The organism is Kitasatospora sp. NPDC048298 (assembly GCF_043201465.1).
In the GTDB taxonomy this organism is placed as follows: domain Bacteria; phylum Actinomycetota; class Actinomycetes; order Streptomycetales; family Streptomycetaceae; genus Kitasatospora.
Window position 1 is genome coordinate 1 of record NZ_JBICYZ010000066.1, and the last position, 56241, is coordinate 56241.

Consider the following 56241-nt stretch of genomic DNA (forward strand, 5'->3'; position numbering starts at 1 on the left):
CCCCGGCTTCACCGGCTCGCTCTCCCCGCCTCTCACCCTGATAGACGTCCATCCCGCCGGGGGGTTGCACCCGGGTTCGAAGAAATTTTTCGCGACCCTCCCCGGAACGCCGAAAGGCGCCGTGACCAGGGGAGAACCCCGGCCACGGCGCCTCGACGGCCCGCTTGGGACTGACGGCCCGCTTGGGACTACTGCTTCACGACCGTCACCGGGACGGTCAGCTCGTTCAGGACGGTCAGCCCCGCCGTACCGGAGTACGGCAGCGTCACCTGGACGGCCACCGGCATCGTCCCGGGCCCGTCCACCGGGTCGAGGGTCATCCGGTACGTCACCTTCTTGCTCTCACCCGGAGCGAGCGAGAACGCGGCGCTCTCGGCCACCATCGCGTAGTCCATGCCGCCCCCCATCGACAGCGGGATCTCCGTCCAGCTGCCGCCGTCCTGGCGCTCCAGCTTGCCCCGGTTCATCATGACGACCTCGCTGGGCGGCGTCCCGGCGTAGTCCTTCGTGTAGACCAGCGGCTGGACCTTCGCGAAGCTCTTCTGACTGGTGTTCCGGTAGGTCACCGAGAAGGTCACCGGGGTGCCGCCGTTGGACACCTTCTGCCCCGCGCCGATGCCGCCGTCGACGGTGATGGCGATGTCCTTGCCGCTCTGCGCGACCCCGGTCGGCGGCTTGTGGCCGCTCACGTCCAGGCTGTTGACGATCGACGTCAGGCCCGCCTGGTAGTCGCTCTTGAGCCCGTTCGCCACCACGAAGACCTGGTCCGAACCCATGCCCCACAGCTGGGCGGTGAAGCTGTCCCCGGGCTTGCAGGTGACGTTCCACTGGGTCTTGTCGATCGACTTGCCGCCCACCGTGGACTTGGTCCGCACCGGGGCGCCCATCGAGGAGTAGCCGCTGTCGGGGAAGTAGGGCCGGCCCCAGACCGGGCAGTTCGGCTGGTGGCCCCAGCCGTCGGGGGCGGCGAGGTCGTCCATCGTCGGCCAGGCACCGCTTCCGGTTTCGTCCGAGGTGTTGTAGACCACGACCATGACGCCGTAGGGCTCACAGTCCGCCTGCGTCCAGCCCTGCTGCGGCTCGGTCGGCGCTCCGGGGCTCAGCACGCAGACCCGCTCCGCCGAGCGCGGCACGACCTTCCAGCCTCCCGGAACCTTGAACTTGACGCCTCGGAGGGTGTACGAACTCGCCGCACCGGCCGCGGTGTTGGGGGCGGTGGGGGTCGTGGACGAGGCACCGTCGGCGAGCGGCGCCTCGATCTCGGCGTCGCCGGCGGGGGTGCCCGGGTCGGTGGGGGTGGGCGTGGGGCTGGGGGCCCCGGTCGGCTCGGGCGTCGGGCTCGGCACGGAGGTCAGCGTGGCGGCCGGCGGCGGGACCTGGTCCTGGGCGACCGGCTCGCCGTGGAAGGTGAGCACGCCGACCGCCATGGCGGCGGCCAGGCCGAGCGGCAGGGTGACGGCGTACACCGGGCGCAGTCGGCGGATCCGGCTCTTCGGGGGAGCGGCCGGGCGCAGACCCGTCGCCGTGACCATGGAGGCGCGGGCCGTCAACGCCTCGCGGAGCAGCCGTTCCGTGGGTGTCTCGGCCGGCCCGTCGCCGTCGCCGCCTGTGCGGCGGGGGAGCTTGTCGGTCATCGAACCTTCTCCAGGTGCTTTTCCAAGGCGTCCAGAGCGCGGCTGGCGGTGGACTTCACGGCGCCCCGGGACAGCCCCAGGGTCTCGGCAATCTGCGCTTCCGACATGTCGGACCAGTAGCGCAGCACCAGCACCTCGCGCTGGCGGGGAGTCAACTCCTGCAGGGCCACCAGCACCCGGCGGTGCTCGTCGTTGAGCACCGCGTGGTCCTCGGCGGACGGGGCGTCGGCCACGTGCGGCGGCACGTACTCGCGGGCGGTCTTGCGGCGGCGCAGCATCGAACGGGCGCCGTTGACCACCGAGGTGCGCAGGTAGCCGAGCGCGTTGTCGAGGTCGTCCAGCTCCTCGCCGTAGCGCTGGTAGAGCTGGGTGAAGGCCTCCTGGACGACGTCCTCGGCCAGGTCCTGGTGGTCGACCAGCAGGACCGCCATCCGGACCAGACCGAGCCGGTGGGCGTGGTAGAGGTCGGTCAGGGTGGGCCGGTCCTCGGCGGGCCTGCGGCCGCCGCGCAACAGGCGGAAGCCGGAACGGCGCTGCTTCGCGTCCTGTTCGGTGACGACGCCGGCGAGCGGCTCGCCGACCTCCTGCGCACCGAACAGCGCGGCGACCACTCCTCGGACGGAGAAGCCGCGTCCCCCTGACTGCACGGCGGTCGGCCCGATGGCCATGGACATCTGCGTTTCCGCTTTCCCCCGGGACGGTGACGGCGGCCGCCGTTCCGTCAGGTCACCTGATCAAGATCGTGATCGGGGGGATCATCCCAGCCCGCCCTCGGCCGGGTTCCCTCCGCCCCCCGTAGTCAAGGACGTGTGACGGGAGCGGAGGTTGCAGGTGGGTTCGAAGAAAATTCCGAAGGGGTCCGGACGGCTACACTCACCGGCATTCCGCCACCCGTGAGCAGGGGGTTCGCATGGCCGAGCAGAACGTCGACGGCCCGGTCGGTGCCGGAACCGGTACGGCCATGGGTGCGGCCGCGGCCGCACCCACCGCGTCGCGGCCGGTGTCCGTCACCATCGGCCGGCGCCCGGAGCCCGTGCACGACGTCGCGGTGTACGCCTTCCCGGGCATGGCGACCTTCGAACTCGGCGTGGTGGTCGAGGTGTTCGGGCTCGCGCGGCCCGAGCTGGCAGGCCTGCTGGCGGCACCCTGGTACGGACTGAAGGTGTGCGCCGAGCGGCCCGGGACGCCGCTGGACGCGGTGGGCGGCTTCACGCTGACCGCCCCGTACGGGCTGGACGAGCTGGCCGCCGCCGACACCGTGATCGTCCCCGGGGTGCCCAACGTGTTCGGCGGCGCCGGGGCGCCTCCCGGCCGCGATGCCGGGGGCGTCTCCCCCGCCCTGGTCGAGGCGCTGCGCACCGCGCACGGTCGTGGCGCCCGGATCGTGTCGATCTGCGGGGGCGCCTTCGCGCTGGCCGCCGCCGGGCTGCTGGACGGCCGGGAGGCGACCACCCACTGGCGGTACGCCGAGCTGCTCCGGCAGCGCCACCCGGCGGTACGGGTCAACCCGGACGTGCTGTACGTGGACAACGGGGACGTGCTGACCAGCGCGGGCAGCGCGGCCGGCATCGACCTCTGCCTGCACCTGGTCCGCCGGGACCACGGCGCCAAGGTGGCGAACACGGTGGCCCGGCGCTTCGTGGTGGCGCCGCACCGGGACGGCGGGCAGGCCCAGTTCGTCGAGGCGGCGGTCCGCCCGGTCGAGGACGAGGAGGACGGCATAGCCCGCAGCATGCAGTGGGCGCTGGACCACCTGTCGTCCCCGCTGACCATCTCCCGACTGGCCCGCGCCGCCCGGATGTCGGACCGCTCGTACCTGCGGCATTTCACCGCCCGCACCGGGACCAGCCCGATGCGCTGGGTCGTCACCCAGCGCATCGCGGCCAGTCTGGCGCTGCTGGAGTCGCCGGAGGGGACGGTGGAGGAGATCGCCGCGGCGGTCGGCTTCGAGAGCGCCGCGACCTTCCGCCACCACTTCGGTCGGGTGATGCGCACCTCCCCGACCTCCTACCGGCGCTCCTTCGGGCGCGGGGTGGCCTGAGCGCGCGGTGGCCTGAGCGCGCCCGCTGTCACGCCTCGCGCTTCGCCTCGGGGTCGGCCTCGCGCAGGTCCGCGTTGGCGAGGATGGCGTCGTGCAGCCACTGGGCCAGGCCCGGCGCGAGCTTCTCGTAGGTGTCGGTCCAGCGCGAGTCGGAGACGTACAGCTCGGCCAGGCCGCGGTGGACGGTGAACGTGCAGTCGTAGAAGTTCCGGCAGATGTGCTGGCGGTGCTCCTCGGCGAGGTCCGTGGCCACCGGGCCGTCGGCGGGCTCGCCGGCGGTGACCGCCTCGGCCAGGCGGTCGTTGAGCCCGGTCATCTCGGCCTGGATGCGCTCCCAGTCGGCCTTGGAGTAGCTGCCGGCGCGGCGCTGCGACTCGGCCCAGGCCTCGGTGTCGCCCCAGCGCTGCTCGGCCTCCTGCTCCCACTCCTCCTGGTAGCCCTCGCCGAAGATCTCGAACTTCTCCTCCGGGGTCAGCTGAATGCCCATTCTCCGTGCCTCCATGGCGTGTTCGACGGCTGAGGCGAGCTCCTGGAGGTGACTGATCCGGTCGGTGAGCAGCCGGTGCTGCCGCCGGAGGTGTTCGGTCGGACTGACCGAGTCGTCGTCCAGGATCGCCGCGATCTCGTCCAGGGGGAACCCGAGTTCTCGGTAGAAGAGGATCTGCTGCAGCCGGTCGAGGTCGGCGTCCCCGTACCAGCGGTAGCCGGAGCGGGTACGGCCGGCCGGGGACAGCAGGCCGATCTCGTCGTAGTGGTGCAGGGTGCGGACGGTCACCTTGGCGATCTTCGCCACGGCGCCGACCGAGTAGCCCTCACTGGTCATCGGAGTCCCTCCCTGGTGCTGACCACCACCCTCGGCTCTCACGTCGCGTGAGGGTCAAGCCGTGGCGCCGGCGCGGGCGCGCCCGTCTCGGACCCCGGCGCCGACCGGCACCCGCTCGCGCCGCCGGCCACCCCTGCGGCCGCCGCCGTCGCCCGGTGCGCCGGGCCGCTGCCGGCGGGACCGCTGGGTGGGCCAGAGCAGCACGTACGAGGCGGAGACCACCACGAAGGCGAGCCGGACGAAGCCGCGGGCCGCGTCGGACGGCAGGAGCAGCGTGCCGCCGTACAGCGAGGCCAGCGCTATCCAGCTCCACCACGGGACGAGCCGCTTCTGCCCGACCGCGTCCCAGAGCAGGGTGCCGAGCAGGATCGAGGCCGTGTAGTACGTGTAGACGCTCGGGTCGAGCAGGATGCGGGCGTCCGCGCCCAGCAGCACCACGGCGGGCCAGCGGCCGCGCCAGACGGCGACGCAGCCGAGCCCGATGCCGAGCGCGAACTGGGTCGGACGGTCCCACCAGGGGGTGGCCGGGTCGGTGACTCCGAACCAGCGCAGCGCGGAGGCGGGCTGGTTCGGGATGGTGAACTTGGCGGCCGCCATGGTGTCCAGGTTGCCCAGGTAGAACGGCAGCCAGGCGATCGCCACCAGGGCGCAGAACCAGAGCGCGGTGCGCAGCCAGGCGGGCCTGGGCAGCGCCAGGATCAGTGGGGCGAAGGCGATCGCCCAGGGTTTGGAATCGACCGCCAGCGCCAGGAAGACCGCGACCTGGACGGGCTTGCCGCGGGCCAGGGCGTGCGCGGCGAGGGTGGTGAAGAACAGCGCCAGGACGTCGTCCAGGTGCGCGAAGCGGACCGAGACCTCGACCCACATCGGGATGAACGCCAGCCCGGCGATCAGCAGCCGCTGCTGGAGACGCCGGTGGTTGGTCCCGGTGCCGAGGTAGTACAGGGCGGCGGTGCGGCCGACCAGGACCAGCATCACCAGGCCCAGCCCGGCACTCACCGCCTCGGCGATCAGCTCGCCGGTGTGCGGCGCGAACGGGGCGGTGAGTCTGGCCGCGGCCAGACTGACCGGGCCGATCTGGAGCTCCGGGTGGTGGGCGTAGAGCGACAGGCCGCCGTCGGGCTGGTCACTGAAGAGCAGCTGCTCGCCCTGGCGCAGGTAGTGCCACGAGAAGCCGCCGCTGGGCTCGACCAGGAGGAACCAGAGCACCGTCCAGGCGGCCAGCAGGACGTGGTGCCTGCGGAGCGGCAGTCCGGCGATCCGCCCGGTGGTCGCCTCGTAGTCGGTGGTGGTCCGTGCCGTGCGTGCTACCCGCACCTGTCCTCTCCCCGCCGTTCCGCCCCCCTCCGGCCGGACATCCTATGTGACGAAGGAGAACCGCCCGTGCCGCCCGCGGATCCGTCCGACGGGACGGTGCGGGCGGCACGGGCGGCACGGGACCGGGCCTGCGCGCTCTCGGCGGCGCGCCCGGGTCAGCACTTCGGGGCGGCGCCTCGGGGCGGCGCCCCGGTCAGCGCTTCGGTCGGCGCTTCGGGTCAGCCCTGCTGCGCGGACTTGCGGCGGCGCAGCACCACGAGGGTGCCGATGCCGGCGACCAGGACGGCACCACCGGTGGCCGCGATGACCGTGGTGTTGTCGCCGCCACCGGTCTGGGCCAGGGCCTTGTCGGCGCCGTCGGCGGCGGCCTTGGCCTTGTCGACCACGGCCGGGGTCAGCGGCGGCGGGGTGATGACCGGGGGCTCCACCGGGAAGTCGATCGGGCCCGCGGTGTCGCCGGTGCTCTCGGCCGGGGCCGGGGCGGTGGCCGAGCCGGAGGGCGTACCGGTGGCCGGGGTGGTCGGCTGCTCGGTGGGCTTCTCGGTCGGGGTCTCGGTCGGCTTGCCGGTGGGCGTCTCGGTCGGCTTCTCGGTCGGCGTGGTGGTCGCGGTGGCCGACGGGGAGCTGCTCGCGGTCGGGCTGGGCTTGCCCGTCTGGGTCGGCGTCGGGCTGGGCTTGCCGGTGTGCGACGAGGTGGGCGTCGGGGTCGGCTTGCCGCCCGGCGCCTTGATGACGAAGCCCACGCCGCCGTCGCAGCTGAGGTGGCCGTTGTCGACCGGCTGGTGGCTGGAGTCGTCGAGCTGGGCCGCGAAGACGACCGGGACGACGCCGGCCCGGCCGAGCGGGGAGCCGTCGGTGAAGGACGCCCGGACCTTGATCGGGACGTTCTTGCCGCGGTTCACCCCGAGCAGGTCGTCGCCGACCGGGTTGCCGTCGGCGTCGAGGGTGCCGAGCATCATCAGGACGGAGTCGTTCTTCTTCTCCCCGCTCTTGTCGGGGGCGACCACGGCGGTCTGCCACTCGCCCCCGGGGAGCCGGTACTGGACCTTGAGGTCCTTCGCCTGGAGCGAGCCCGCCTTGCTCTTGAACTTGAGCAGCGGGATGAAGACGAAGTCGTGCTTCGTCCGGTTGTCGACCTTGAAGGTGAACTCGCGGGCGTCACCGCCGGCGATGAAGGTGCCGGGCACGTTGTTCAGCGAGAGGTCGAGGCTCGCGTGCGACGCCTTGTCGGCCTGGGAGGCGACGGCGGACGGGGTGCCGGGGGTGCCGACGGCCATGGCGCCCTGGGCGCCCGCCAGCACGAGCGAGGACGCGAGCGCGGCGGCTCCGGCAAGGGCAAGACTGCGACGTATGGACAAGGAGACCTCACGGAAGTGTCCGGGCGAGGCCCGGGCGCGAGGGGGCGGCCGCAGACGCCGCAGTACCCCCCGCGAAGCTGAAAGTCCGACGGAGAGTACCGAACGATCCGACCGATCCGGAAGCCGGGTGGCACGCTGCGCTCAGGACCGGGGAAATCGATGCCCGAATCGCCCAACTATGGCCACCTGTAAGGCTTTTGCACCTCGCCTGAAGTCGCCCCGCGGTGACGGGTACACGCCCGTAGGACGGTACCGCAGGGCCTCCTCCGGCGGGGGCGAACGCGCGTGGACGTCCGGCCGGGTCCGGCCGTGCCCGGCCCTCGGTGTACGCCCGGGGCTCGGGCCGGGCACTCGACCCGGGGCTCGACCCGGGCGCTCGGCCCGGGCCGAGTCCGGACTCAGCCCGCGAAGAAGGACTTGGCCGCGATCACCGCCCGCTCGTCGTCCAGCACCTCGCCCGGGCGGTTGCCGCTGCCGATCAGCGCTCCGCCCCAGCGCATCGCCATGTACTCGGCGGTCAGCCGGAGGGTGCCGACCAGCGGTTCGGCCTTGTCCTCCTCGGTGGCGGCGAGTGCGGTGACGCCCCAGAGCGTGCGGCCGCCCATCCGGGCGCGGAAGTCCACCCCGGGCAGCCGCAGCCAGGCCGACCAGTGGTCGAGGTAGAGCTTGGCGCTGGTCGGCAGCGAGTACCAGTACACCGGCGCGACGAAGACCAGGTCGGTGGCCGCGAGCGTGGCGTCCAGCAGGGCCCGCTCGTGGCCGACCGGCTCGGGGTAGCGGCCGTCGCCGGTGTGTCGCAGGTCCCGGAAGGGCGGCAGCGGGTGGTCCTCCAGCCGCAGCCAGTGCTGCTCGGCGCCGGGCGGCAGGCTCGACTCGGCGGCCAGCCGGGCCAGCCGGACGGAGTTCCCGTCGGTGCGCGCGCTGGCGTCGAGGAACAGGAAACGACGCGGCGCCTCGGCGCCGGACGGCTGATCGACCATCATGACTCCCCCGTCGTGAATGCGGTACGGACGGAGGAGAGAGCGACCGTCAAAGGTCCGTTTATTCCGTGCCCGCGCCAACCCCCTTGCAGCGCGCCGGGGTTGGCGCGTGCGACCGGACGGCGGTCAGGCGGGCAGTCCGGCCCGGCGGCGGGCGACGGCGGCGACGGCCGCCCAGTCCTTCTCCCCGTCGCCGTGGGCGAGCGCGTCCAGGAAGGCGTCCCGCAGGATGCTGCCGAACGGGAGCGGGACGTTGCGCGCGGCGCCCGCCTCCAGCGCGAGGCCGACGTCCTTGAGCCCGAGCGGCAGCCGGAACCCGGCCGGCTCGTAGCGGCGTTCGGCCACCATCGCGCCGTAGCCGCCGTAGATCGGCCCGGGGAAGAGCGTGGCGGCGAGCATCTCGACCAGCTCGGTCGGCCGGACGCCGTTCGCGTCGGCCAGGCTGCACGCCTCGGCCATCGACTCGATCGCGCAGGCGATCAGGAAGTTGGTGCTGATCTTGGCCGTGTTGGCCTGCCGGGGGCTGTCCCCGAAGTGCCAGGTGCGCTCGCCCATCGCGGCGAACAGCGGCTCGGCCCGCTCCAGCAGGTCGGGCGCGCCCGCGGCCAGGATGTTCAGCCGCCCGGCCGCCGCGACCGGCGGCCGGCCGAGCACCGGGGCGGCGACGTAGCCGATGCCGTGCTCGCCGTGCAGCGCCTCGGCCCGTTCGGCGAGGGCGAGCGAGACGGTGGCCATGTTGACGTGCAGGGTCGCCTCGGCGCCGGCCAGCAGCGCGGGGTCGAGCAGCAGCTGCTCGACCGCCGCGTCGTTGGCGAGCATGGAGACCACCGTGTCGGCGGCGAACACCTCGGCGAGCGAGTCGGCCGCCTGCGCGCCCTCGGCCACCATCGCGGCCACCGGCTCGGGCGAGCGGTTCCAGACCCGTACCGTGTGGCCGGCCCGCAGCAGGCTGCCGGCCATGCCGCGCCCCATCCCGCCCAGCCCGACGAAGCCGATCGTCCGCCCACTCATCCGCGCGCTCCCCTGGTCGCCACTGCTCGTATGCGGCCGACTGTACGTCAGGGGGCCTTGCGGGCCGGACGACCGGCTGCCGAACCGCCCGGCGCACCCGTGGCCGGGGTGCGGCTCAGGCGCAGGCGCGGGCCCGGGTGGCGGCGGCCCGGGCGGCCCGGGTCGGCACCCGGGTGCGGTCGGCGGCGGCGCCGCGCTCCAGCTCGGCGACCACCCGGCCGCGCAACAGCTCATACTGGGCCTGGAGGCGGCCGGGGCGGGCCGGGCGGGCGACCGGACGGCCGGGGCCGACCAGCTCGTCCGGCCCGAACTGCTCGCGGGTGAGGTCGATCTCGAAGCCGGTGGCGAAACGGTTCCACCAGTGGAGATCCGTCCGCACCCCGTCGACGTACACCTCGCCCATCATGAGGTCGCCGCCGAGCAGGTCGTGCACCACCATCGCCGTCACCCCGCACTGGCCGCGGGCGGGATTGTCGGGACGCCAGTGGGCCAGATCCTCGGGCGCACAGGTGTCGACACCCCAGGAGGAGCGGATCGCACGTTCGATGTCGTTGAGGGTCCACGCCGTCATACCGGGAAGCCTGCCACGCGCCACTGACAGTGGCACCGGCTTTTCGAAGGGTCATCCCGTGTTCTGCGGCGGCCCTCCCTGTGTTCACCCGAACGAGGCCCTGGCCCGGCCGGGCGGCCCCTGCCCCCGCGCGGGGCGGGCCGCCGGCCGGGCTCGCGTCACTTCGCCAGCTCGGCGACGCCCGCCTGCGCGAACTGCTCGTCCAGGTCCCCGCTGGGCGCGCCCGCGACACCGACGGCCGCGATCGGAGCGCCCTTCGACTGGATCGGGGCACCGCCGGCCAGGAACAGGGTGCCCGGGATGTCCTTCAGGTTCGGGGCCTGGGCCAGGCGCTTGGCCAGCTCCGAGGTCGGGGCGTTCCAGGACACCGCGGTGAAGGCCTTGCGCTCGGCCGAGACCGGGGCCTGCGGGCCGGCGCCGTCGCCCTTCAGCAGCACCCGGGTGACACCGTCACGGTCGACGACCGCGACCGACACGTGCTGGCCGGCCTTGGTGGCCGCGTCCAGGGCGGCCTGGGCGGCGCGGGTGGCGGCGTCGATGGTCAGACCGCTGCTCGGGGCCAGGTTCTTGTTCTGGGTGTCGGCCTTCGCCGCGGCCGGGACGGTCGGGGTGTCGGTGGACTCGGCGCTGGCCGAGACGGCGCCGACGGTGGCGGCGGCGACCGCGGCGGCGACGACGGTGCCGGTCAGCACCCGGGTACGCACGGAGGTCTTCTTCATGGTCCAGCTCCTCAGCGGATCTGCGGGGTCGGGTGGGGGTTCGGGGGCCGCCGGACCGTCGGGGGGATCGTCCGGCGGCGTGCTTCGATCCTCCGGCCGGGGCAGGGGCCGCCACATCGACGGTCCGGCGCGGGCGTCCGGGCATGATGGTGGACGGCGGCGTCAACCGATCGGCTGATGCGGGCCCGGGCCGGACGGGTCACCATCGAGGGATCGACGCAGGTCGGTGCGGATCCGGACGGGCCGGTCCGGGCCTGCACCGAGCGGTACGGTCGGCGCCGGCCGGCACGGCCGCCCCTCGGTCGGTGCGGACCCCACCGGCCGCGCACGCACCACCCGTTCAGCCAGGAGCCACCCGTGCAGCAGCCCCGCCCGACCGCCGGCCGCCGCGCTGCGGACCGTACCGGTGCCGGCCGTCGCGGCGCCCTCGGGCCCGACGCCGGAGATCCGGACGCGGGCCGGCTCGCGCTGCTGCTGGACTCCGCCTTCCTGCTGCTGCTCGCCGCCTCGCTCAACCGCTACCTCAGCCACCACTCCGGCAACGCCCAGGCGCCCTGGGTGATCGGGCTGAGCGCGGCCCTCGCGGTCGCCCAGCCGGCCGGGTCCTGGCTCGACCACCACCGGCCGCCCGCCCCGGGCCGGCGCCGCCGGTGGCCGCTGGCCCTGGTGGTGGCGCTCTGGGTGGTGCTGGTGCTGCTCGCGCCGAGCTTCGCCTGGTGCGCCGTCCCGCTGATCTACACCGCGTTGCGGGCGCTGCCCGCGAAGGCGGCCATCCCGCTGGTCGGCGCGCTGACCCTGCTGGTGGTGATCGCCGAGATCCGGCTGCCCGGCGGCGTCGACGCCACACTCGTCCTGCTGCCGCCCGCAGTGGCCGCGCTCGCCACCGGCGTCTTCCTCTTCATGGCCCGGCAGGCCGCCCGGCAGCGCGCGCTGATCGCCGACCTGGTCCGCACCCGGCGCGAACTCGCCGCCACCGAGCGGCGGGAGGGCACCCTGGCCGAGCGCGCGCGACTGGCGATGGAGATCCACGACACCCTGGCGCAGGGCCTGTCCAGCCAGCAGATGCTGCTCCAGGCCGCCGAGCGCACCTGGGACACCCACCCGGCGACCGCCCACACCCACGTCCGCACCGCCGCCGAGGTGGCCGCCCGGAACCTGGCCGAGGCCCGCCGCTTCGTCCACGACCTCGCCCCGATGGAGCTGTCCGACGGCCGCACCCTCGACCGGGCACTGCGGGCGCTGGCCGAACGGGAGTCCGCCGAGAGCGGGCTGCCGGTCCGCTTCCACCTGGACGGCACGCCGGTGCCGCTGCCCACCGCCGCACAGTCCGCGCTGCTGCGGATCGCCCAGGGCGCGCTGGCCAACGTCCGCGAGCACGCCGGGGCGTCGGCCGCCGCGATCACGCTGTCCTTCCTCGGCGACCAGGCCGTACTGGACGTCGCCGACGACGGGCGGGGCTTCGACCCGGACGCGGTCGGCACCGGGGGCGAGGCCGGGGGCGAGACCGGGGGCGGGGGCGAGAGCGGGAGCCGGCGCGGGTACGGCCTGCCGGCCATGCGTGCCCGGCTGCGGCAGCTGGGTGGCAGGCTGACCGTGGAGAGCACGCCCGGTGAGGGCACCGTCGTCTCCGCCGCGGTGCCCCTGGAGCAGCGGTGAGCCCGGAGCGGCATGAGCCCGGAGCAGCGATGAGCCCGGAGCACCGACCGGTCCGGAACAGCGATGACCCTGGAGCAGCCATGAGCACGAGTCCCGCCCGCACGACTCCCGCCCGGACGGCTCCCGTCCGGCTGCTGGTCTGCGACGACCACGCCGTGGTGCGGGCCGGCCTGTTGGCACTGCTGGCGAGCGCCGGCGACATCGAGGTGGTCGGCGAGGCGAGCACCGGCGAGGAGGCCGTCGCGCTGGCCGCCCGGCTGGCGCCCCAGGTCGTGCTGATGGACCTCCAACTCGGCGACGGCATCGACGGGGTGGAGGCCACCCGACGGATCACCGCCGCCCCGGGCGGGCCGCACGTCCTGGTGCTCACCACCTACGACACCGACGCCGACATCACCCGGGCCATCGCCGCCGGTGCCACCGGCTACCTGCTGAAGGCCGAGCGCCCGGAGGAGCTCTTCGCCGCCGTGCACGCGGCCGCACAGGGCCGGACGGTGCTCTCCCCGCCGGTCGCCTCGCGGGTGATGGCGCAGATGCGGTCGCCCTCGCCGCAGCTGACCGAGCGCGAGCAGGACATCCTCGAACAGCTGGCTCAGGGGCTGGGCAACCGGGAGATCGCCCGGGCGCTGTTCATCAGCGAGGCCACCGTGAAGACTCACCTCGGCCGGATCTACGACAAGTTGGGCGTGGACACCCGGGCGGGCGCGGTGGCGGTGGCGAAGGAGCGCCGGCTGCTCCGCTGAGCCCGCCCGCTCCGCTGCTCCCCCGGCTGCGCTGGGCGCTCGTCCGGTGTCACTGCGTGCTGCCATGATGCTCGGAATGTCGGATTCCAGCCGGTGCCCGTCTCCGCCCGCCCCCGCCCGGCACGGGCGGTCGAGTGCGGGCGGACACCCTGGAACGGCCACAAATCCCTGGTACGAGGCCTATCCGGCCACTGCGGAGCACTTCGTCACAATGTGGATGTTTCATGGATTTCACTATTGACAAACCAACCACGCGGTTTGTTAGCTTGAGATCACGACGTCCCCGGGGTGGGGGCTCGCCGGGGCCTGTGCGGACCACTCTCGCCGGAGGGTGTGGCCAGGGGGGATCGGCGGGTTTGCCGGGGTGTCGGGGGGAGCGGCAGCGCCGAAGCCGCGCGGCGAGGCGGGGGGGGGGGGGGGGGGGGGGGGGGGGGGGGCCGCCCCCCCCCCGCCGCCGCGGGGGGGGGGGGGGGCGCCCGGCGGGCCCCCCCCCCCCCCCCACGCCTCCCCCGGTCGGCGCCCACGGCCCTCTGGCCGGACTCCGGCCCGCCGCCCGGAGAGCGGCCCTGAGCAGCCGGAACACCCGGAACAGCCAGGGCGGAACCGCCGGAACAGCCGGGGCGACTAGCCCAGTGCGCTCCAGTGCGGACAGCGGACGTACGGCAGCGGCGGCGCGCAGCGGTCGACGCCGCCGGACAGCACCGGGCCGCGCTCCGAGCGGGCCACGCCGGGCGAACTCGCGGTCAGCCCGGCCTCGCCCGACTCCCCGAAGCGCAGCGCCAGCCGGTAGCCGTCCGGGGTGGTCGCGGCGACACCCGGGCGGTCCCGGTCGGCGTTCAGCGAGATGATCGTCCAGCCGCGCCGGCGCCAGTGCCGCTCCACCACGTCCGCCAGCGCCGCCCGACGGGGCAGCGAGACGACGGTGAGGAGGTCCCGGCCGCGGGTGACGTACCAGAGCAGTTCCGACTCGCGCCCCGGCAGCGGCAGCCGCGCTCCCGCCCGCGCGGGCGCCCCCTGCCAGACCGGCGCCGGACGGACGGCGTCCAGGGTGTCCTGGAGCAGCGTCTCGCAGCGTTCGGCGGCGTCGAGTTGATCGGCCGTCACCCCGGGGTTCGACCCCGGTCGGCGAACCGGCGCGATCCGCGCCCCTCCGGGGCCGCCGCCCGGGCGTCCGAGGTTCAGTTCGGCACCACCTGACTGCACAGGGCCCTCCGTACTCCTCCCGGTGTTCAACCCGGGCAGGCATTCCGTCACTGCTTGGACGGCGGACGGGTACGGGCAGTTCCCCTCCCGGTCCCGTCCCTCACCGTTCCCACACGTTCATAGTGCACTGCACGGTGCAGTTGAATCACTGCTCTGCACTGTGTAGTTTACTTATGCACCGGCCGGGCGGCCCGAACCGCCGACCGGCCGCCCCGGCAAGCCTTCTGACCCACCATCGAGAGGACCCGCCATGCCCGTCATCACCGTCGACACCGCCCGCATCCCCTACCGCGTCGTCGGCGACGGCCCCGACACCCTCGTCCTGGTGCACGGCACCGGCCCCGGCTCCGCCATGTGGGACGGCCTGCTGGACGCCTTCACCGACCGCTACACCGTGCTGCTGCCCGACCTCTCCGGCAGCGAGGCCGCCGAGGACGACGGCGCCCCGCTCACCCTGGAGACCCTGGCCGCCCAGGTCGCCGCCGTGATCGAGGACGCCGGCCGCGGCCCCGCCGACGTCCTCGGCTTCTCGCTCGGCGCCGTCGTCGCCACCGCGACCGCCGCCCTGCACCCCGGGCGGGTCCGCCGCCTGGTCGCCGCGGCCGGCTGGATCAGCGCGGAGCAGGACGAGTACCTGCGGCTCTCCATGGCCACCTGGCTCTCGCTCGCCGACCACCCCACCGCGTTCGGCGGCTACGCCACGCTCACCGCCTTCAGTCGCGGCTTCCTCGACCGGATCGGGCGCGCCGCCGTCCAGGCCAACACCGCCTACCTGCGGCCGACTCCGGGCACCCTGCGGCACATCGCCCTCAACCTGGCCCTCGACCTCGGCCCGCTGCTCCCGCGCGTCCAGGCCCCCGCCCTGGTGATCGGCTGCACCCAGGACGCCACCGTCCCGGTGGAGAACGCCCGCCGGCTGCACGCCACCCTGCCCGGCAGCGCCTACGCCGAGTTCGACACCGGCCACATCGTGCTCGCCGAGGAGACCGGGGCGTTCACCGGCGCCGTCCGGGAGTTCCTCGCCGCCGCCTAAACGATCCGGCCGCCCGAGCGATCCGGCCCGCACGCCCGCACCGGGCGACCGGCGCGAGGAGCACACCGCCACCCGAGAGGCAAGCCCCGTCCCAGAACGGCCGATTACCGCGCATGGTGATTCATATCAAATTGACTGAACGTCAACTTCAAAGGTGAGACTGCCTTGTCGGAACATTCGCAAGGAGAAGACCATGCGCATACTCTTCACCGGCCCCGCCGCGGCCGGCCACCTCTACCCGATGGTGCCCACCGCCCAGGCGCTGCGCGCCGCCGGGCACGAGGTGCTGTTCGCCGGCGCACAGCCGCTCGACATGATCCGGCCCGCGGGCTTCCCCGTCGTGGAGATCGGCGACGGCCGGACCCTGCGGGAGATCGTCGAGGAGCGCCTCGGCGGCCGGGTCCAGTACGTCAACCAGGACAAGACCCAGGAAGAGATCTTCGACATGGCGGCCGCGATGTTCGCGTACGCCTCCCGCCCCGACGTCGACGGCCTGCTGGCGGCCGCCACCGACTGGGGCGCCGACCTGCTCGTCCACGATGCCTTCCACTCCGCCGCCCCGCTGGTCGCCACCCGGCTCAGGATCCCGTCGGTCGTGCACAACTTCGGTGCCAGTCCCGGCCGTTCCATGGCCGAACTGGTGGCCTCGCACGTGCCCGACCTGTACGAGGAGTGGGGCCTGGCCGGCCCGTCGATCGCCGCGACGCTCAACGTCGGCCCGCTCGGCGGCGACCCGGACGGCCTCGTGATGCGCTACGTCCCGTACAACGGCGGCGGCATCGTCCCCGCCGAGTTCCTCCGCAAGCCCGACCGCCCGCGGGCGGTCGTCACCCTGGGCACCGTGCTCTCCGAGCTCGACGGCGTCCGCGCGGTGGTCCGCATGGTCGAGGCGGCGGCCGAGGTCGACGCCGACTTCCTGCTCGCGGTCGGCGGCGCCGACCTCGCCCCGCTCGGCACCCTGCCCGACAACGTCCGCGGCCTGCCCTGGGTCCCGCTCAACGAGCTGCTCAGCCAGGCCGACGCGCTGATCCACCACGGCGGCTCGGGCACCATGCTGACCGCCGTCCAGGCCGGCCTGCCCCAGCTGCTGCTCCCGCAGGGCGCGGACCACTTCCTCAACGCCGAGGCCCTCACCGCCACCGGCGCCGCGCTGAGCTCCGCCTCCGACGCCGTCGACACCCCGCTGCTCGAACGCGTCCTCACCGACCCCGCGCTCCGCGACGCCGCCCAGCGCCTGCAGTCCGCCAACACCGCCCTGCCCGCCCCGGCCGCCCTGGTCGCCACACTGGAGGACCTCGCCGCCCGCCACTGATCCCCGCTCGGGCATTCCTGCGCCCCGAGCCCGCGGCAGCCGCGGGTCCACCGACCCGCGGCTGCCGCCGTACCGTCCCTCCGGCAGCGCGGCCGGTCGACGCTCAGACGGGTGACCTCCGTGCCGTCGGGGTGTCCGGCACGGCTTCCGACCGCGTCCGGTCGGCCCGGGGCAGCAGGAACGGGGTGGCCAGGATGAGCAGTCCCGCGACCGTGAGGGCCGTGCGCGGGCCGGTGGCGTCGGCGAGCAGCCCGCCGAGCGCGGTGCAGACGGCGATGGACGCCTGCTGCCCGATCGACCAGGCGGACAGGGTGCGGGCGAGGAGGTGCTCGGGCGTGCGTTCGAGCCGGTAGGTGGCGAGCACCGGATTGAACAGGCTCATGTTGACGATGATCGCCAGCTCGACGGCCATCACGGTGACGAGGCCGACCACGCCGGGCCGGACGAAGACCAGGCCGATCAGCCAGACGGCGCGCAGGGTGCCGACGGTCCGGAGCACCCGGTCCCGGCCGTACCGCTCCACCACCCGCCGGGCCAGCCGGGAGCCGATCAGCCCGCCGAGACAGGGCGCCGCGAAGGCGAGGCCGTACTGCCATGGGGCGAAGTGGAGTTGGCGCAGCAGGAGCACGGCGAGCACCGGCTCGGTGGCCATGATCAGACCGGCGACGAGCAGGTTGTTGAGGTAGAGCGCCCGCAGCCCGGGGTCGCCCGTGATGTGTCGCCAGCCGTCGAGCACCGTTCCGGCTCGGGCCGAACTCCCGCCGGCCCGCCGCGGCACCTCCTCCCGGCCACGGATCGCGGTGATCCACAGCGCGGAGAGCAGGTAGCTGAGCGCGTCGGCCACCACCGTGGTGACCGGCCCGAACCGGCCGACCGCCGCCCCGCCCAGCGGCGGCCCGACCGCGATGGAGCTCCAGTTCGTGGACTCCAAGCGGGCGTTGGCCACCAGCAGGTCGTCCGGCCGGACGACGGCCTTGAGGTACGCGCCACTGGCCGCGCCGAACGCGATCCTGGCCGCGGCGACCACCACCGACACCACGAGCAGCTGGACGAAGCCGAGCAGGCCGAAGGCGTAGGCGACCGGGATCGTCGCCATGGCCGCGAACCGGACCAGGTCCATCGCGATCATGACCGGGCGCTTGCGCCGGAACTCCACCCACGGCGCGAGCGGCACCGCGACCAGCGCGCCCACCGCGGGCCCCACCGCCGACAGCACGGACACCTCGGCCGGACCGGCGTGCAGCACCAGGACCGCGATCAGCGGCAGCGCCCCGAACCCCAGCCCGGACCCGTACGCGCTCACCGCGTACGCCGCCCACAGCCGGCCGAACGGCCGGCCCAACCGTCTCCCGCCCCTCATCCGCGGTGCGCTCCCCTCGACTCGACACCCGACCGCACAAACCGCGGTTGACCGGGGAGAGCCAATCCGACGCCGGGACAAGGGGTCAAACAACCGCCTCACCCCTTCTGCACAACCAGTGGTTGTTCCCTAGGGTGGGTCGGCGTGGACCTCGAAGCAGTGCGCACCTTCGCCGCCATCGCCGAAGCCGGCCAGTTCCAGAAGGCCGCCGTCGACCTGGCCGTCACCCAGCAGGCCGTCTCCAAGCGCGTCGCCGCGCTGGAGCGCGACCTCGGCGTCCGACTGTTCACCCGCACCCCGCGCGGCGCCGAACTCACCATCGACGGCCAGGCCTTCCTGCCCCACGCCCGCGAGCTGCTGCGCGCCGCCGAACGCGCGGTCGCGTCCGTGCGCGCCGGCCACCGCCCGCTGCGCGTCGACGTGATCAACTCGCGCGGCGCGGCCTCGGGCCTGATGCGCGACTTCCACCGCGCCCACCCCGGGATCGACCTCGACGTGCTGATGCTGCTCGACATCGAGACCGCCGTCGCCGCCATCCGCTCCGGCACCATCGACGCGTCCTTCCGCGCCGTCGCCATGCCCGGCCGGCCGCTCCCCGAGGACATCGAGTCCGTCCGGGTCCTCGACGAACCCCTCCAGCTCCTCACCGGCCCCGCCCACGCCCTGGCGGACGCCAGGTCGGTGACCGTCGCCGACCTGGTCGGCCACCGCATCTGGATGCCCGGCATCGTCCCCGGCAGCGAGTGGGGCGCCTACTACGACGACCTCGTCGCCGAGTTCGGCCTCACCATCGAGTCCACCGGCCCCAACTTCGGCTCCGACGCCCTCCTCGACACCGTCGCCGACACCCCGGCCCTGGCCACCTTCATGAGCGAGCGCACCCGCCTCGTCTGGCCCGCCGGCCACGGCCTGCGCCGCATCCCGGTGACCGACCCGACCCCCGTCTACCCCCACTCACTCCTCTGGCACCGCGACAACCCCCACCCCGCCCTCCCCACCCTCCGCGCCCACCTCGCCACGGCCCCCACCACCCCGGACACCTGGACCCCCACCTGGGTCCGCCCCCACTGACCCCCGCCCAGGCCGGCCCGTCCCGGTCCGGACAACGCAAAAGCCGCAGGTCATGTGACCTGCGGCTTTCGGTAGTGGAGCGGGCGACGAGAATCGAACTCGCGCTCTAAGCTTGGGAATCTTTGGGCGTTCGAGCCAAAAAGTAGCCCTGACCTGCTGCGATGCCGCGTCTGCCGCACCCTCGGGCGCCCGTCACTTACCGCCGCAGCCCATCGTTCACCGCCCGTTCTGGCACGGATCTGGCACGACCCGAGGCCCAAGCGCGGCATGCCGCCCCACTTGCCATCGATGCCACCGCCTGCAAGCGCACTCCCAGAGGCCCCCAACCACGCCACCTGGTCTCGAAGCCCAGGCGACGGCCACACGGCCGAGGAATCATCGGGACCAGCTTGAGTGGCGCGGGCAGCTGCCCGCGCCAGCCGGGGCCGAGAAATCCGGCCACCCATACGCCTCCGATGAGCCACCGCCGCAGATCGTCGTGCCAGCCCAGCAATACACCGTCGACTGGGTCGAAAGCGCAGGCCATTTCGGCCGTAGGCGACGCACAGATGCGCTCGGCCCGCGCTCACCGAGGATGGGGCGACAGTCACGCAGCAAATGACCATCTTCAGGACGTTTGGCCAGGGCCCCGATGAGCGCCGCCCTGGTCAGAATGATCAGCAATGCGAACGAACTGTCGAGATTACAAATTCCAGTTCGAATATGGTCGTTCAGCTTCTGAGTTGATCCACGCTGTCAATATAATGATCATTATCATGCGCCGAGTCACGCCATTTTTGTACATCTTGCCATTGCATGTTTCAGGAGGAGATGCAGCGGGGGAGGCAGTGCAACATGGAAATGAGCGAGGGGGAAGCATGGATCCGCTGTCTTTTCCGGTACTGACTGGAACGGTGCTACAAGAAGCAGTCAAATTCCTATTCGATCGCGCAGCCGCAGCGCTCGACCGTCGCGCCGGGCGGGCTCCACTGGCACCAGAGCGGCAGACAGGTCACGCCGAACCGCTCCAGCCACGCCTGGCTGAGCTCACAGAGACGCGTATCGAGCGGATCATGCAGGCCCAAGGTGCACTCGGTGTGTACCTCGCCCGCCCGGAACTCTTGCAAGGCGATGACGAGAGGCTGCGCGAACTCCTCAGCCATCTCAGGGCTGATCTTGAGGCGATCTACGGGCAGAAGTTCGCCTTTGGGAGTGAGAAACAGCCCCCACGCCCCGGCGTTGAGGTCCGCCAGCGCGCTGACTCGGTCATCAATCGGCAGGTTGGGGTACGAGCCCACGGCGTCAGCGAGACCGCTCGGGTCCAGGTGATCCAGACGGCGAGGACTATCGAAGCAACAGGCGAGCAGGTCGGGGTGGAGATCGAAGGACCGATCGGCTGATGGATAGCGGCACAATGAGCTCTGACGACGGCCACACGTTGGACGGTGAGCAGGAGCAGACTCCTCCAACGACTGGCGGCAGCGAGGAGCAGGACCACCAGTCGCTGTTCGAACGCTTTCTCCGGCCTCAGCGAGCCAGGCACGGGACCTTCGGGCAGGACGAAGAGAGTCAGCCGGATCCGGCTGGTGCCGCGGCGGGATCGCCAGGTAGTGCACCTGAACAGGCGTCCCCATTCGGATCGCCGGGGTCCACGAGAGAGTCCGTGCAGGGCTCGATGTCGGCCGCGGTGGATGACGCGCGGCCAGCGACACCTCCCCAGTGGAACTCCGCTCCGTCACCGGGGCAGGCGGCACTGGAAGGGTCCGTGCGAGACCCTCGATCAGGTGCCATCGGCGAGGCCGAAGGATCGACTTCCCCGACCGTTGGAGCATCAGAGTCAGACTCCGGACCACAGGCAACTGGGGCAACGAGTTCCGCCTCTCCGGAGGCGTCACCGTCATCGCGACGGGCGCCTGACTCGGGTAAGGAACACCAAGCGCCCCAGCCTTCCGTCGTAGAGGCCGTTCGCCAGGCCGCACTGCTGCAAGGCGCGTGGCTCAACCTCGGCGAAATGATCGGGACGAAGTATGTCTTCGAGCAATCACTGGACTATGACGCACCCGTTTCATCGGAGTACCTGAACGTCATTTACGAGGTATACGCCGAACCACGCGCCGTCAGCCTTGACCGCACCCGAGATGGCTCACACGAACTTACCTATAACACCAGCGAGCGAGACTCTCAGCAGCAATCACCCCTCTCGCCTTTCAACGAAGCATTGGAATCCCTGCGAGCTCCAGGTGCCGTACTCGTTCTCGCCCGTCCGCCGGGCACCGGACGGTCCATCACCGCGTATGCACTGTATGCCAGGCTTCTTCATGCGAAGTTCATCGATGAAGTGCGGCCCATTCCGTTCGGTGGCTCGCAGCACTTCCCCGTCAAGCGGCTTCCTCGCGAACAGCGCTGTGGCTACGTGCTTGAACTACCAGCAGATGAAGATGAATTTCAGGTTCATGAAACGTTTGGCGCGAGTCTGGTTCGGGCCCAGCACGTGCTCGAGAAGCGGGACAGCCGGCTTATCGTGCTCACCACACCCGAGCAGTGGCGGCGGCTGAGCCAAGGGGCCCCGCCCGGCGTAGCCCCCGACCTGGGGGTGGCACGACCCACGGACATTGCAGCCCGCTGGCTGCGCGCTCAGGAGCCCGGCTTCCCTGTGGACAGCTGGGTAACAAACTCCCAGATCCTGGAGCTTCTGAGTAGTCAGAGCCCTACTGACGTCCTGAGCTTCGTCGATCTCATCCTGGAAGAGCATCGCAGGGCACTGCAAGAGGGCGCGGCGGCGGAAAGCACCCTGGAGAGCCGGAAGCACCGGACACAAGAGGGACCGCCTACGTCCTTCGAGCAGCAGGTCGCCAACGTCGTGGCAGCTCGTAGTAACTGGGAAGAGGATCTCTACAAGTGGCACGTAGATGAAAGTCGCACCGAGTTCCATCGCAACTTCCTTCTGACTGCCTCCGTACTACGAGGCGACTCTGTCGGACACGTGTACGCCAAGGCTGCTGACCTGACTGAGGAGCTCGGCGGTGAAGCAGTCCCTATCTCCGGCCAACAGGCGCCCGGCGTAATCGCCATGACCCGGGCGGTCAACGCCCGGCGCAACAGCGATGGCACATTGAAATTCGACCAACCCCACTGGGATGACGCCGCTCTGGAGTACTTCTGGAACGACCGTCCGCTTGCCCGCACGAAGTTCCTGCGCTGGCTCGCGCGGGCGCCCCTAGACGAAGCCAAGGCCAAAGAGGCGCTGGAGAGCGCCAACCGGGACGATCGGCGTGCCCTTGCGGTACGAATCGGCGAATTCGCAGTGCGCTGGGCGGTGCGCCACCGACGCCAGGAGCCGCTGGAGGAAATCGTCAAGGCATGGCATGAACATGGCATCGACAAGGAACTCTGGCCAATCGCGATCGCACTTCTCGACCGTGCGGCCGTCCAGGACGTCAGCGCGCGCTACATCCACACCATGCTTCTAGGCTGGGCCGGCCGGAAAGGCGAGGTCTCAATTCAGCTCGCAGTACTCGCTGTCTGTACTGGGGAGTTCGGTCGTAACCACACCGGGAAGGCGTTGCGGCGGCTGCGGCACACCGCAGGATCGGGCAATCCAGATGTCGCGAAGGCACTCCGCGACGCAGTGCAGGTCCTGTGGAGTGACCCATCCGTTCGACGGACTCTGTTCGAGTATGTCGCTGAGTGGTGTGGTGACCAGAAGACCCGCGACACGGTCGGACGCCGCACCTTCGCAGCACTCGCAGCTTCCGCCCACCCCAAAAGCGGGCTGCCGCTTCTCTTCGATGACACGGGCCTCGAAGAGGCCGAAGCTGAGGACAGCTTCCAGCCGTCCGTGGCAGCCCTGGTGACGTGCTGGCGCGCTCTTCTCAGCCAGGGGCCTGGGCCTCTGGGAGAGCGAGAGGTGGACGCAGCCGTCTTCCTGTGGCTGGATGCCGCGTTGCACCGCCCGCAGCTGAAGTCTGTGGTTCTGGAGACCCTGCGACAGGCTGTCGCCGTGCGGGGACTCGAAGGGCCGAATCTGCGTGAGACGCTTCGCGGCTGTGCACATGGCTGGGTGCAGGGGCAGGGCCGCAGTTTCTCGCAGGATCGTGAAGAGCTGCGCCGCGAACTATCGGTGCTGCTCGACTCTGACCTCCTGGCGCGAAAGCGGCAGCCTGGCCAAGGTGGTGCGGACCGCGAAGCGCTGGCCCGCAACAGCCAGGAGGTCGTCCAGGACGAACCAGCCTTGCCACGCAGCACGGGAGCCAACGCCACGTGAGACGCCTCTGGCCGACCAGACGCGGCCGCAGGCTGACGGATGGTGCCGCGCCCGCCATGCAGTGGACGTATGTCTTCTCCGATCGCCTGATCAGCATTGATCCATCGTTGCGCTTCAGCAGCAAGATCCAAGTGACGTGGCGTCGACTGCCAGATGCCTTGCCGGCAGTCGGCCCGCATACTGCAGCCCGCCTCGTTCGACCACTCATTGACGAGGCGGCTGCCACCTGTGACGTACTGCGCCAGGCGGCAGCCGAACAGGACATCACTGCCACCCTCGATGCCCAGCTCCCGCTGGGCAGTGACGGGGTTGAGGTAGTGCATGTGCGAATCCGGCTCACGGTGGACGAGGAAACATACGACTCCGCGCTCCAAGCGGAGCAGCTGCGTCATGCACATCAGCGGGAAGTAGCGCGATTACGCCAAGACCATGAACGTCATGCAGAGCGACTTCAGCGGGAATACGAACTCGACGACCTTGCCCGCCGCCAGGTCCGGGCACGTGAAGAGTTCCTACGCCGCGAGATCCTCGCGAATCCGGCCTCCGCACGGCTGTACTCGCTGCTGGAGCGGTCAACCGACAACTGGCAGCGACTTGGCGCACCTCCAGTTGGCACCGATGTCACCGAGCTAGTTCGTGAGGTCCAGCAGTGGCAACCGGGACAGCGTTGGGTGACGGCCGCACAGCTACTGCATGACTTTGTGAGTGGTCTCTCGAACGAAGGGCGCAAGGAGCTGCTCACCATTCTGGCCGACTCGGTCAGGGCCTATGGCAACGAGGAAGTGGCCAAACACCTGGCCAATCTCACGGGCGAGCCTGAATGAGGACAACTGCCTATCGCTTCCTCCTCGACCCGAAGACGAGCCTGCTGGCCCTGCTGTGGTACGTCCAGAAGCGCCGCGGCATGTCATACGACACCGCCTGGCGGTGGATCCGAGTCGCCCGTCACCCGGATGAAATCGTCTTCCGCTTACACGGTCATCAGCCTAAAGACCCGCAATAGCGATGCCTACGCATGGTCACGGCCTGGGGTTACGGCAACGAGCCGGATCCACCCGACTGTCAGAGTTCACACCGGTGGCAGGGTGGCAGAACTACAAGGCCGCAGGCCGCTGATCGCCATGGTCGGCGGCAAGGAGAAGGCTGCCGAGCGCCCCGCACGACCATCGAACAGGTCTTCCAGCTCGCCAAGTTGATGAGCCCGCGGTGACAGCTGCTGGTGTTCATCGCCGCATTCATGACCCTTCCCCCTGAGGAGCAGGCCGAACTCCGGCACCGCGACATCGACCTGGAGAAGGGGGCCGTCTGAATCCGCCGCGCGGCACCCGAACTCTGCACGGGCGAGCGTGCCGTGGGCGACCGAAAGTACGAGGCCGGCAAACCGCGCGGTACGCATCCCGTCTGAGCTCATCGTGGAATTCGAGCGGCACCTGCGCTGGTAGGCCCAGCCGGGGGCGGACGGCCTGCTGTTCGTCGACACTCGCACCCGCCGACGAGCCGCATGGAAGCTGCGAGAAGGCCAAGCGGCCCCTCCCCCACTGTGATTGGGGAGGAGCCGCCGCTACCTGCAATCTAGAAACGACCGCGGATCTGCATGCCGGTGTCGCTGTCCGGGTTGTTCAGCGCGTCGTAGACCTTGTGGCCGGAGTCGCGGGCACCACCGGCCCAGCTGACCTTGCCCGTGTGCGTCAGCTTGGCGGCGATGCCGCTCCAGTACTTCGCCTCGCGCTCCCACTGGACGTTCTCCAGGAGGGCATCCAGGGTGATCCCCTCGGGCATCGGGTCGGTGGACCAGGACATGGTGCGGTTCATGGTCGCGCCGAGGCCGGCCACGACGGCGGGCGCGGTGATGGCGGTCTTGGCGTGGAACAGCTCAGCGTTCTGCTGCAGGAAGTCGCCGACCGTCTCCATGAGCTCGCGCTGGACGACGGCCTGGTCGGGGCGGCTGTTGTTGCTGTCGGTGGGGATGTCCTCGTACTCGATGCCGGTCGAGGCGGCATGGATACCGGCCTTGCCGAGCATGGCCGTGGAAATGAGCGTCCTCAGGACAGACATCGTCATCCACTCCGCGGCCTTGTCCGACACCTGGCGCTTGCCGGTGAGGATCAGGCTGGCCAGCGGAGCCGTGTCCTCACCGAACGGCACGGTCAACGACTCCATCAGCTTGCGCGTCACCGTGGTGCCGAAGTCTCGGCCGTCCATGGACATGGCCAGGGACTTGTCGACCGGGACACCCTTGAGGTTTCGGTCGTGGAAGATCTGCCGGGCGGCCATGACGCTGATGCCGTGGAAGATCTCAATGGAGAGCTTCAGTTCACCGAAGTCGAAGTCCTCCAGGTCGTACGCCGCCGGGTTCTTCTTGATCCGGTGCAGCGCCGTGACCTGGGTCTCGGCGTCGAGGGCGATGAGGCCGTCACGGATCGGCAGGTGCCACATACCGCTCTCGTCCCGGCTCAGCGGGCGCGGGGACCAGAGGGTGATCTGCGGCACCGACCACGCACTGTCGAAGTCCCCCCGCAAGCCGGCTGCAATGTAGTCCGCGTACTCGCCGACGTTCTTGGCCTTCTTGCTGCCTGCCGTGCCTATGGGCCGCTGCACCTCGGCGCGCAAGCGGGCGTAAGGGTCGATCTCATAGCCGGCCTTCACAGCACGCTTGGCGTCCTCCTCCACCTTCGCCGGGTCATTGACGAGGTAGAGCAGGTTCTCGCCGTCGATGACGGCGTTCACCATGACGCCCTCGCGGACGACCGAGAGCTGGATGGGGAAGCCGGTGGTAACCGGCTTCGTGAACGTGGTGATGGACATGGGTTCCCTCCCCTACACGAGCGCCCCTCTGACGTCTCGTCGTGTCGCAGGACGCTAGCTGACGGCTCGCCAGATAGTCAACTGCGGTTGCGGAACCACCTAAACGACTCCACCGCAGCTGGAAAATCTCAAGCTGCGGCGGAGTAGAGATCGAAATAAGGGCGACTGCGGATGAGTTTTCCCTGCCAGGCTTCTGTCCGCGGAAGCTACAGGCCCCGCCAAAGCGTGATTTCCAGCGGCTTTCGCAAGGCCGCAGTTCTAGGACAGGACGGACCAACGAGATCCGAAACGACTGGAAGCTTCGAGGGACATCGCTCCGACCCCGGCTCGCCTGACGCAAACCGGAGCACTTCGCCCGGCGTCCCGACCCCGAACCGGGGAGCGCCGATCAGAACACTCGGCCACTGCAGCCGCCGAGCACCCTCGGCGATATCGAGCCGCCAACCGAGTCACCACGACCGTCACCAGCACCCTCAGGGCCACCGGCTCTCCGCCCGAGGTCACAGCCCACCCCGCCGGAGCCCTTGGCGTCGCCAATCGCCACTCACGCCCCCGGAGGCCCGGCCAGCGAACCGGCACTCGCCGCCCACGCACCGCACCGATCCGACCTTCTGGCGCGGATCTGGCAGGGCGGGGTCAGATTGGTCTAGACAATGCGAAAACCCCAGGCCGTTGACCTGGGGTTTTCCCTATGGAGCGGGCGACGAGAATCGAACTCGCGCTCTAAGCTTGGGAAGCTCATGTTCTACCATTAAACTACGCCCGCCTGATGAGCCGTCAGAGACCGCTCGATCCAGTGTCACTGTACCCCATCTGCGACGGTGGTTGCACAGGGGGTCGGGGGACGTGGCGGAGCGGGGTGGGGCGGGTGTCGGGGGCGTACTGTTTGGGCCGCGTGCGAGTGCTCCGGTGGGTGGGGGCCGAGGCGGCGAGCCATGGTGAGGAATGTCCGGAACATCCCCTAATGTGACGCTGTCCCGGGGCTCGGCCGCCGGGGCGGTGAGTACGGGTGAGTACTGGGTTAGGGATGGGAAGGGGATCGATGGAGCAGCGCGCCGTCGTTCGTTGTGCCGAGGGGCACCTGTTCAGCACCACCACGTTCCCGATGCAGAACCTCGGTCCGGGTCGGCTCGGCCCCGGGCGGTTGATCCGCTGTCCGCAGTGCGGACGGATGCGGAGTTCGGTGCTGGCCGACGTGCGGGATCTGTCGGAGCCGCAACTGGCGCGGGCGATGCGGTTGGAGGCCGCCGAGTTCCTGGCCTGACGGTCGCGGAAGGACGGAACGGGCCCCGGGCGGATTCGTCCGGGGCCCTTTCTTGCACGTAACCTCGAAGCGTGCTGCTCTCTGACAAGGACATCCGGACCGAAATCGACCTGGGCCGGGTCGTCGTCGACCCCTTCGACCCGGCGATGATCCAGCCGTCGAGTATCGACGTGCGCCTCGACCGCTTCTTCCGCGTGTTCGAGAACCACAAGTACCCGCACATCGACCCCTCGGAGGAGCAGCCGGACCTGACCCGGCTGGTCGAGCCGGAGGGCGACGAGGCGTTCATCCTGCATCCCGGCGAGTTCGTGCTGGCCTCGACGTACGAGGTCATCACGCTGCCGGACGACGTCGCGTCCCGGCTGGAGGGCAAGTCGAGCCTGGGCCGGCTGGGCCTGCTCACCCACTCCACGGCCGGCTTCATCGACCCCGGCTTCAGCGGCCACGTGACCCTGGAGCTGTCGAACGTCGCGACGCTGCCGATCAAGCTGTACCCCGGGATGAAGATCGGGCAGCTGTGCCTGTTCCGGCTCTCCTCGCCCTCGGAGCACCCGTACGGCTCCGAGCGCTACGGCTCGCGCTACCAGGGCCAGCGCGGCCCGACGCCGTCCCGCTCGTACCTGAACTTCCACCAGACGAAGGTCTGACCGCAGGGCCCGCAGGGCCGGCGAGACCCGCAGGGCCGACGGAGCGCACGCACGACGGGCGGCCACCCCCATCCGAGGACGGACGAGGGGTGGCCGCCCGCGGCGTTCTCAGGCCCGCTTGGGGCTGGTGACGGCGACCAGCTCGGTGCCGTCCTCGGACAGCCGCAGCTCGGTGCGCAGCTCGGCCAGCTCGCCGAGGTGGTGCAGGTGGGTGCCGCCGCAGAAGATCTGCGCGCCGCCCTCGGGCAGCTCGCAGTGCCACTGGCGGCGGGCGGTGAGCTCGGGGCCGGGCACCTCGATGCGGACCGGGGCGTCGGCGGCGACCCAGGCGGCGAGCCGGGCGTTGACGGCCTCGGTGAGGGCCGGCAGGGCGTCGGCGAGGGCCGGGAACTCCTCGGTGGCGTCCGCCGTGAAGCCCTTCTTCTTCAGCGACTTGCCGAGCCGGTAGGTGTCGGTGCTGGCCGCGGTGTCCATCACCGAGCTCGCCATGGCGAGGCTGTCGAAGTCCGGGTGGCCGAAGGCGTCCGAGCGGCCCGGGTCCTTGCGCCAGCGCGGGGCGAGCGCGGCGTTCAGGGCGAGGGCGAGCAGGTGGCAGCCGCTGTGCGAGGCGCTGAGGGCGCCCCGGCGCTCGGCGTCGACGGCGAGCGCGGCGGTGCGGCCGACGATGTCGCCGGGGTCGGTGTCCAGGACGTGGAGAACCAGCCAGGACCACTCCTCGTCGCCGCGCCGGACCGGGATGTCGGCGCCGGCCAGCAGCTCCCCGCCCTCCGGGCCGACGGCGCCGGTCAGGCAGTCGACCACGGCCAGTTCGGTGCCGTCCACGGTCAGGGTGCCGTGGTCGGCCGGCTGGTCGGGCCAGGTGTGGTCGAGCGGGTGGAACGGGGTCGCCTCGGTGACGACGGCGTACCGCCCGTCGGCCAGCGGGTGCACCGCGAGCACCGGGGACTCGCCGGTCACCGCCCCGGCCGGGAAGCTGACGTGGGTGGTGGGGAGGGTCATGGCCTGGCTCCGGTGAGGTAGGACGACGAGGGTGGGGCGGGCCCGGCGCTCGGCCGCGGCCCGCCCCCATTCTGCCCCTCGTCCGTGGAGGCCCCTCGTCCGTCGATGCCTCTTCGTCCGTGGAGGGCCTCAGCCCAGCGTCGGCAGCTTGATCAGCACCAGCAGCGCGACCAGCTGCACCGCCGAGGCGGCCGCGGCCTTGCCCCAGGGCAGGTCGTGCAGCCGCCGGACCATGCTGGTCAGCAGGTAGGCGCAGAGTGCCCAGGTGGCCCAGCCGACGACCTGGACGACGACGCTGCCGGAGGGCAGCACCAGGTCGAGCAGCAGCCGGGGCGCGTCGGTGAGCCAGCCGATCAGCGCGGCCAGGCCGACGGTCGCCTTCCACGGGCCGTCGCCGCCCAGCTGGCGGGCCAGCGCGTAGGTGACCCCGCCGAAGAGCGCCCCGGCCACGGTGAAGCAGACGGCGGCGGCGAGGATGCCGGTCAGCGCCACGGTGAAGGTCGAGTTGACGATGTCGTCGTGGGTCAGCCCTATGCCGAGCACCGCGAGCGCGCCGTACAGCAGCGAGACGGTGAGGGCGGGCAGCCAGACCTGGTGGTCGCGGGTGCGGTCGAAGATCGCGGTCGGGCTGCGGAACAGGCCGGTGAACAGCTCGCGCCAGTGCGGCCGGGGCCCGGCGACGTGCGGGGCGGACTGGCCGCCGGCCCGGTAGACGGCGACGTTGTCCTGGCCGTACGGCTGCTGGCCGTAGCCCCCGTCCGGGCCGTAACCCTGGTCCGGCCCGTAACCCCCGTCGGGGCCGTAGCCCTGCGCGGGCCCGTACGGCGGCTGCTGCCCGTGACCGTCGTCGTAGTAGCCGTGCTCCTGGCCCGGGTGCCCCTGGTAGGGCGGCTGCTGCGGGTACGGGCCGCCGCCCGCGTACGGGTCGCCGGCCGGGAAGGCCCTGGTGTTCCCGGGCCGGTCCGCCGCGTACGGGTCGTACCCGTCCCCCGCCGGGCGCCCCGGCCCACCGGCGGGCCCGTCGGGCGTGCCGCCGGGACCACCGGACCCACCGGGCGCCGCCGGGTGCGGGGCCGTGAAGTACTCCGGCCCGTCCGTCGCCCCGTGCCCCCCGGGCGGCGGCGGAGGGGCAGACCATCCGCCGTGCGGACGGTTCGCGCCCTGACCGCTGTCGTATCGATTACCAGCCACGGTCCGAAGGTACCCGCCCGGCCCGGCCCGCGTCGGCCCCGGACGAACCCGGGGCCGGTTTGCAGCGAGGCTGAGACGAACGGGACCGAAAACCCCCGCGGACGCCCCGGCCCCCGCGGGCGTTACCGCTGCGCGCCGACCGACGGCCCGTGCACCGCCGCGGCCGCGCTGGTGCCGGCCGGGCAGCCGCCCGGGCCGGCCGAGGTGCGGACGGCGCCGACCGGCAGCAGGGTGCCGCAGGCGATCCGGATGCCGTTCGGCAGCTCGTTGTCCGACTCCACGATCGCGCCGTCGCCGATCACCGCGCCGTCCAGCGCCGAGCGGTCGCCGACGGTGGCGAAGGCGCCCACGATCGAGTCCTTGACCAGGGTGTCCGGGCCGATGATCGCGCCCGGCAGGATCACGCTGCCCTCGACGATCGCGCCGGCCTCGACCACCGCGTCCTCGGCGACCACGGTGCCGCCGCTGAGCACCGCGCCCGGGTGGACGGTGGCGCCGGGCAGCAGCAGGGCGTCGCCGGTCGGGCCGGGGACGGCCGGGGAGTCGACCTTGCCGAGCACCAGGTCGGCCGAGCCGCGGACGAAGGCCGCCGGGGTGCCCAGGTCCAGCCAGTACGAGGTGTCGACGACGCCGCGCAGCAGCGCGCCGGTGGCCAGCAGCTCGGGGAAGGTCTCGCGCTCGACGGACACCTCGCGGCCGGCCGGGATGCGGTCGATCACGGACCGGGTGAAGACGTAGCAGCCGGCGTTGATCTGGTCGGTGACGATCTGCTCCGGGGTCTCCGGCTTCTCCAGGAACTCCAGCACCCGCCCGTCCTCGTCGGTCGGGACGAGGCCGAAGGCGCGCGGGTCCTCGACCCGGGTCAGGTGCAGGGTGACGTCGGCCCCGGCGGCCACGTGGCCGTCGCGCAGGGCGGCGATGTCGACGCCGGAGAGGATGTCGCCGTTGAAGACCAGGACCGGCTCGTCCGGGCCGCAGGTCAGGCCGGAGGCGGCGTTGCGGATGGCGCCGCCGGTGCCCAGCGGCTCGCGCTCGGTCAGGTAGACCAGCTCGATGCCGTACGGGGTGCCGTCCTGGAAGTGGTCCTCGAACACCTCGGCCAGGTACGAGGTGGCCAGCACGACGCGGGTGACGCCGGCGGCGGCCGCGCGGGCCAACTGGTGCGCGATGAACGGGACGCCTGCCACCGGCAGCATCGGCTTGGGGGTGTGGGTGGTCAGCGGACGCAGTCGCGTGCCCTTACCACCGACCAGCATGATCGCCTCGGTCATGGTCTGCGCTGTTCCCCTTGTGGTCTCTGCGGCCCGGCCCGGTGGGCCGACACCTCGTCGTCGGTCTGGACCCGGCCGTCCGGCCGGCGCGGGTCGCCACCCGTCCGGGGCTTCCGTCCGGAACGGGTGGACCGGCGCGAAGCCGGTCCGGGCCTACTGTATTTGCTTCCGACCGAATGCCCGTCCGGCGCCTGTGCGATTGCCGTCACCCGCCGTACGCCCGCCGTACCCGCGCGGGCCGTCCGCGCCAACCGAAAGCCCGGCCCGGCGGGCGCGTTCACGGCGTCCACCGGGCCGGGCAGTTGTAGCAGAACTGTCGAACAGCGGGCTCTGCGGCGGCTGTTACGCGTCCACCGTCGCGGGCTGCTCCTCGCTCCCGGCCGGCGGTTGGGCCTTCACCGAGTCGAGCAGCAGCTGGGCCACGTCGACCACCTTCAGGTGCTCCTTGGCCGCGCCCTCGTTCTTCTTGCCGTTGACCGAGTCGGAGAGCATCACCAGGCAGAACGGGCAGGCGGTGGAGACGATGTCCGGGTTGAGCGACAGCGCCTCGTCCACGCGCTCGGTGTTGATCCGCTTGCCGATGCGCTCCTCCATCCACATCCGGGCACCGCCGGCGCCGCAGCAGAAGCCGCGCTCCTTGTGCCGGTGCATCTCCTGCTGGCGCAGACCGGGGACCTTGTCCATGATCTCGCGCGGCGGGCTGTAGACCTTGTTGTGGCGGCCCAGGTAGCAGGGGTCGTGGTAGGTGATCAGGCCCTCGACCGGGTTGACCGGGACGAGCTTGCCCTCGTCGATCAGGTGCTGCAGCAGCTGGGTGTGGTGGATGACCTCGAAGTGGCCGCCCAGCTGCGGGTACTCGTTGGCGATGGTGTTGAAGCAGTGCGGGCAGGTGGCCACGATCCGCTTGACCGGGGCGTCCTCCAGGGCCGCGTTCAGCGTCTCCACGTTCTGCGCGCCGAGCATCTGGAACAGGAACTCGTTGCCCAGGCGGCGGGCGGAGTCACCGGTGCAGGACTCCTCCTTGCCGAGGATCGCGAACTTCACGCCCGCGGTGTGCAGCAGCTCGGCGAAGGCCTTGGTGGTCTTCTTGGCGCGGTCCTCCAGGGCGCCGGCGCAGCCGACCCAGTAGAGGTACTCGACCTCGGCGGGGTCGATGTCCTCGCCGATCACCGGCACCTCGATGCCGGTCTCCTTCTTGAGCTCCTTGACCCAGTCCAGGCGGGCCTTGGTGGCCATGCCCCACGGGTTGCCCTTGTTCTCCAGGTTCTTGAGCATCGTCCCGGCCTCGGTCGGGAACGAGGACTCGATCATCACCTGGTAGCGGCGCATGTCGACGATGTGGTCGATGTGCTCGATGTCGACCGGGCACTGCTCGACGCAGGCGCCGCAGGTGGTGCAGGACCACAGCACGTCCGGGTCGATGACGCCGTTCTCCTCGGCGGTACCGATCAGCGGGCGCTCGGCCTCGGCCAGGGCGGCCGCCGGGACGTCCTTGAGCTGCTCGGAGGTGGCCTTCTCCTCCCCCTCCATGTCCTTGCCGCCGCCGGCCAGCAGGTACGGCGCCTTGCCGTAGGCGTGCTCGCGCAGGCTCATGATCAGCAGCTTCGGCGAGAGCGGCTTGCCGGTGTTCCAGGCCGGGCACTGCGACTGGCAGCGGCCGCACTCGGTGCAGGTGGAGAAGTCGAGGATGCCCTTCCAGGAGAAGTGCTCGACCTGGGAGACGCCGAAGACGGCGTCGTCGGCCGGGTCCTCGAAGTCGATCGGCTGACCGTTGCTGGTCATCGGACGGAGGGCGCCGAGCGCGGTGCCGCCGTCCTCCTCGCGCTTGAAGTAGATGTTGAAGAAGCCGAGGAAGCGGTGCCAGGCCACGCCCATCGAGGGGTTGAGGCCGATGGTGATCGCCCACGCGAACGAGATGGAGATCTTCAGCATCGCGAACAGGTAGATCAGGTTCTCCAGCGTGCCGTGCGCCACGCCGCTGAACGCGGAGACCAGCGGGTACGAGACCAGGTGCTCCGGCCCGTACGAGTCGACGTTCTCCAGGGCGCCTTCCAGGCCGCGCAGCATCAGGATGCAGATGCCGATGCCGAGGATCGTGTACTCGACGTAGAAGGCCTGCCAGGCGATCGAGCCGGCGAACCGGGACTTGCGGCCGGACCTGGACGGCAGGCTCATCAGCCGGATCACGATCAGGACCAGGATGCCCAGCGTGGTCAGGGTGCCGATCAGCTCGACGAAGAGCTGCCAGATCATCCAGCGGCCGATGACCGGCAGCGCGAAGTCGGCGTCGAAGAGCTGGCCGAAGGCGTTGACCAGGGTGAGCACCAGGCTGAAGAAGCCGACCGCGACGAACCAGTGGGCGACGCCGACGACCCCCCAGCGGTTCATCCTGGTGTGGCCGACGAACTCGGTCGCGACGGTCTTCACCCGCTGGGCGGGCTGCCCGAAGCGGGTGGAGTCGTCCGCACCGGTGCGGACCACCTTGTAGATGTACAGCGCCGCACGGGCGGCGAGCGCGGTGCCGATCACGAATGTGACCAGCGAGATGACGATCGCTGCTAGCTGCATCGGCTCTCCGTCTCCTGCGGCTTTGCGGTTGAGCAGGCTCTGCGGTTCTCAGGGTCTTTGGAACTGAGTGTACTGGTCGGTAACTTGCCGGGCCGACGGCCCGGACATTACCGGTGGGCAACAGTTCTCCAGAAGATTCCCAAGCTATGGCGACAGTCACGTGGGCGCACCCCCCGCCACGGCGTGGCGGGGGCTCCCGAGGGACTCGGGGCCCACCTCCGAGCCCTCGACCGAACCTTCGGCTCAGCAAACTTGAGCGGCTCGCACTCATACCTGTTGACGCCGCCCATCGGGTCGTGCATCCTTGAGCCCGTAAAGCTCAACTCTTCCGTGGAGGTATCTACGATGGCACGCGCGGTCGGCATCGACCTCGGTACGACGAACTCGGTCGTCAGCGTTCTGGAGGGTGGCGAGCCCACCGTCATCACGAACGCCGAGGGTGCGCGGACCACGCCGTCCGTCGTCGCCTTCGCCAAGAACGGCGAGGTTCTGGTCGGCGAGGTGGCCAAGCGCCAGGCGGTCACCAACGTCGACCGCACCATCCGCTCGGTGAAGCGCCACATGGGCACCGGGTGGAAGATCAACATCGACGGCAAGGACTTCAACCCCCAGCAGATCTCGGCCTTCGTGCTGCAGAAGCTGAAGCGCGACGCCGAGGCGTACCTGGGCGAGACCGTCACCGACGCCGTCATCACCGTCCCGGCGTACTTCAACGACTCCGAGCGCCAGGCCACCAAGGAGGCCGGCGAGATCGCGGGCCTGAACGTCCTGCGCATCGTCAACGAGCCGACCGCGGCCGCCCTCGCGTACGGCCTCGACAAGGACGACCAGACCATCCTGGTCTTCGACCTCGGCGGTGGCACCTTCGACGTCTCCCTGCTGGAGATCGGCGACGGGGTCGTCGAGGTGAAGGCCACCAACGGTGACAACCACCTCGGTGGTGACGACTGGGACCAGCGCGTCGTCGACCACCTGGTCAAGGTCTTCCAGGCCGGCCACGGCGTCGACCTGTCCAAGGACAAGATGGCCCTCCAGCGTCTGCGCGAGGCCGCCGAGAAGGCGAAGATCGAGCTGTCCTCGTCCTCCGAGACCTCGATCAACCTGCCGTACATCACGGCCTCCGCCGAGGGCCCGCTGCACCTGGACGAGAAGCTCACCCGCGCCCAGTTCCAGCAGCTGACCACGGACCTGCTGGAGCGCTGCAAGGTCCCGTTCCACAACGTGATCAAGGACGCCGGCATCTCGCTCTCCGAGATCGACCACGTCGTCCTGGTCGGTGGCTCGACCCGCATGCCGGCCGTCGCCGAGCTCGTCAAGGAGCTGACCGGCGGCCAGGACGCCAACAAGGGCGTCAACCCGGACGAGGTCGTCGCCATCGGCGCCGCGCTCCAGGCCGGTGTCCTGAAGGGCGAGGTCAAGGACGTCCTGCTGCTCGACGTCACCCCGCTGTCCCTCGGCATCGAGACCAAGGGCGGCATCATGACCAAGCTGATCGAGCGCAACACCACGATCCCGACCAAGCGCTCCGAGATCTTCACCACGGCCGAGGACAACCAGCCGTCCGTGCAGATCCAGGTCTACCAGGGCGAGCGCGAGATCGCCGCGTACAACAAGAAGCTCGGCATGTTCGAGCTGACCGGCCTGCCGCCGGCGCCGCGCGGCCTGCCGCAGATCGAGGTCACCTTCGACATCGACGCCAACGGCATCATGCACGTCGGTGCCAAGGACCTCGGCACCGGCAAGGAGCAGAAGATGACCGTCACCGGCGGCTCCTCGCTGCCGAAGGACGAGGTCGACCGCATGCGCCGCGAGGCCGAGCAGTACGCCGAGGACGACCACAAGCGCCGCGAGGCCGTCGAGACGCGCAACTCCGCCGAGCAGCTCGTCTACTCGACCGAGAAGTTCATCGCCGACAACGCCGACAAGCTGCCGGGCGACGTCAAGACCGAGGTCGAGACCGCCATCGGCGAGCTCAAGGAGGCCCTGAAGGGCGAGGACATCGCGAAGATCCGCGAGGCCTCGGAGAAGGTCTCCACCACCGCGCAGAAGCTCGGCCAGGCGCTGTACGCCAACGCCGACGCCACCGCCGGTGCCGCCGCCTCCGGTGACTCCGCCCAGGCCAAGGACGACGACGTCGTCGACGCCGAGATCGTGGACGACGAGAAGCCCAAGGGCGGTGCGGCATGACGGACAAGCCGCAGGGCGGCAAGCCCGGCGACGACTCCGCCGCCGAAGAGGCCGTGATCAAGGCTGCCGAGGAGGCCGCCGCGGCCGGCTCCGGGGACTCCGGTTCGGAGGAGCTCGCCACCGCCAAGCGGGAGCTCGCCGAGCGCACCGGCGACCTCCAGCGCCTCCAGGCCGAGTACCAGAACTACCGCAAGCGGGTCGAGCGCGACCGGCTGACCGTCCGCGAGATCGCCGTCTCCAACATCCTGGAGTCGCTGATCCCGGTCCTGGACGACATCGGCCGCGCCCGCGAGCACGGCGAGGTCACGGGCGGCTTCAAGTCCGTCGCCGAGTCGCTGGAGACGGTCGTCGCCAAGCTGGGCCTGCAGCAGTTCGGCAAGGAGGGCGAGCCCTTCGACCCGACCATGCACGAGGCACTGATGCACAGCTACTCCTCGGACGTCACCGAGGACACCTGCGTGCAGGTCCTCCAGCCCGGCTACCGCATCGGCGAGCGGATCATCCGCCCGGCGATGGTGGCCGTCGCCGAGCCCCAGCCCGGCAGCCAGGCGTCCCCGGGCGCCGAGGCGAAGTCCACCGACAAGGACAAGTCCGACGGTGGCTCGGACAGCTGACAACCTGTGACAGCTGACAACCAGTGCGCTGCGGAGTCGTACGCCGGCCAGTACGGCGGCCGGCTCCGCAGCGCTCTGTCAACGGTCGTACACCCAGCGGCTGTTGACAGCTCTGTGACGATGGAACTCGGGAGGTGGCGGGAGCCGTGAGCGAGCGCAGCGAGCGAACAATCGAGAGGCGCGTGAACCGCTCAGCGGCTGCCGAGCACAGCGAGGTGGACGCATGAGTGGCAAGGACTTTGTCGAGAAGGACTACTACAAGGTCCTCGGCGTGCCCAAGGACGCCACCGCCACCGAGATCAAGAAGACCTACCGCAAGCTCGCGCGCGAGTTCCACCCCGACGCCAACAAGGGTGACGCCAAGTCCGAGGAGCGGTTCAAGGACATCTCCGAGGCGTACGACGTCCTCTCCGACGAGAAGCGCCGCAAGGAGTACGACGAGGCCCGCAGCCTCTTCGCCAACGGCGGCTTCCGGGCCGGCGGCCCCGGCGGCACGGGCAGCTACAGCTTCGACTTCGGCGACCTCTTCAGCGGCAGCCAGGGCGCCGGCGGTGGCGGTGGCGGCGGCCTCGGGGACGTCTTCGGCGGCCTCTTCAACCGCGGCGGCACCCGCCAGGCCCAGCCCCGGCGCGGCGCCGACGTCGAGACCGAGGTGACGCTCTCCTTCGAGGAGGCGGTGGACGGCGCGACCGTCCCGCTGCGGATGACCAGCCAGGCCCCCTGCCGCGGCTGCAACGGCACCGGGGCCAAGGCCGGCACCACCCCGCGGGTCTGTCCGACCTGCGTCGGCGCGGGCACCGTCAGCCGCGGCCAGGGCGCCTTCGCGCTCTCCGAGCCGTGCAAGGACTGCCGCGGCCGGGGCATGATCGTCGACGACCCGTGCCCCGACTGCCACGGCAGCGGCCGCGCCAGCTCGGCCCGCACCATGCAGGTCCGGATCCCGGCCGGCGTCCAGGCCGACCAGCGCATCCGGCTCAAGGGCAAGGGCGCCCAGGGCGAGCGCGGCGGGCAGCCCGGCGACCTCTACGTCACCGTGCACGTCGACCCGCACCCGGTGTTCGGCCGCAAGGGCGACAACCTCACCGTCACCGTCCCGGTCGCCTTCCCCGAGGCGGCGCTCGGCGCCACCATCGAGGTGCCCACGCTGAACGGCCCGGCCGTGAAGCTCAAGCTGCCCCCGGGCAGCGCCAACGGCCTCACCATGCGCGCCCGCGGCAAGGGCGCCACCCGCAAGGACGGCACCCGCGGCGACCTCCTCGTCACCGTCGAGGTCGTGGTGCCGCAGCACGTCACCGGCGACGCGCTGAGCGCCCTGGAGCAGTACCGCGAGGCCACCGCCTCCGACGATCCGCGAGCCGACCTGTTCAGGGCGGCGAAGGGAGCGTGACGACCAGATGTCCCCGATGAACCCGATCGACCCCGACACCCCGATCGGCCCCGGCCTCGGCGAGGGCCTGCCCGGCGCCGGCGCCCGCCGCACCCGCCGGGCCGCCGCGGCCCCGCCGACGTACGTGCTCACCGAGGACACCCCGGTGTACGTCATCTCCGTGGCCGCCGAACTGTCCGGTCTGCACCCGCAGACCCTGCGCCAGTACGACCGCCTCGGCCTGGTCTGCCCCGACCGCACCGCCGGCCGGGGCCGCCGCTACTCCGCGCGCGACATCCAGCAGCTGCGCGAGGTCCAGCGGCTCTCCCAGGACGAGGGCATCAACCTGGCGGGGATCAAGCGGATCATCGAGCTGGAGAACCAGGTCACCGCCCTCCGGTCCCGCGTCGCGGAGCTGGTCGACTCGCTGGAAGGCGCCGCCACCGCCCTCCAGCAGCGCGAGGCCGCCGTCCACGCGTCCTACCGCCGCGACCTCGTCCCGTACCAGCCCCCCACCCCGCAGTCCAGCGCGCTCGTCGTCTGGCGTCCCAAGCGCTGACCTGACGCATCCACCGGCCGCCGGTCCCTCCTCTCGGGGGGTGCCGGCGGCTCGGTGTTGGTGAGAGAGTGCTCTATCGGGCCGGCACGGTCGATCTGCGGGCGGCAAGGCACCCGGTCAGCGCCACCTAGGATTCTTGCCACAGAAGACGACAGTCGCGTTGACTACTTCCCGGTCAACACTAGGAGCCGAGATGAGTGGGCGAGAGCACGCGGGGGCTGCATTCGGCGGATCGCGCGTCCTGTCCGAGGACGCCCGAAAGCTCTACCTGCAGGCCGTCAACGAGAACGGTCGTCTCTCCCGGAGCGCGTGTCCGGCCGCCGGTGTCCCGGCCCTCGATGAATTGTTGAAACTCGGACTGCTCATACCCGACAGCGACGAACCGGGCGCTTTGCTCGCGGTCGATCCGGCCCAACTCGCCGACAGTCTGAGTTCCACCTGGCAGCGTCAGGCCCTCGATCTGCTCTCCAGAGCGGTATCGCTGCCCGGCGACCTCAGTGAACTCGCCGAGGCATTTCACGCCCCCGACACGACGGGTGGGGCCATCGAATACATCCACGGGAAAGCGCGGATAAATCAGAGACTTCAGCAGTCGGCCGCCGCGGGAGTCACGGAAGGCCTGTCCATGCAGCCCGGCGGACCCCGCCCGGCGGAAATGCTGACGTCTTTCCTGGCGCGCGACCTGGAGATTCTCCGCCACGGCGCGTCGATGCGCACCATTTACAACGCGAGCACCCGCTACCACCAGGCGACCCGGGACTACGTCGCGAAGCTGACCGAGGAAGGGTGGCAGTTCCGCACCCTGGACGAGCCGTACGCCCGGCTGATCATCGTGGACCGCAAGCTGGCCGTGATCCCGGTGGTGGACGACGACCTGGCCGCGTTCATCCACGATCCGGCCATCGTCAGCTTCCTCATCGAGGAGGTCTTCGAGCGGAGCTGGAACCGGGCCCTGGAATTCGACGGGGACCGTTCCGTCCCCCAACAAGTGGTCTCCAGACTGCGCCAGACGATCATCGACCTGATGCTCGCCGGGACGAACCACCGGGTCATCGCACGACGGCTGGGCATCAGTGAGCGCACCCTGGCGCGCCACATCGCGGAACTGAGGGAGGAGTACCACGTCGACTCCCTCTTCCAGCTGGGCTACGCGCTCGGCCGGTCGACGAGACCGGAACTGGGCTGAGGGCGGCCGCCGAATCCCGCCCCACCGGGCGCGAAAGGCTCAGCCTTCACGCCCGCCCCGTCCCGATCGAGCCGTACGGCCGGATTTCAGCCCCAGTGCAGGTCGTCGGCAACAGCCGTCAGCGCACTGGTGCTCACAGCCGCGTGCCCACTGTCGGACGCGAAGGAGACTCCGGTCAGAACCGCCATGCCGATGAGGATCGGAAGCGCAGCCTTGCAGACGAGTCGACGCAGAGACACGGACCCACCCTCCAAACTCTCGAACACCTAGGACCGAATCAATAGCACTGGCGTCCACATGATGCCGCACCTTCCGCGAGAGTGCCATCCCCACTCCCCCCGGCCGGAGCGTCATCTCTCTGCCAGGCATCCAGATGACAGGGCGGGACGCTGGACGCGGCCGCGCGCGCTGATAGACGATCAGTTCGCTCCCAATGGTCCAGCACAGATAGCGAACTTGCCGCTGTACCGTCAAATATCTGCCGGATCTCTTCCGCTCGCAGACTCAAAAGCCACTGTCCTCAGCGCCCGCCGGCACCACATCACCACCCGGTCGGCCTTTCCCCGGAGTCGACATGACCGAGCCCTACCTGCGTCACCACGACAGCCAGGCCCCTGAGGGTCGGCGTGCACGTGTGTTCCTGGCCGCCCCGCTGATGCGACTGACCGGGCCGGCCGACAGTGTGGTGACGCTCGCCAGCCGGACGCGGCTGACGACGCTCCGCACCACCCTGCTGCGCAGCGGTGCCGCCGTGTACAGCGCGCACCACAGCGACGCCTGGACCATCTCCGGCCGCGCGCCGGAGCCCCGCGTCCCCTCCGACTTCCGCGCCCTCCAGTCCGCCGACCTCGTGTTCGCCTACGTCGGGGCCCCCCTCTCGGCCGGCGTGAGCCTGGAGCTCGGCTGGGCGTCGGCGCTGCGCAAGCCGATCGTCCTCCTGGTCGACGAGGCCATCACCCACAACCCGCTGATCGCCACCATCGAGCAGGTCGCCCCCGTCCTGCCGCTGGTCTTCGACGACACCTGGTCGCAGGAGGCCCTCAACCACACGGTCGAGACCGCGCTCGACTGGGCGGGCATGGCGCTCTCCCTGCGCGAGGGCTTCTGGACCGCCCCCGGCGAGCAGTTCAACGTCCCCCGGCAGCAGCCCCCGGTCCCCGGCTACTGGCCGACCGGCGCCGCCACCGGCTGAGCGACCGTCACGTCCCGGCCCGGCTCCCCGTGGCCGCCGGCCCGCTCGGAACAGCGCCTCCGCGTCGTACGGCTCACGCAGCCGGGCGAGGTGACCGGCGACGGTGCGTCCGCCCAGCCCCGTCCGGCCTGCGATCGCCCGCTGCGTGAGCCCCCGAGCGCGCGGCCGTCCGGCCTCCTCGCGGGCGGCGGGCACCCTCGCACCGTCGAACAGCGCGGCCCGGTCCACGACTTGGGCCTGCCGCCGACGCCGCTCGAAGACGCCCAGCAGGTACGTGACCGCCGCCGGATCCGCCACCATGGCGGCGACCCCGTCGTCCGGGGTCGCCGGGATCACGGCGACGGCGCGGTCGAGGACCGGCGTCCGGCCGGAGCCGGCGCCGAGGACCCGGATCCGCGAGCCCGCCGCCGCGGCCGGCGCCGCGTCGTGGGCCCGGGCGAGGCCCTCCGGCGGATCCGGCAGGTGGGCGGCGCGGAGCGCGGTGGCGGCGGGGTCAGTCACGGTGCTCGCCCCGCAGCTGCCAGCCGAGGTGGAAGAGGGTGCGGGCGCCGTAGCGGTCGCGCAGCCGGGCGATGTGGGCGGCGACGGTGCGCTCACTGACACCCAGCCGGGTGGCGACGGCCCGTTGGGTGAGGCCGCGGGCGAGCAGCCGGCCGATCCGGACGGTGGTGACGGGCGGCGGATCGAGGTGGCCGTCGGCGGGGGCGGCGCGGGCCCAGTCGCGTTCGAACTGGGCCACCAGGTAGGCGACGGTGGTGGGGTCGGTGAGGAAGACGGCCCGGTTGCGGTCCTCGGCGGCGGGGATGACGGCCACCACCCGGTCGAAGACCAGCACCCGCTCGTACGGTTCGGCGAGGACCCGGACCTGGGCGCCCTGTCCGGTGCGCAGGGCCACCTGGCTCCGCACGGCGGGGTCGGCGAGGGTGACCGACTGGTAGACGGTGCGCAGCGCGCAGCCGCGGCGGAGCAGCGAGAGGTCCTGGGCGAGGGCCATCCGGAGCCCTTCGAGCGGACGCAGCCCCGGCTGGGCGGCCAACACCTCCTCGCGGCACTCCGAGACGAGCTCGCTGATCCGCCCGCGGACCTCGGCGGCGTCGAGGACGGCGCCGGTCCCGGGACGCGCGGCCGAGGGGCCCGGGGGCGGTGCCCCGACCGGGTGGCGGGCCTCGTCGTAGGCGCGGGCCAGCGGGCCGAAGGTGGCCGGGAGCCGCTCGGCGTGCCGCAGCAGCCGCAGGGCGCGGGTGCGCAGTTCGACGCCGATCCGGTCGCCGAGGGCGCGCGGGCCGGCGGCGGTCCAGCCGGTGGCGGTGGGGGTGAGCAGGCCGCGGGCGACGAGCGCGGCCAGTGCCGGGCGGTCGGCGGGGGCGAGGTCGTCCGGGCGCAGCCGGCCGCCGCCCCGGACGGCGGCGAGGTAGAGGGCCCGCTCGGCCGGGCCCGGTTCATCGGTCATCGCGGGCGCCTCGCATCAGCCAGCCGAGCTGGAAGAGGGTCTGCGCGCCGTAGCGGTCGCGCAGCCGGGAGATGTGGGCGGCGACGGTGCGCTCGCTCAGGCCCAGCCGGGTGGCGACGGCCCGCTGGGTGAGGCCGCGGGCGAGCAGCCGGCCGACCCGGTCGGGGATGGTGCGGGCTGGTGCCTGGCCGAGGGCGGCCCCGGCGGTGTCGGCGCGGGCCCAGTCGCGTTCGAAGCCGCCGACCAGGTAGGTGATGGTGGCCGGGTCGGTGATGAAGGCGGCGGTGCTGTTGTCGTCGTTGGCGGAGATCACGGCGACGGAGCGGTCGAAGACGATCAGCCGCTGGAAGGGCTCGTCGAGCACGCGGATGAGCGAGCCGTGCCGGGTGACCTCCTCGGCGTAGGCGAGCGCGGGCGGGTCGGCGAACGCGACCGGCTGGTAGATGGTGCGCAACGAGCAGCCGCGCTGCAGCAGTTGGACGTCCTGGAGGAGGGCGACCTGGAGGGTGTCGGCGGGCCGGTGGCCGGGCTGCGCGGTGAGCACCTCGGAGCGGCAGTCGGAGACCAGCTGGGAGATCCGCTGGCGGATGTGGACGTGCCCCTCGACGTGCACGGCGGCGCCGGCCCGGTCGGTCGGGCGGGGCATCGCGTCGTAGGCCCGGGTGAGGCCGTCCAGGGCGCCCGGGAGGTTCTCCGCCCGGACCAGCAGCCGGGTGGCCTCGCTGCGCAGTTCGGCGCCGAGGCGGTCGCTGACCGAGCGCGGGCTGACCGCGGTGAAGCAGCGGTCCATCCGGTTGACCATCAACAGGCCGATGTCGATGAGCTGTTGCAGCGCGTCCCGGTCGACGTCCGCGACCTCGGCGGTGGGGACGCGGCCGCCCTCGGCGATGATGGCCAGGTAGAGCTGCCGGGCGGCCTCGTCGGGTTCCTCGCCCACCGGCCCGTGGTGCGGTGTGACCGCCGGGTCCCCCGTCACGTCGCACTCTCCCTGCCGGACGCCTGTCCCCTGGTACTGCCCGTGCTCCCCGCCGCGCGGGCCGTGGCACCGGCGGGCCGGGCGGGCCCGCGGTACCGGTGGGCCGGTACGGCGTGATCATGGAACCGGCGGTCACGGTACCGGTTGGTGCGGCGGGCCCCCGGGCCGGGTGCCGTCGCACGCCGGTTCGTCCGGGGGCCGCCATCGGTACGCCAAGCCCAAGCGCTCCCGTCGAGGCGGAGCAGCAACGCCTCGACGGGTCCGGTCCGGGGGCCATCACCACACATGAACCCCGGTCCGGTGCTCTTCCCCCCCGTTCCGCCGGTGCGCGAGTCGCGTCGGCGGTCAGTATGAAGAGCCAGCCGCCGTCATCGGGCTGCGGTTGCCCGGACGACTTGGCGTGCCTCCACCCTCACAGCGTGACGGCCGGTGAACAAGTGCCGCCCGAGTGCAGGTTCGCGCAATTGCAGCTATCTGCAGCCGGCCCGGGTGCGGCGCCTCGGGCGGCGGGGCGGACTCCGGTGGGAACCACGGCCGGTGAGGGGTGCCGGCGCCCCCGGCGGCCGCGCCGGGCGGCCGCGCGCGGTGCCCCGGCGGTGCACGTTCCTGCACCGGCGGCGTGTTCCCGGGCCGTGCGTCGGGGCGCGGCGGCGGGAGGTGTCGGACCCGGCCCGGCCGTCAGACCCGCCCCAGCAGCCGGCCCCGGGCCAGCCCGGCCGCGGTGCCGCCCGCGGCGAGCACCCAGGCGAGCGCCAGCAGCAGGTAGAGGCCGAGGGCCAGCCCACTGAAGCCCGCGAAGCCGGTGTGCCGGGCGAGCGCCGAGGCGCCGGTGACGCAGGTGCCGACCGGGAAGGTGTACGCCCACCAGGTCATCGCGAACGGCATTCCGGCCCGCCGGGCGCGCAGGTTGGCGGTGAGCGCGACGGCCAGCCAGAGCATCGCGACGCCGATCACCGCCACCCCGTACAGCTCGGCGAGGTCGACCATGGCGGGCGCCAGCGCGGGCAGCACCGGGCGGGCGGCGTCGGCGAGCTGGTGGACCGCGGTGACGGACTGGCCGAGCGGGCCGAGCACCAGGAACAGCGAGGGGGTGAGCGCCAGGGCGGGCAGCTTGCTGTGGAACAGCCCGGTGAACACCACCGGCAGCAGCACCAGGGTGGCCAGCAGGCCGACCCCGAACAGCGCCCAGCAGCCGTACAGCATGGCCTGCTGGGGCGTCCCGGCCGGCAGGTGGGGGACGAGCGCGGGACCGCAGGCGGAGGCGACCAGCGGGGCGACGACCGGCAGCAGCCAGGTCGGGTTGGCCTCCAGGGCGGAGACCGGGTGCCGGGTGATCATCAGGTACGGGATGCCGCCGGCCACCGCGAGCGCGTACACCGTGCCGAGGGTCCACAGCACCGCGTCCAGGGCGACCGCCGGGCCGGTGCCGATGACCCGGGAGCCGAGCAGCAGGGTGCCCAGCCCGACCGCCAGCAGCGCCATCGGCGGGCAGCCGTAGAAGACCGCGGTGGCCGGGTTGTCCAGCAGCTGGGCGCGGGCCGCCTCGCGGTGCCGGGTGAGGTGGACCAGCCGGGCCCCGACCAGCACCAGCAGGGCGGCCAGCGCGAGCGCCCACATCACCTCGCCGAAGCCGGTCAGCCCGGGCAGCCGCACCGGGAGGACGGCGGCGCCGTTCGCCAGGATCGCGGTGCCCATCACGGCGGCGTACCAGTTGGGGCCGAGCTGGGCGAGGTCCGGCCGGGGGCGGACGGCGGCGGGGCGGGCGAGGGGGCGGATACCGGCCAAAGTGGACATGTCCCCTACCGTCGCCGGTGGGCCGGGCGGCCGGTAGCGCCGGGGATTCTATGGGGGCATAGCCTGAACCTATGGCTCTCTCCTCGCACGTCCCCGAACTCGGCGCCCTGGAACTGCTGCTCGCGGTGGCCCGGCTGGGCAGCGTCGGACGGGCGGCGGCCGAGCTGGGCGTCAGCCAGCCGACCGCCAGCGCCCGGATCAAGGGCATGGAGCGGCAGATCGGCGTCCCGCTGCTGGACCGCTCGCCCCGGGGCAGCCGGCCGACCGAGGCGGGCCGGCTGGTGGTCGAGTGGGCCCGGCAGGTGGTGGAGGCGGCGCAGGCGCTGGACGCCGGGATCGACGCGCTGCGCGAGCGGCGGGACGCCAAGCTGCGGGTGGTGGCCAGCCTGACCGTCGCCGAGTACCTGATGCCCGGCTGGCTGCTGAGCCTGTCCGAGGCCAGCCCGGGGACGGCGGTGACGCTGCGGACGGCGAACTCGGCGGAGGTCGCCGGGCACGTCCTGGCCGGGGACGCCGACCTCGGCTTCGTCGAGGGCCCGTCCACCCCGCCCGGGCTGGCCGGCGCCGTGGTGGCGGCGGACCGGCTGGTGGTCGTGGTGGCGCCGGGCCACCCCTGGGCCCGCCGCCGCGCCCCGCTGACCGGGGCCGAGCTGGCGGCCACCCCACTGACGCTGCGCGAGCCCGGCTCGGGCACCCGGGAGGTGCTGGAGACGGCCCTGCGGCCGTACGGGGGCGTGGCGCGGCCCCGGATGGAGCTGGCCTCGTCCACCGCGCTGAAGGCGGCGGCGATGACCGGGGCGGGGCCGGTCTGCCTGAGCGAGCTGGCGGTGACGGAGGAGCTGGCCACCCGGCGGCTGGTCGAGGTGCCGCTGGCGCGGGAACTGGACCTGCGGCGGCCCCTGCGCGCGGTCTGGCCGGCCGGGCAGCGGCCGGGCGGACCGGCCCGGGAGCTGCTGGGGCTGACCCGGCGGACGGCCGTCCGCAATCCGACGAGCAAAAGTTGAGCGGAATAGACTCAACATAGTGCATGCTGTACGTAGCAGCAGTGCAGGACGACGAGGGAGGACCCCCCAGCAGTGGACGCCAGCAAGTTCACCACCAAGACGCAGGACGCCCTGGCCGCCGCGATCCGGCAGGCGGGCGCGGCCGGCAACCCGGACGTCAGGCCGGTGCACATCCTGATCGCCCTGCTGGAGCAGCCCGAGGGCATCGCCCGGCCCCTGCTGGAGGCGGTCGGGGCGGACGTCGCCCGGGTCGACGCCGAGGCCCGCCGCCAGGCCGCCGCGCTGCCCAGCGCGATGGGCTCGACGGTCGCCGCGCCGCAGCTCGCCCGGGACACCATCGCGGTGCTCACCGAGGCCGGCAAGCGCGCGGACGACCTGGACGACCAGTACGTCTCCACCGAGCACCTCATGGTCGGCCTGGCCGCCGAGGGCGGCGCCGTGGCCGAGCTGCTGGCGCACCAGGGCGCCACGCCGAAGGCGCTGCTCGCCGCGTTCAAGGACGTCCGGGGCAGCGGCAAGGTCACCTCGCCGGACCCGGAGGGCACCTACAAGGCCCTGGAGAAGTACGGCACCGACCTCACCCAGGCCGCCCGGGACGGCAAGCTCGACCCGGTGATCGGCCGCGACCACGAGATCCGCCGGGTGGTCCAGGTGCTCTCCCGCCGGACGAAGAACAACCCGGTGCTGATCGGCGAGCCCGGCGTCGGCAAGACCGCCGTGGTCGAGGGTCTGGCCCAGCGCATCGTGGCCGGCGACGTGCCGGAGTCGCTGCGCGGCAAGCGGCTGGTCGCGCTGGACCTCGGCGCGATGGTCGCGGGCGCCAAGTTCCGCGGCGAGTTCGAGGAGCGGCTGAAGGCCGTCCTGAACGACATCAAGTCCTCCGACGGCCAGGTCGTCACCTTCATCGACGAGCTGCACACCATGGTCGGCGCGGGCGCCGGCGGCGACTCCGCGATGGACGCGGGCAACATGCTCAAGCCGATGCTGGCCCGCGGCGAGCTGCGGATGGTCGGCGCCACCACGCTGGACGAGTACCGCGAGCGGATCGAGAAGGACCCGGCCCTGGAGCGCCGCTTCCAGCAGGTGCTGGTCGGCGAGCCCAGCGTGGAGGACTCGATCGCCATCCTGCGCGGGCTCAAGGGCCGGTACGAGGCGCACCACAAGGTGCAGATCTCGGACGCCGCCCTGGTCGCCGCGGCCACCCTGTCCAACCGCTACATCACCTCCCGCTTCCTGCCCGACAAGGCGATCGACCTGGTCGACGAGGCGGCCTCCCGGCTGCGGATGGAGATCGACTCCTCCCCGGTCGAGATCGACGAACTCCAGCGCTCCGTCGACCGGTTGCGGATGGAGGAGCTCGCCCTGGAGAAGGAGTCGGACCCGGCCTCGGTGGACCGGCTGGCCCGGCTGCGGCGCGACCTCGCCGACCGGAACGAGCAGTTGAGCGTGCTGACGGCGCGCTGGGAGCAGGAGAAGAAGAGCCTCAACCGGGTCGGCGAGCTCAAGGAGCGGCTGGACGACCTGCACGGCGCGCTCGAACGCGCCCAGCGGGACGGGGACTTCGAGCGGGCGTCCAAGCTGATGTACGCCGAGATCCCGGCCGCCGAGAAGGAGCTCACCGACGCCCAGGAGCGCGCCGCCGACCAGGACGCCTCCGCCTCGATGGTCAAGGAGGAGGTCGGCCCGGACGACGTGGCCGACGTGGTCGCCTCCTGGACGGGCATCCCGGCCGGCCGGCTGCTGGAGGGCGAGAGCGCCAAACTCCTGCGCATGGAGGATGAGTTGGGCAGGCGCCTGATCGGCCAGAAGGAGGCCGTGCAGGCCGTCTCGGACGCGGTGCGGCGCACCCGCTCCGGCATCGCCGACCCGGACCGCCCGACCGGCTCCTTCCTCTTCCTCGGCCCGACCGGCGTCGGCAAGACCGAACTCGCCAAGGCCCTGGCCGACTTCCTGTTCGACGACGAGCGGGCGATGGTCCGGATCGACATGAGCGAGTACGGCGAGAAGCACTCGGTCTCCCGCCTGGTCGGCGCCCCGCCCGGGTACGTCGGCTACGAGGAGGGCGGCCAGCTCACCGAGGCCGTCCGCCGCCGCCCGTACAGCGTGGTCCTGCTGGACGAGGTGGAGAAGGCCCACCCGGAGGTCTTCGACGTCCTGCTCCAGGTGCTGGACGACGGCCGGCTCACCGACGGCCAGGGCCGCACGGTGGACTTCCGCAACGCCATCCTGATCCTCACCTCCAACCTGGGCAGTCAGTACCTGGTCGACCCGGTCACCCCGGAGGCGGAGAAGCGGGAGCTGGTGCTGGGCGCCGTCCGGTCCGCGTTCAAGCCGGAGTTCCTCAACCGGCTGGACGACATCGTGGTCTTCGAACCGCTGGGCACCGGCGAGCTCAGCCGGATCGTCGACCTCCAGGTGGCCCGCCTGGGCGAGCGGCTGCAGGAGCGGCGGCTCACCCTGGAGGTCTCCGAGGCCGCCCGCGACTGGCTGGCGCTCACCGGCTACGACCCGGCGTACGGCGCCCGCCCGCTGCGCCGGCTGGTGCAGTCCGCGATCGGCGACCAGCTCGCCCGGGCGATCCTGTCCGGCGCGGTGCACGACGGGGACACCGTCGTGGTCGAGCGGGACGAGGAGGGCGACCGCCTCACCGTCCGCGGCCGGGGGCCGCTGGAGAAGTAGGACCGCCGGGCGTCCGGCGCACGGGCCGCTCCCTCCGCTCCGGCGGCGGGGGCGGCCCGTTCCGCTTCCACGCCCGGTGTCACCCGGGCGGCCTCACCCGGCGGGCGTCACTTCGCCGCCTGCCGCAGCAGCCGCCGCGTCCGGTCCCGCCGGCTGCGCGCCAGCCGGTGCAGCTCGGCCACCTGGGCGTCCGGCAGGCCCCAGGCCTGGGTCAGCAGCCGGAGCGTGGACACCCGCGGGCAGGAGACCCCCCGTTCCAGGTCCCTGATCGACCGCACGCTCAGCCCGGTCGCCTCGCCCAGCTGCTCCTGCGTCATGCCCCGGTCCAGCCGGATGCTCCGCAGCAGCGCCCCGAGCGATGCGCCGTCCCCCGTCGCCGCTCCACCCACTCCTGTTCCCCCCTCAATTCCGGACAGTCCACCTCAGGACGGCCCAACTCCCCCGGTCCGGCCGGGATTTGATCGAAGCGAGTGCCGTCGCACGCTAACCGCAACCGGTCGGCGCGGCAGCCGAACCGGCGCACCGGGCGCGTGACGTGGCTCACGCGCCCCCCGCGGGCGGCCCGCCCCGGCCCCGCGCACCCTGCGTGACCACCACGCCTTGAACCCGCCGCCGGAACCGCCGGACGGCACCCGGGAGAACCGGGGGGAAAGAACGCCGGGAAGAACGGGGGGACGAACACCGGACGAAGATCCACACACCCCCGGGCGCCCCTGTGAGCGAAGGCCCGAATGAGGCAGGATGGGAGGTGGAAAGGGCGGCCTCTCATTGCCGGCCACCACGTGCACTGAGGAAGAGGACCCCCATGAGCATCGACCCGTCGTCCATCCCGTCCTTCGGCGTTCCCCAGGGCGGCCAGCCCGGCGGCCAGGGCGGTCGGCCGGCCGGCCCGCCGCCGATCATCGTCCCGGACCAGGCCCTGGTCACCCAGCTGCTGGACCAGATGCAGCTCAAGCACGTCGTGGACGAGGAGGGCGACCTCACCGCCCCCTGGGAGGGTTTCCGCGTCTACTACATGTTCCGCGGCGAGCAGAAGGAGCTCTTCGCGGTCCGCGCCTTCTACGACCGCGCGTACCCGCTGGAGAAGAAGGGCGAGATCCTCGACCTGATCGACGAGTGGAACCGCGAGACCCTCTGGCCCAAGGTGTACACCCACACCCACGAGGACGGCGTGGTCCGCCTGATCGGCGAGGCCCAGATGATCGTCGGCACCGGCGTCAACCTGGACTACTTCGTCACCACCACCGCCAACTGGACCCAGGCCGCGGTCGGCTTCGAGCAGTGGATCGTCGAGCGCCTCGGCCTCCAGAACGAGATCGAGGGCGAGGACGGCGAGGGCGCCGAGGGCACCGACGAGGCCTGATCCCGCTCCCGGCACTCCGGTCCGGCCCGCCACCGCCTCCGCGCCGGTGGCGGGCCGTTCTTGTCCCCGGCTCCCGGCTGTCCCAGGATGGCCCTGACGACGAGCCGTGAGGAGCCACCGATGGGTACCAGGCCACTGCTGAACCGCCGACTGGCCGGGATGGGCACGACGGTCTTCGCCGAGATGTCCGCGCTGGCCACGGCCACCGGATCGATCAACCTCGGCCAGGGCTTCCCGGACACCGACGGGCCCGAGGAGGTCCGCGAGGCGGCCGTACGGGCCCTGCGCGAGGGCCGCGGCAACCAGTACCCGCCCGGCCCCGGCATCCCCGAACTGCGCACCGCGATCGCCGAGCACCAACAGCGCTTCCACGGCCTCTCGTACGACCCGGACACCGAGGTGCTGGTCACCGCCGGCGCCACCGAGGCCATCGCCGCCACCCTGCTGGCCCTGCTGGAGCCCGGCGACGAGGTGATCGCCCTCGAACCCTTCTACGACTCCTACGCCGCCTGCATCGCGATGGCCGGCGCCACCCGCGTCCCGCTCACCCTGCGGGCCCCGTCCTTCCGCCCCGACCTCGACGAGCTGCGCTCGCTGGTCACCCCGCGCACCCGGCTGCTGCTGATCAACACCCCGCACAACCCGACCGGCACCGTCCTCACCGCCGAGGAACTGCGCAGCATCGCCGAACTCGCCGTCGAGCACGACCTGCTGGTCGTCACCGACGAGGTCTACGAGCACCTGGTGTTCGGCACCACCCACCACCCGATCGCCGCGCTGCCCGGCATGCGCGAGCGCACCGTCACCATCTCCTCGGCCGGCAAGACCTTCTCCTTCACCGGCTGGAAGGTCGGCTGGGTCACCGCGAGCCCGGACCTGGTCGCGGCCGTGCGCACCGCGAAGCAGTACCTCACCTACGTCAGCGCCGGCCCCTTCCAGTACGCCGTCGCGGAGGCGCTGCGGCTGCCCGACGCCTACTTCGACACCCTCCGCGCCGACCTGCTGCGCAAGCGCGACCTGCTGGTCGACGGCCTCGGCGCGGCCGGCTTCCGGGCCTTCACGCCCGAGGGCACGTACTTCGTCACCACCGACATCACCCCGCTCGGCGAGAAGGACGGCATCGAGTTCTGCCGTGCCCTGCCCGGCCGTTGCGGCGTCGTCGCCATTCCGAACGCGGTGTTCTACGACGACGTGGACGCCGGCCGTAGCCTGGTCCGCTTCACTTTCTGCAAAAAGGACGAGGTTCTTCGGGAGGCCGTCACCCGTCTACGGCGCCTGTGACGGGCCGCACGCCCCCTTTCACTCCCTTCGAACAGAAGCGTCCATGACCCGACACCAGTTCTGATGGATCATCAACTTCCTTGATCGGCTTGCCTGTTTGCCTCAATCGAGACATCCTGGCCGCCCCTCCAGGCGTTCCCCCGCCGCCCTCCACGCCCCGCACCCGGAGGGCGGCGGTGTGTGCTGCACCCGAACAGCGCACACCCGGCGCGCACGGCGCACGATCCGGTGATAGGGGCGCGCGCTGTGCAGACTCGCACATGGACTCGATCAGACCCGGGAAGCAGATGTGCTCTAAACGGTGAATGCTTGACAAAGTTGGGTAAATCACCGGCGGACCCGGCGTATTCGTGCTTCTCTGCTGCTGAATCTCCAGCCGGAATCCTTCCTTCCACGGTCGGCCGCGCCCAGGGCCGCACAGCCACGAACAGCCTCGCCATCGCCTAGGCCTAGTCGCTGCTGCTCGGCGGGCGCGCACGGAGCTGAAACGCGGAGCCGAGCATGCTCACCACACTGCAGACCTCCTACACGGACACCCGCGCCGGTGACCTCGCCTGGTGCCTCGGCGGCGACCCACTGCCCGCGCTCGCCGTCCGCGACCTGAGACTCGACGGAGGAGGCCGCCCGGGCACGTCCGGCACCCTCCAGCTGCGCCTGCTGGGCGCCTCCCACCAGGTGGTGATCGACGCGGGCCCCGGCCAGTGCCTGGAGACCGTCGCCTGCCTGCCCGGCCGCCGCACCCCGTTGCCGGCCCGGGTGGCCAAGCAGGTCGGCGGCTGGGAGTACGAGTTCGCCGCCCGCATCGAGGCGCTGCCGCCGCACGACTTCGCGGCCCGCGCCCAGGAGCTGCTGGCCCTCGTCGAGGGGCACCCGCGCGGCCTCGCCGGGGTCTTCCCTGGCGACCCGAGCGCCTTCACCGCGCTGGTCGCCCAGGGCGGCGCGGACCGGCTGCTCTGGCGCACCTGGCACGCCTACCCGCAGGAGGGGCAGCTGGTGTGCACCCGCTCCTCGCTGGTGGTGTCCGGGGGATGACCGCCCGAAGCCCGGACCGGAACACCGATCCGGCCGTAGGCCGTCCAGCGCGGGCCTGCGAATCGTACGCAGGAACGGTTCGTCAATCCGACGTCGCCCACTGTCCGTCGGATGGGCGCAGCGATCCGTCCCGCACGTCCCCTAGCGTTTGTTCGTGATCAACCATCCGGCCGGTCCGCCCGCACGCCCGCGAGTGGACCTCGACGACGGCGCCCCACCCCGGCCCGGGCGAGGCCTCGCCCCACTCCTGCCCGCCGGCCGTCCATCCCGGCTGCGCTCCCGCCCCCGGCTCGCCCGCCTGGCCGTCCTGCTGGCCGCGTTCGTCTGCGCGGCCTGCGGACTCGTCTACGAGCTCGAACTCGTGGCGCTCGGCGACTACCTGATCGGGGACACGGTCACCCAAACCTCCGTCGTGCTCTCCGTCATGGTGTTCGCGATGGGCCTCGGCTCACTGCTCGCCAAACGGCTCACCAGCCGGCCCGCCACCGCCTTCGCCGCCGTCGAGTGCGCGCTCGCGCTCACCGGCGGACTCTCCGTCCTCGCGCTCTACTCCTGCTGGGCCTGGCTCGGCCGCTACCAGGCCGCCATGGTCGGCCTCACCTGCCTGATCGGCATCCTGATCGGCGCGGAGATCCCCCTGCTGATGACCCTCATCCAGCGGATCCGGCGCGAGGACGCCGGGCGGGCCGTCGCCGACCTGTTCGCCGCCGACTACGTGGGCGCGCTGATCGGCGGCCTCGCCTTCCCGTTCCTGATCCTGCCCGCCCTCGGGCCGGGGGACGGCGCGCTGCTCACCGGCGCCGTCAACGCCGTCGCCGGGGCCGCCGTGGTGCTCTGGCTGTTCCGCGAGGAACCGGCCCCCCGGATACGCCGGCTGCTGTGGGGCGGCTGCCTGCTGGTCCTCGGCCTGCTCGCGGCGGCCGCGGCCGGCTCCGAGGCCGTCGAACGCGCCGCCCGGCACGCCCTGTACGGCGACCAGGTCCGCTACGCGATCCGCAGCCGGCACCAGGAGATCGTGCTCACCGGCCCCGCCGAGGGCCCCCTCCGGCTCTACCTGGACGGCCGGCTGGCGGTCTGCGGGCCCGACGAGTACCGGAGCAGCGAGGGCCTGGTCCACCCCGCCATGGCGGCCGGCCCGGACACCCGGGTCCTGCTGCTCGGCGGCGGCGACGGGACGGCCCTGCGGGAGGTGCTGCGGCACCGGGGCGTCCGCACCGTCCGGCTGGTCGACGCCGACCCCGTCCTCCCCCGGCTGGCCCGCACCGACCCCGGGCTCGCCGCCCTCGACGGCCACGCGCTGGACGACCCCCGGGTCCGCACCACCGCGGCCGACCCGCTGGCCTGGCTGCGCGGCGCCGGCGCCCCCGGCGGGGACGGGCCGTACGACGTGGTGCTCGCCGACCTCCCGGCCCCGGCCGACGGCGGGCCGGTCAAGTTCCACTCCCAGGAGTTCTACGGCCTCGCCACCCGGCTGCTCTCCCCCGCTGGGCGGATCGCCGTCCGCGCCGGGAGCGACCCGGCCGGCCTCTGGCAGATCGAGTCCGGCCTGCGCGCGGCGGGCCTCCAGACCGCCCCGTACGCCGTCCCGGACAGCCCCACCGCCACCTGCCGGCCCGGCCCGCCGGGCGACGCTCGGAACTTCCTCCTCGCCGCCGCCGACCGCCCCCGGCTCACCCTCGCCCCCGACGCCCCGCCACCGCGCGCCCTCACCCCCGACACCCTCCGCACCACCACCGCCCGCCTCACCGCCCTGCGCCCCACCCACCCCCCGGCCGCCCTCACCCTCCTCGGCCCACGCTGAGGGCCGCACGACGCCGTCGCCGCTGCGGCCCCGCCGGAGCGGCGACGGGGCGGAGGAGGACGGGCTCCCGGCACGGCGGGCGCACCGGGCCGCGCCACGACCCCCGCGTCCGGGCCGGGGCGATGGTGCGACGGCCAAGGGAACAGGCGGGGCGGGGAAAATCGGATGGTGGTGGGTAGGGACCGGGCGGGGGGCAGTCGGTAGGCTCCGTGGCATGGAGCATGAGGTTGTCGTCCCGATGTCCGCCGAGCTGGTGCGGCAGGCCTTGCAGGATCCGGCGCTGCTGGCGCGGAGTGTGCCGGGGCTGAGCACCGAGCCGGCCGCGGTCGGCGCCGGTGCGGCCGAGGAGATCAGCGGCCGGCTGAAGCTGCGGGTCGGCGGCTCCACGATCACGTACAAGGGCGTGCTGTCGCTGATCGAGGGCCGGGAGGGCGTGCTGACGGTGCTCGCCGAGGGCGAGGAGGCCCGGGGCAGCGGCGAGGTGACCGCCACGGTCCGGGTCAGCGTCGCGGACGGCGCCGAGGACGGCACCGCGGCGATCCGCTTCACCGGTGACCTGAGCGCCACCGGCCGGCTGACCGAGTTCGACGAGGAGACCCTCGACGCCACCGGCCGCCGTCTGCTGGACAGGTTCGCCGCCGCGCTGGTCGCCCCGGAGGGTGAGCAGCCGCAGGACCCGGACCAGGAGGAGGACGACGCCCCCGCCGGGACCGACGCCGGTGTGGTCTTCATCGAGGAGCGCCAGGACCAGCCCGGTGACGACCTGGACGACGACCTCTCCGACCTGATCGCCTTCTCCGACGCCGACGCCGAGCGCTTCGGTCTGCCCACCGGTTCCGCCGACGACGACGAGGACGACGTCGACGGCGAGGACCCGGACGGCTCCGCCGAGCGGGACGGCGTCGCCGAGGAACTCCCCGCCGAGCCGCTCTTCGCGTACGAGGACGAGCCGGTGCTCTCCGGCCCGGTGCGCCGCAGCATCGTCGGCCGGTCCGCCGAGGAGGTGGACCACGCCCCGCCGCGCGGCCCGTACGCCCCGGCGCTGCCCGCCCGCAGCGCGCGGGCCCGGGCGGCGTCCCGCTGGGGCGGCGAGGCCGGTGGGATCGTGGTGCCGGGCACCGGCGGCCGCAGCGCGGTGCCGTGGGTGATCGGCGGCTCGGTGGCGCTGCTGGGCGGTGCCGTGGTGCTGGTCAGGGCGCTGCGCCGGCGCTGAGCCCGGAGAGCCGCCGGGACCACCAGGGCCTAGACTGAACGCTCATGAGCAACGACCGCGACGCCCTGCTGGCACAGATCAAGGACAAGGCCGTCGTGCACGGCAAGGTCACCCTCTCCTCCGGCAAGGAGGCCGACTACTACGTCGACCTGCGCCGGATCACGCTGGACGGCGTGGCCGCCCCGCTGGTCGGCCGGGTGATGCTGGACGCGACCTCGCACCTGGAGTACGACGCCGTCGGCGGTCTGACCCTGGGTGCCGACCCGGTGGCCGCCTCGATGCTGCACGCCGCCGCCGCGCGCGGGCAGCAGCTGGACGCCTTCGTGGTCCGCAAGACCGGCAAGGCCCACGGCCTCCAGCGCCGGATCGAGGGCCCGGAGGTCAAGGGCCGCCGGGTGCTGGCCGTCGAGGACACCTCCACCACCGGCGGCTCGGTGCTGACCGCCGTGGAGGCGCTGCGTGAGGCGGGCGCCGAGGTGGTCGGCGTCGCGGTGATCGTGGAGCGCGGCGGCGCGGCCGCCGTCGAGGCCGAGGGCCTGGAGTACGTGACCGCGTACACCCTGGACGACCTGGGTCTCTGACCCCGCCCGGTACGACGAACGACGGAGGGGCGGGGGGGGGGGGGGGGGGGGGACCCCGGGCCGGCGGGGGGGGGGGCGCGGGGGGGCGCCCCCCCCGCCGGGGGCGGGGGGGGGCGGCGGCCCCCCCCGGGCCGGCCGGTGCC

45 protein-coding genes, 1 tRNA gene and 1 pseudogene are annotated in these 56241 nt (G+C 72.2%); 25 read left to right on the forward strand and 22 right to left on the reverse strand.

Annotated features, from left to right (window positions below; all coding sequences use genetic code 11):
• Positions 1–188: 188 nt before the first annotated feature.
• Complete coding sequence (locus ACGF0D_RS34590) at positions 189–1634, reverse strand: hypothetical protein (protein ID WP_392923018.1); 1446 nt, start codon at positions 1632–1634, stop codon at positions 189–191.
• On the reverse strand, positions 1631–2308 hold the full coding sequence (locus tag ACGF0D_RS34595; RefSeq protein WP_392868491.1) for an RNA polymerase sigma factor: 678 nt from the start codon (positions 2306–2308) through the stop codon (positions 1631–1633). The genes ACGF0D_RS34590 and ACGF0D_RS34595 overlap by 4 nt, the downstream gene beginning before the upstream one ends.
• Before the next feature lie 236 nt (positions 2309–2544).
• Between ACGF0D_RS34595 and ACGF0D_RS34600 the strand changes: the two genes are divergently transcribed.
• Complete coding sequence (locus ACGF0D_RS34600) at positions 2545–3675, forward strand: helix-turn-helix domain-containing protein (protein WP_392923020.1); 1131 nt, start codon at positions 2545–2547, stop codon at positions 3673–3675.
• 28 nt (positions 3676–3703) lie between these two features.
• Here ACGF0D_RS34600 and ACGF0D_RS34605 read toward each other — a convergent pair whose 3' ends face one another.
• The 7 genes from ACGF0D_RS34605 to ACGF0D_RS34635 all read right to left on the reverse strand — a co-directional run bounded on the left by ACGF0D_RS34605 (position 3704) and on the right by ACGF0D_RS34635 (position 10454).
• Positions 3704–4498 carry a MerR family transcriptional regulator gene (locus tag ACGF0D_RS34605; protein WP_392923022.1) on the reverse strand — a complete coding sequence of 265 codons (795 nt, stop codon included), beginning with the start codon at positions 4496–4498 and terminating at the stop codon, positions 3704–3706.
• 54 nt (positions 4499–4552) lie between these two features.
• A complete protein-coding gene (locus tag ACGF0D_RS34610; protein WP_392923025.1) occupies positions 4553–5815 on the reverse strand; it encodes a hypothetical protein in 1263 nt (420 codons plus the stop codon).
• A 218-nt stretch (positions 5816–6033) separates the two neighbouring features.
• Positions 6034–7173, reverse strand: coding sequence for an LPXTG cell wall anchor domain-containing protein (locus tag ACGF0D_RS34615; protein ID WP_392923027.1), 1140 nt, complete (start codon positions 7171–7173; stop codon positions 6034–6036).
• Positions 7174–7571: 398 nt separating this feature from the next.
• Positions 7572–8156, reverse strand: a complete 585-nt coding sequence (locus tag ACGF0D_RS34620; protein WP_392923029.1) for a flavodoxin family protein — start codon at positions 8154–8156, stop codon at positions 7572–7574.
• Positions 8157–8279: 123 nt separating this feature from the next.
• The gene (locus ACGF0D_RS34625) at positions 8280–9164 is read right to left on the reverse strand and encodes an NAD(P)-dependent oxidoreductase (RefSeq protein ID WP_392868503.1); all 885 of its coding nucleotides are present in this window, start codon (positions 9162–9164) and stop codon (positions 8280–8282) included.
• 115 nt (positions 9165–9279) lie between these two features.
• Positions 9280–9735, reverse strand: coding sequence for a hypothetical protein (locus ACGF0D_RS34630; protein WP_392923031.1), 456 nt, complete (start codon positions 9733–9735; stop codon positions 9280–9282).
• A 158-nt stretch (positions 9736–9893) separates the two neighbouring features.
• Entirely contained in the window at positions 9894–10454 is a 561-nt protein-coding gene (locus ACGF0D_RS34635) for a heme-binding protein (protein ID WP_392923033.1), read from the reverse strand.
• 357 nt (positions 10455–10811) lie between these two features.
• Here ACGF0D_RS34635 and ACGF0D_RS34640 point away from each other — a divergent pair, with 357 nt between their 5' ends.
• Both ACGF0D_RS34640 and ACGF0D_RS34645 read left to right on the forward strand, forming a co-directional pair.
• Positions 10812–12110, forward strand: coding sequence for a sensor histidine kinase (locus tag ACGF0D_RS34640; protein ID WP_392923036.1), 1299 nt, complete (start codon positions 10812–10814; stop codon positions 12108–12110).
• Between the two features lie 80 nt (positions 12111–12190).
• Complete coding sequence (locus tag ACGF0D_RS34645; RefSeq protein ID WP_392923039.1) at positions 12191–12853, forward strand: response regulator; 663 nt, start codon at positions 12191–12193, stop codon at positions 12851–12853.
• A gap of 624 nt (positions 12854–13477) precedes the next feature.
• Here the strand turns inward: ACGF0D_RS34645 and ACGF0D_RS34650 are convergent.
• A complete protein-coding gene (locus ACGF0D_RS34650) occupies positions 13478–13957 on the reverse strand; it encodes a hypothetical protein (RefSeq protein WP_392923040.1) in 480 nt (159 codons plus the stop codon).
• A 349-nt stretch (positions 13958–14306) separates the two neighbouring features.
• Here ACGF0D_RS34650 and ACGF0D_RS34655 point away from each other — a divergent pair, with 349 nt between their 5' ends.
• Together ACGF0D_RS34655 and ACGF0D_RS34660 are read left to right on the forward strand one after the other, a co-directional pair.
• A complete protein-coding gene (locus ACGF0D_RS34655) occupies positions 14307–15089 on the forward strand; it encodes an alpha/beta fold hydrolase (RefSeq protein ID WP_392923043.1) in 783 nt (260 codons plus the stop codon).
• Between the two features lie 193 nt (positions 15090–15282).
• The gene (locus tag ACGF0D_RS34660) at positions 15283–16401 is read left to right on the forward strand and encodes a nucleotide disphospho-sugar-binding domain-containing protein (protein WP_392923045.1); all 1119 of its coding nucleotides are present in this window, start codon (positions 15283–15285) and stop codon (positions 16399–16401) included.
• A gap of 103 nt (positions 16402–16504) precedes the next feature.
• Here the strand turns inward: ACGF0D_RS34660 and ACGF0D_RS34665 are convergent, their stop codons facing one another.
• Entirely contained in the window at positions 16505–17761 is a 1257-nt protein-coding gene (locus ACGF0D_RS34665; RefSeq protein WP_392923048.1) for an MFS transporter, read from the reverse strand.
• 144 nt (positions 17762–17905) lie between these two features.
• Here ACGF0D_RS34665 and ACGF0D_RS34670 point away from each other — a divergent pair, with 144 nt between their 5' ends.
• The 4 genes from ACGF0D_RS34670 (at position 17906) to ACGF0D_RS34685 (ending at position 23899) form a co-directional block, all read left to right on the forward strand.
• Entirely contained in the window at positions 17906–18832 is a 927-nt protein-coding gene (locus ACGF0D_RS34670; RefSeq protein ID WP_392868520.1) for a LysR family transcriptional regulator, read from the forward strand.
• A gap of 662 nt (positions 18833–19494) precedes the next feature.
• On the forward strand, positions 19495–20211 hold the full coding sequence (locus tag ACGF0D_RS34675; protein WP_392923051.1) for a hypothetical protein: 717 nt from the start codon (positions 19495–19497) through the stop codon (positions 20209–20211).
• A 611-nt stretch (positions 20212–20822) separates the two neighbouring features.
• Complete coding sequence (locus ACGF0D_RS34680; RefSeq protein ID WP_392923054.1) at positions 20823–23075, forward strand: hypothetical protein; 2253 nt, start codon at positions 20823–20825, stop codon at positions 23073–23075.
• Between the two features lie 56 nt (positions 23076–23131).
• Positions 23132–23899 carry a hypothetical protein gene (locus ACGF0D_RS34685; RefSeq protein WP_392923056.1) on the forward strand — a complete coding sequence of 256 codons (768 nt, stop codon included), beginning with the start codon at positions 23132–23134 and terminating at the stop codon, positions 23897–23899.
• Between the two features lie 245 nt (positions 23900–24144).
• Here the strand turns inward: ACGF0D_RS34685 and ACGF0D_RS34690 are convergent, their stop codons facing one another.
• From ACGF0D_RS34690 to ACGF0D_RS34700, 3 genes are all read right to left on the reverse strand, one after another.
• Positions 24145–24486, reverse strand: coding sequence for a hypothetical protein (locus ACGF0D_RS34690; RefSeq protein ID WP_392923059.1), 342 nt, complete (start codon positions 24484–24486; stop codon positions 24145–24147).
• Between the two features lie 161 nt (positions 24487–24647).
• Positions 24648–25880, reverse strand: coding sequence for a DNA sulfur modification protein DndB (locus ACGF0D_RS34695; RefSeq protein WP_392923061.1), 1233 nt, complete (start codon positions 25878–25880; stop codon positions 24648–24650).
• Between the two features lie 692 nt (positions 25881–26572).
• Positions 26573–26646 (reverse strand) — tRNA-Gly (locus tag ACGF0D_RS34700).
• Between the two features lie 276 nt (positions 26647–26922).
• On the opposite strand from ACGF0D_RS34700, the gene ACGF0D_RS34705 reads away from it, so the two are divergent.
• Complete coding sequence (locus tag ACGF0D_RS34705) at positions 26923–27144, forward strand: hypothetical protein (protein WP_392868522.1); 222 nt, start codon at positions 26923–26925, stop codon at positions 27142–27144.
• Positions 27145–27215: 71 nt separating this feature from the next.
• Positions 27216–27791, forward strand: a complete 576-nt coding sequence (gene dcd / locus ACGF0D_RS34710; protein ID WP_392868524.1) for a dCTP deaminase — start codon at positions 27216–27218, stop codon at positions 27789–27791.
• A gap of 108 nt (positions 27792–27899) precedes the next feature.
• On the opposite strand, the gene ACGF0D_RS34715 is transcribed toward dcd, so the two are convergent.
• From ACGF0D_RS34715 to ACGF0D_RS34730, 4 genes and pseudogenes are all read right to left on the reverse strand, one after another.
• On the reverse strand, positions 27900–28790 hold the full coding sequence (locus ACGF0D_RS34715) for a metal-dependent hydrolase (RefSeq protein ID WP_392923064.1): 891 nt from the start codon (positions 28788–28790) through the stop codon (positions 27900–27902).
• Positions 28791–28919: 129 nt separating this feature from the next.
• Positions 28920–29981, reverse strand: coding sequence for a Yip1 family protein (locus ACGF0D_RS34720; RefSeq protein ID WP_392923067.1), 1062 nt, complete (start codon positions 29979–29981; stop codon positions 28920–28922).
• Positions 29982–30178: 197 nt separating this feature from the next.
• Positions 30179–31252: pseudogene (locus ACGF0D_RS34725) on the reverse strand (sugar phosphate nucleotidyltransferase); the annotation flags it as partial.
• Positions 31253–31594: 342 nt separating this feature from the next.
• Complete coding sequence (locus tag ACGF0D_RS34730) at positions 31595–33820, reverse strand: (Fe-S)-binding protein (protein WP_392923070.1); 2226 nt, start codon at positions 33818–33820, stop codon at positions 31595–31597.
• A 345-nt stretch (positions 33821–34165) separates the two neighbouring features.
• Here ACGF0D_RS34730 and dnaK point away from each other — a divergent pair, with 345 nt between their 5' ends.
• The 6 genes from dnaK to ACGF0D_RS34760 all read left to right on the forward strand — a co-directional run bounded on the left by dnaK (position 34166) and on the right by ACGF0D_RS34760 (position 40924).
• Positions 34166–36007: a molecular chaperone DnaK gene (dnaK, locus tag ACGF0D_RS34735; protein ID WP_392868532.1), complete on the forward strand. Its 1842-nt coding sequence runs from the start codon at positions 34166–34168 to the stop codon at positions 36005–36007.
• Positions 36004–36621, forward strand: coding sequence for a nucleotide exchange factor GrpE (grpE, locus tag ACGF0D_RS34740; RefSeq protein WP_392868534.1), 618 nt, complete (start codon positions 36004–36006; stop codon positions 36619–36621). The genes dnaK and grpE overlap by 4 nt, the downstream gene beginning before the upstream one ends.
• 223 nt (positions 36622–36844) lie before the next feature.
• Complete coding sequence (gene dnaJ / locus ACGF0D_RS34745) at positions 36845–38008, forward strand: molecular chaperone DnaJ (protein WP_392868536.1); 1164 nt, start codon at positions 36845–36847, stop codon at positions 38006–38008.
• 7 nt (positions 38009–38015) lie between these two features.
• On the forward strand, positions 38016–38546 hold the full coding sequence (locus ACGF0D_RS34750) for a heat shock protein transcriptional repressor HspR (protein WP_380453079.1): 531 nt from the start codon (positions 38016–38018) through the stop codon (positions 38544–38546).
• A 193-nt stretch (positions 38547–38739) separates the two neighbouring features.
• Complete coding sequence (locus ACGF0D_RS34755; protein ID WP_392868538.1) at positions 38740–39732, forward strand: hypothetical protein; 993 nt, start codon at positions 38740–38742, stop codon at positions 39730–39732.
• 574 nt (positions 39733–40306) lie between these two features.
• Positions 40307–40924, forward strand: coding sequence for a hypothetical protein (locus tag ACGF0D_RS34760; protein WP_051709310.1), 618 nt, complete (start codon positions 40307–40309; stop codon positions 40922–40924).
• A gap of 493 nt (positions 40925–41417) precedes the next feature.
• On the opposite strand, the gene ACGF0D_RS34765 is transcribed toward ACGF0D_RS34760, so the two are convergent.
• The 3 genes from ACGF0D_RS34765 to ACGF0D_RS34775 form a co-directional block, all read right to left on the reverse strand.
• Positions 41418–42374 carry a LuxR C-terminal-related transcriptional regulator gene (locus ACGF0D_RS34765; protein WP_392923071.1) on the reverse strand — a complete coding sequence of 319 codons (957 nt, stop codon included), beginning with the start codon at positions 42372–42374 and terminating at the stop codon, positions 41418–41420.
• Complete coding sequence (locus ACGF0D_RS34770; RefSeq protein ID WP_392868542.1) at positions 42364–43350, reverse strand: LuxR C-terminal-related transcriptional regulator; 987 nt, start codon at positions 43348–43350, stop codon at positions 42364–42366. The genes ACGF0D_RS34765 and ACGF0D_RS34770 overlap by 11 nt, the downstream gene beginning before the upstream one ends.
• Before the next feature lie 678 nt (positions 43351–44028).
• Positions 44029–45144, reverse strand: a complete 1116-nt coding sequence (locus ACGF0D_RS34775) for a TDT family transporter (RefSeq protein ID WP_392868544.1) — start codon at positions 45142–45144, stop codon at positions 44029–44031.
• Positions 45145–45215: 71 nt separating this feature from the next.
• Here ACGF0D_RS34775 and ACGF0D_RS34780 point away from each other — a divergent pair, with 71 nt between their 5' ends.
• Positions 45216–46148, forward strand: coding sequence for a LysR family transcriptional regulator (locus ACGF0D_RS34780; RefSeq protein ID WP_392923073.1), 933 nt, complete (start codon positions 45216–45218; stop codon positions 46146–46148).
• 72 nt (positions 46149–46220) lie between these two features.
• A complete protein-coding gene (gene clpB / locus ACGF0D_RS34785; protein ID WP_392923076.1) occupies positions 46221–48827 on the forward strand; it encodes an ATP-dependent chaperone ClpB in 2607 nt (868 codons plus the stop codon).
• 107 nt (positions 48828–48934) lie between these two features.
• On the opposite strand, the gene ACGF0D_RS34790 is transcribed toward clpB, so the two are convergent.
• Entirely contained in the window at positions 48935–49216 is a 282-nt protein-coding gene (locus ACGF0D_RS34790; protein ID WP_392868550.1) for a helix-turn-helix domain-containing protein, read from the reverse strand.
• 416 nt (positions 49217–49632) lie between these two features.
• Here ACGF0D_RS34790 and ACGF0D_RS34795 point away from each other — a divergent pair, with 416 nt between their 5' ends.
• The 6 genes from ACGF0D_RS34795 to pyrE all read left to right on the forward strand — a co-directional run bounded on the left by ACGF0D_RS34795 (position 49633) and on the right by pyrE (position 56098).
• Positions 49633–50190: a YbjN domain-containing protein gene (locus ACGF0D_RS34795; RefSeq protein ID WP_392923079.1), complete on the forward strand. Its 558-nt coding sequence runs from the start codon at positions 49633–49635 to the stop codon at positions 50188–50190.
• Positions 50191–50310: 120 nt separating this feature from the next.
• Positions 50311–51471, forward strand: a complete 1161-nt coding sequence (locus tag ACGF0D_RS34800; protein WP_392923081.1) for a pyridoxal phosphate-dependent aminotransferase — start codon at positions 50311–50313, stop codon at positions 51469–51471.
• A gap of 501 nt (positions 51472–51972) precedes the next feature.
• Positions 51973–52503: a DUF2617 family protein gene (locus ACGF0D_RS34805; RefSeq protein ID WP_392868556.1), complete on the forward strand. Its 531-nt coding sequence runs from the start codon at positions 51973–51975 to the stop codon at positions 52501–52503.
• A gap of 154 nt (positions 52504–52657) precedes the next feature.
• Entirely contained in the window at positions 52658–54304 is a 1647-nt protein-coding gene (locus ACGF0D_RS34810; protein ID WP_392923083.1) for a polyamine aminopropyltransferase, read from the forward strand.
• 214 nt (positions 54305–54518) lie between these two features.
• On the forward strand, positions 54519–55517 hold the full coding sequence (locus ACGF0D_RS34815) for a CoxG family protein (RefSeq protein WP_392923085.1): 999 nt from the start codon (positions 54519–54521) through the stop codon (positions 55515–55517).
• Positions 55518–55561: 44 nt separating this feature from the next.
• A complete protein-coding gene (gene pyrE / locus ACGF0D_RS34820) occupies positions 55562–56098 on the forward strand; it encodes an orotate phosphoribosyltransferase (RefSeq protein ID WP_392868562.1) in 537 nt (178 codons plus the stop codon).
• The last annotated feature ends 143 nt before the right edge of the window (positions 56099–56241 follow it).

Coding starts and splice junctions, on each gene's coding strand:
- ACGF0D_RS34590 (WP_392923018.1), bottom strand. CDS start 1,634: ATGACCGACAAGCTCCCCCGCCGCACAGGCGGCGACGGCGACGGGCCG.
- ACGF0D_RS34595 (WP_392868491.1), bottom strand. CDS start 2,308: ATGTCCATGGCCATCGGGCCGACCGCCGTGCAGTCAGGGGGACGCGGC.
- ACGF0D_RS34600 (WP_392923020.1), top strand. CDS start 2,545: ATGGCCGAGCAGAACGTCGACGGCCCGGTCGGTGCCGGAACCGGTACG.
- ACGF0D_RS34605 (WP_392923022.1), bottom strand. CDS start 4,498: ATGACCAGTGAGGGCTACTCGGTCGGCGCCGTGGCGAAGATCGCCAAG.
- ACGF0D_RS34620 (WP_392923029.1), bottom strand. CDS start 8,156: ATGATGGTCGATCAGCCGTCCGGCGCCGAGGCGCCGCGTCGTTTCCTG.
- ACGF0D_RS34625 (WP_392868503.1), bottom strand. CDS start 9,164: ATGAGTGGGCGGACGATCGGCTTCGTCGGGCTGGGCGGGATGGGGCGC.
- ACGF0D_RS34630 (WP_392923031.1), bottom strand. CDS start 9,735: ATGACGGCGTGGACCCTCAACGACATCGAACGTGCGATCCGCTCCTCC.
- ACGF0D_RS34635 (WP_392923033.1), bottom strand. CDS start 10,454: ATGAAGAAGACCTCCGTGCGTACCCGGGTGCTGACCGGCACCGTCGTC.
- ACGF0D_RS34645 (WP_392923039.1), top strand. CDS start 12,191: ATGAGCACGAGTCCCGCCCGCACGACTCCCGCCCGGACGGCTCCCGTC.
- ACGF0D_RS34655 (WP_392923043.1), top strand. CDS start 14,307: ATGCCCGTCATCACCGTCGACACCGCCCGCATCCCCTACCGCGTCGTC.
- ACGF0D_RS34660 (WP_392923045.1), top strand. CDS start 15,283: ATGCGCATACTCTTCACCGGCCCCGCCGCGGCCGGCCACCTCTACCCG.
- ACGF0D_RS34665 (WP_392923048.1), bottom strand. CDS start 17,761: ATGAGGGGCGGGAGACGGTTGGGCCGGCCGTTCGGCCGGCTGTGGGCG.
- ACGF0D_RS34675 (WP_392923051.1), top strand. CDS start 19,495: ATGCGAACGAACTGTCGAGATTACAAATTCCAGTTCGAATATGGTCGT.
- ACGF0D_RS34680 (WP_392923054.1), top strand. CDS start 20,823: ATGATCGGGACGAAGTATGTCTTCGAGCAATCACTGGACTATGACGCA.
- ACGF0D_RS34685 (WP_392923056.1), top strand. CDS start 23,132: ATGCAGTGGACGTATGTCTTCTCCGATCGCCTGATCAGCATTGATCCA.
- ACGF0D_RS34690 (WP_392923059.1), bottom strand. CDS start 24,486: ATGAGCTCAGACGGGATGCGTACCGCGCGGTTTGCCGGCCTCGTACTT.
- ACGF0D_RS34695 (WP_392923061.1), bottom strand. CDS start 25,880: ATGTCCATCACCACGTTCACGAAGCCGGTTACCACCGGCTTCCCCATC.
- ACGF0D_RS34705 (WP_392868522.1), top strand. CDS start 26,923: ATGGAGCAGCGCGCCGTCGTTCGTTGTGCCGAGGGGCACCTGTTCAGC.
- ACGF0D_RS34715 (WP_392923064.1), bottom strand. CDS start 28,790: ATGACCCTCCCCACCACCCACGTCAGCTTCCCGGCCGGGGCGGTGACC.
- ACGF0D_RS34730 (WP_392923070.1), bottom strand. CDS start 33,820: ATGCAGCTAGCAGCGATCGTCATCTCGCTGGTCACATTCGTGATCGGC.
- dnaK (WP_392868532.1), top strand. CDS start 34,166: ATGGCACGCGCGGTCGGCATCGACCTCGGTACGACGAACTCGGTCGTC.
- grpE (WP_392868534.1), top strand. CDS start 36,004: ATGACGGACAAGCCGCAGGGCGGCAAGCCCGGCGACGACTCCGCCGCC.
- dnaJ (WP_392868536.1), top strand. CDS start 36,845: ATGAGTGGCAAGGACTTTGTCGAGAAGGACTACTACAAGGTCCTCGGC.
- ACGF0D_RS34750 (WP_380453079.1), top strand. CDS start 38,016: ATGTCCCCGATGAACCCGATCGACCCCGACACCCCGATCGGCCCCGGC.
- ACGF0D_RS34755 (WP_392868538.1), top strand. CDS start 38,740: ATGAGTGGGCGAGAGCACGCGGGGGCTGCATTCGGCGGATCGCGCGTC.
- ACGF0D_RS34760 (WP_051709310.1), top strand. CDS start 40,307: ATGACCGAGCCCTACCTGCGTCACCACGACAGCCAGGCCCCTGAGGGT.
- ACGF0D_RS34765 (WP_392923071.1), bottom strand. CDS start 42,374: ATGACCGATGAACCGGGCCCGGCCGAGCGGGCCCTCTACCTCGCCGCC.
- ACGF0D_RS34775 (WP_392868544.1), bottom strand. CDS start 45,144: ATGTCCACTTTGGCCGGTATCCGCCCCCTCGCCCGCCCCGCCGCCGTC.
- ACGF0D_RS34780 (WP_392923073.1), top strand. CDS start 45,216: ATGGCTCTCTCCTCGCACGTCCCCGAACTCGGCGCCCTGGAACTGCTG.
- ACGF0D_RS34795 (WP_392923079.1), top strand. CDS start 49,633: ATGAGCATCGACCCGTCGTCCATCCCGTCCTTCGGCGTTCCCCAGGGC.
- ACGF0D_RS34800 (WP_392923081.1), top strand. CDS start 50,311: ATGGGTACCAGGCCACTGCTGAACCGCCGACTGGCCGGGATGGGCACG.
- ACGF0D_RS34805 (WP_392868556.1), top strand. CDS start 51,973: ATGCTCACCACACTGCAGACCTCCTACACGGACACCCGCGCCGGTGAC.
- ACGF0D_RS34815 (WP_392923085.1), top strand. CDS start 54,519: ATGGAGCATGAGGTTGTCGTCCCGATGTCCGCCGAGCTGGTGCGGCAG.
- pyrE (WP_392868562.1), top strand. CDS start 55,562: ATGAGCAACGACCGCGACGCCCTGCTGGCACAGATCAAGGACAAGGCC.